Source organism: Lysinibacillus sp. FSL M8-0337 (assembly GCF_038593855.1).
In the GTDB taxonomy this organism is placed as follows: domain Bacteria; phylum Bacillota; class Bacilli; order Bacillales_A; family Planococcaceae; genus Lysinibacillus; species Lysinibacillus sphaericus_D.
On the sequence record NZ_CP151996.1, the window covers coordinates 1,268,768 to 1,326,438 of the forward strand.

The 57,671-nt window shown below is 37.7% G+C and carries 65 protein-coding genes and 1 riboswitch (2 of these 66 running past the window's edge); of the genes, 46 read left to right on the plus strand and 19 right to left on the minus strand.

Features of this window, described 5'->3' with window-relative positions; genetic code table 11:
* The 4 genes from MKY08_RS05705 to MKY08_RS05720 all read right to left on the minus strand — a co-directional run.
* Positions 1–347, minus strand: partial view of a sensor histidine kinase gene (locus tag MKY08_RS05705; protein WP_069510954.1) — the start only. It extends 691 nt beyond the left edge of the window; the window shows 347 of its 1,038 coding nt (coding positions 1–347); its start codon is at positions 345–347; the stop codon falls past the left edge of the window.
* The gene (gene liaF / locus MKY08_RS05710; RefSeq protein ID WP_069510952.1) at positions 344–1,024 is read right to left on the minus strand and encodes a cell wall-active antibiotics response protein LiaF; all 681 of its coding nucleotides are present in this window, start codon (positions 1,022–1,024) and stop codon (positions 344–346) included. Before liaF ends, MKY08_RS05705 begins: the two co-directional genes overlap by 4 nt.
* Before the next feature lie 89 nt (positions 1,025–1,113).
* On the minus strand, positions 1,114–1,752 hold the full coding sequence (locus MKY08_RS05715; RefSeq protein WP_069510950.1) for a PspA/IM30 family protein: 639 nt from the start codon (positions 1,750–1,752) through the stop codon (positions 1,114–1,116).
* 16 nt (positions 1,753–1,768) lie between these two features.
* On the minus strand, positions 1,769–2,122 hold the full coding sequence (locus tag MKY08_RS05720) for an ABC transporter permease (protein ID WP_069510948.1): 354 nt from the start codon (positions 2,120–2,122) through the stop codon (positions 1,769–1,771).
* Positions 2,123–2,352: 230 nt separating this feature from the next.
* On the opposite strand from MKY08_RS05720, the gene sirA reads away from it, so the two are divergent.
* On the plus strand, positions 2,353–2,778 hold the full coding sequence (gene sirA, locus MKY08_RS05725; RefSeq protein ID WP_024361519.1) for a sporulation inhibitor of replication protein SirA: 426 nt from the start codon (positions 2,353–2,355) through the stop codon (positions 2,776–2,778).
* A 100-nt stretch (positions 2,779–2,878) separates the two neighbouring features.
* Positions 2,879–3,097 (plus strand): YneF family protein, encoded by a 219-nt coding sequence (locus MKY08_RS05730; protein WP_024361518.1) that lies wholly within the window; start codon positions 2,879–2,881, stop codon positions 3,095–3,097.
* Positions 3,098–3,244: 147 nt separating this feature from the next.
* Here the strand turns inward: MKY08_RS05730 and MKY08_RS05735 are convergent, their stop codons facing one another.
* Genes MKY08_RS05735 through MKY08_RS05745 form a run of 3 tightly spaced genes read right to left on the minus strand, consistent with a single transcriptional unit; the run spans position 3,245 to position 5,471 of the window.
* Entirely contained in the window at positions 3,245–4,249 is a 1,005-nt protein-coding gene (locus MKY08_RS05735; RefSeq protein ID WP_069510946.1) for a GTP-binding protein, read from the minus strand.
* Complete coding sequence (locus MKY08_RS05740) at positions 4,246–4,581, minus strand: hypothetical protein (protein ID WP_069510945.1); 336 nt, start codon at positions 4,579–4,581, stop codon at positions 4,246–4,248. The genes MKY08_RS05735 and MKY08_RS05740 overlap by 4 nt, the downstream gene beginning before the upstream one ends.
* Before the next feature lie 11 nt (positions 4,582–4,592).
* Positions 4,593–5,471, minus strand: coding sequence for a polysaccharide deacetylase (locus tag MKY08_RS05745; protein ID WP_069510944.1), 879 nt, complete (start codon positions 5,469–5,471; stop codon positions 4,593–4,595).
* Between the two features lie 147 nt (positions 5,472–5,618).
* On the opposite strand from MKY08_RS05745, the gene MKY08_RS05750 reads away from it, so the two are divergent.
* From MKY08_RS05750 to MKY08_RS05780, 7 genes are all read left to right on the plus strand, one after another.
* The gene (locus MKY08_RS05750) at positions 5,619–7,301 is read left to right on the plus strand and encodes a sigma 54-interacting transcriptional regulator (protein WP_069510943.1); all 1,683 of its coding nucleotides are present in this window, start codon (positions 5,619–5,621) and stop codon (positions 7,299–7,301) included.
* Between the two features lie 85 nt (positions 7,302–7,386).
* Positions 7,387–7,899, plus strand: coding sequence for a cysteine hydrolase family protein (locus MKY08_RS05755; protein WP_069510942.1), 513 nt, complete (start codon positions 7,387–7,389; stop codon positions 7,897–7,899).
* 400 nt (positions 7,900–8,299) lie between these two features.
* Positions 8,300–9,097, plus strand: coding sequence for a carbon-nitrogen hydrolase family protein (locus tag MKY08_RS05760; protein ID WP_069510956.1), 798 nt, complete (start codon positions 8,300–8,302; stop codon positions 9,095–9,097).
* Between the two features lie 26 nt (positions 9,098–9,123).
* Positions 9,124–10,533 (plus strand): NCS1 family transporter, encoded by a 1,410-nt coding sequence (locus MKY08_RS05765; protein ID WP_069510941.1) that lies wholly within the window; start codon positions 9,124–9,126, stop codon positions 10,531–10,533.
* 211 nt (positions 10,534–10,744) lie between these two features.
* Entirely contained in the window at positions 10,745–11,404 is a 660-nt protein-coding gene (locus tag MKY08_RS05770) for a hypothetical protein (RefSeq protein ID WP_069510940.1), read from the plus strand.
* 478 nt (positions 11,405–11,882) lie between these two features.
* Positions 11,883–13,337, plus strand: coding sequence for a carbon starvation CstA family protein (locus tag MKY08_RS05775; protein ID WP_069510938.1), 1,455 nt, complete (start codon positions 11,883–11,885; stop codon positions 13,335–13,337).
* Between the two features lie 531 nt (positions 13,338–13,868).
* On the plus strand, positions 13,869–14,339 hold the full coding sequence (locus MKY08_RS05780) for an S-ribosylhomocysteine lyase (protein ID WP_024361515.1): 471 nt from the start codon (positions 13,869–13,871) through the stop codon (positions 14,337–14,339).
* 43 nt (positions 14,340–14,382) lie between these two features.
* Here MKY08_RS05780 and MKY08_RS05785 read toward each other — a convergent pair whose 3' ends face one another.
* Positions 14,383–15,357 (minus strand): alpha/beta hydrolase, encoded by a 975-nt coding sequence (locus tag MKY08_RS05785; protein WP_069510936.1) that lies wholly within the window; start codon positions 15,355–15,357, stop codon positions 14,383–14,385.
* Positions 15,358–15,613: 256 nt separating this feature from the next.
* On the opposite strand from MKY08_RS05785, the gene MKY08_RS05790 reads away from it, so the two are divergent.
* Together MKY08_RS05790 and MKY08_RS05795 are read left to right on the plus strand one after the other, a co-directional pair.
* Complete coding sequence (locus MKY08_RS05790) at positions 15,614–16,798, plus strand: acetyl-CoA C-acetyltransferase (protein ID WP_069510935.1); 1,185 nt, start codon at positions 15,614–15,616, stop codon at positions 16,796–16,798.
* Between the two features lie 21 nt (positions 16,799–16,819).
* The gene (locus MKY08_RS05795; protein WP_069510934.1) at positions 16,820–17,086 is read left to right on the plus strand and encodes a YqkE family protein; all 267 of its coding nucleotides are present in this window, start codon (positions 16,820–16,822) and stop codon (positions 17,084–17,086) included.
* A 199-nt stretch (positions 17,087–17,285) separates the two neighbouring features.
* On the opposite strand, the gene MKY08_RS05800 is transcribed toward MKY08_RS05795, so the two are convergent.
* Positions 17,286–17,750, minus strand: coding sequence for a VanZ family protein (locus MKY08_RS05800; protein ID WP_069510932.1), 465 nt, complete (start codon positions 17,748–17,750; stop codon positions 17,286–17,288).
* Entirely contained in the window at positions 17,747–18,646 is a 900-nt protein-coding gene (locus MKY08_RS05805; RefSeq protein WP_069510930.1) for an aldo/keto reductase, read from the minus strand. The genes MKY08_RS05800 and MKY08_RS05805 overlap by 4 nt, the downstream gene beginning before the upstream one ends.
* A gap of 76 nt (positions 18,647–18,722) precedes the next feature.
* Between MKY08_RS05805 and MKY08_RS05810 the strand changes: the two genes are divergently transcribed.
* The 12 genes from MKY08_RS05810 to MKY08_RS05865 all read left to right on the plus strand — a co-directional run bounded on the left by MKY08_RS05810 (position 18,723) and on the right by MKY08_RS05865 (position 29,702).
* Positions 18,723–19,268, plus strand: coding sequence for an NUDIX hydrolase (locus MKY08_RS05810; protein WP_069510928.1), 546 nt, complete (start codon positions 18,723–18,725; stop codon positions 19,266–19,268).
* A gap of 65 nt (positions 19,269–19,333) precedes the next feature.
* On the plus strand, positions 19,334–19,846 hold the full coding sequence (locus MKY08_RS05815) for a hypothetical protein (RefSeq protein WP_069510926.1): 513 nt from the start codon (positions 19,334–19,336) through the stop codon (positions 19,844–19,846).
* A 124-nt stretch (positions 19,847–19,970) separates the two neighbouring features.
* Positions 19,971–20,435 carry a Fur family transcriptional regulator gene (locus tag MKY08_RS05820; protein ID WP_069510924.1) on the plus strand — a complete coding sequence of 155 codons (465 nt, stop codon included), beginning with the start codon at positions 19,971–19,973 and terminating at the stop codon, positions 20,433–20,435.
* Positions 20,436–20,638: 203 nt separating this feature from the next.
* Entirely contained in the window at positions 20,639–21,541 is a 903-nt protein-coding gene (gene xerD, locus MKY08_RS05825) for a site-specific tyrosine recombinase XerD (RefSeq protein WP_069510922.1), read from the plus strand.
* A gap of 128 nt (positions 21,542–21,669) precedes the next feature.
* A complete protein-coding gene (gene deoB, locus MKY08_RS05830) occupies positions 21,670–22,851 on the plus strand; it encodes a phosphopentomutase (protein WP_069510920.1) in 1,182 nt (393 codons plus the stop codon).
* Between the two features lie 13 nt (positions 22,852–22,864).
* Positions 22,865–24,115, plus strand: coding sequence for a thymidine phosphorylase (locus MKY08_RS05835; protein WP_069510918.1), 1,251 nt, complete (start codon positions 22,865–22,867; stop codon positions 24,113–24,115).
* Between the two features lie 426 nt (positions 24,116–24,541).
* Positions 24,542–24,895, plus strand: coding sequence for an anti-sigma F factor antagonist (gene spoIIAA, locus MKY08_RS05840; protein WP_024361503.1), 354 nt, complete (start codon positions 24,542–24,544; stop codon positions 24,893–24,895).
* Entirely contained in the window at positions 24,888–25,328 is a 441-nt protein-coding gene (gene spoIIAB / locus MKY08_RS05845) for an anti-sigma F factor (RefSeq protein ID WP_024361502.1), read from the plus strand. The genes spoIIAA and spoIIAB overlap by 8 nt, the downstream gene beginning before the upstream one ends.
* 10 nt (positions 25,329–25,338) lie before the next feature.
* Positions 25,339–26,127: an RNA polymerase sporulation sigma factor SigF gene (sigF, locus tag MKY08_RS05850; RefSeq protein ID WP_024361501.1), complete on the plus strand. Its 789-nt coding sequence runs from the start codon at positions 25,339–25,341 to the stop codon at positions 26,125–26,127.
* Between the two features lie 15 nt (positions 26,128–26,142).
* The gene (locus MKY08_RS05855; RefSeq protein WP_069510916.1) at positions 26,143–27,585 is read left to right on the plus strand and encodes a spore germination protein; all 1,443 of its coding nucleotides are present in this window, start codon (positions 26,143–26,145) and stop codon (positions 27,583–27,585) included.
* A 225-nt stretch (positions 27,586–27,810) separates the two neighbouring features.
* Positions 27,811–29,130, plus strand: coding sequence for a diaminopimelate decarboxylase (lysA, locus tag MKY08_RS05860; protein ID WP_069510914.1), 1,320 nt, complete (start codon positions 27,811–27,813; stop codon positions 29,128–29,130).
* 200 nt (positions 29,131–29,330) lie between these two features.
* Positions 29,331–29,702: a GNAT family N-acetyltransferase gene (locus MKY08_RS05865; protein WP_069510912.1), complete on the plus strand. Its 372-nt coding sequence runs from the start codon at positions 29,331–29,333 to the stop codon at positions 29,700–29,702.
* Here MKY08_RS05865 and MKY08_RS05870 read toward each other — a convergent pair.
* The gene (locus MKY08_RS05870) at positions 29,699–30,202 is read right to left on the minus strand and encodes a DUF309 domain-containing protein (protein WP_069510910.1); all 504 of its coding nucleotides are present in this window, start codon (positions 30,200–30,202) and stop codon (positions 29,699–29,701) included. The genes MKY08_RS05865 and MKY08_RS05870 overlap by 4 nt on opposite strands.
* A gap of 55 nt (positions 30,203–30,257) precedes the next feature.
* Between MKY08_RS05870 and MKY08_RS05875 the strand changes: the two genes are divergently transcribed.
* The 14 genes from MKY08_RS05875 to MKY08_RS05940 all read left to right on the plus strand — a co-directional run bounded on the left by MKY08_RS05875 (position 30,258) and on the right by MKY08_RS05940 (position 45,637).
* On the plus strand, positions 30,258–31,037 hold the full coding sequence (locus tag MKY08_RS05875) for a segregation/condensation protein A (RefSeq protein ID WP_024361496.1): 780 nt from the start codon (positions 30,258–30,260) through the stop codon (positions 31,035–31,037).
* Positions 31,009–31,602 (plus strand): SMC-Scp complex subunit ScpB, encoded by a 594-nt coding sequence (gene scpB, locus MKY08_RS05880; RefSeq protein WP_069510908.1) that lies wholly within the window; start codon positions 31,009–31,011, stop codon positions 31,600–31,602. Before MKY08_RS05875 ends, scpB begins: the two co-directional genes overlap by 29 nt.
* An 80-nt stretch (positions 31,603–31,682) precedes the next feature.
* Positions 31,683–32,753 carry a serine hydrolase gene (locus MKY08_RS05885; protein WP_069510906.1) on the plus strand — a complete coding sequence of 357 codons (1,071 nt, stop codon included), beginning with the start codon at positions 31,683–31,685 and terminating at the stop codon, positions 32,751–32,753.
* A gap of 128 nt (positions 32,754–32,881) precedes the next feature.
* The gene (locus MKY08_RS05890; RefSeq protein WP_069510904.1) at positions 32,882–33,463 is read left to right on the plus strand and encodes a hypothetical protein; all 582 of its coding nucleotides are present in this window, start codon (positions 32,882–32,884) and stop codon (positions 33,461–33,463) included.
* A gap of 329 nt (positions 33,464–33,792) precedes the next feature.
* Positions 33,793–34,524 (plus strand): pseudouridine synthase, encoded by a 732-nt coding sequence (locus MKY08_RS05895; protein WP_069510902.1) that lies wholly within the window; start codon positions 33,793–33,795, stop codon positions 34,522–34,524.
* 275 nt (positions 34,525–34,799) lie between these two features.
* Positions 34,800–35,333: a thiol-disulfide oxidoreductase ResA gene (gene resA, locus MKY08_RS05900; RefSeq protein ID WP_024361491.1), complete on the plus strand. Its 534-nt coding sequence runs from the start codon at positions 34,800–34,802 to the stop codon at positions 35,331–35,333.
* 13 nt (positions 35,334–35,346) lie between these two features.
* On the plus strand, positions 35,347–37,020 hold the full coding sequence (locus MKY08_RS05905) for a cytochrome c biogenesis protein ResB (RefSeq protein WP_069510900.1): 1,674 nt from the start codon (positions 35,347–35,349) through the stop codon (positions 37,018–37,020).
* Positions 37,017–38,198, plus strand: a complete 1,182-nt coding sequence (gene ccsB, locus MKY08_RS05910; RefSeq protein WP_069510898.1) for a c-type cytochrome biogenesis protein CcsB — start codon at positions 37,017–37,019, stop codon at positions 38,196–38,198. The genes MKY08_RS05905 and ccsB overlap by 4 nt, the downstream gene beginning before the upstream one ends.
* Before the next feature lie 116 nt (positions 38,199–38,314).
* Positions 38,315–39,031: a response regulator transcription factor gene (locus MKY08_RS05915; RefSeq protein ID WP_024361488.1), complete on the plus strand. Its 717-nt coding sequence runs from the start codon at positions 38,315–38,317 to the stop codon at positions 39,029–39,031.
* A complete protein-coding gene (locus tag MKY08_RS05920) occupies positions 39,024–40,799 on the plus strand; it encodes an ATP-binding protein (protein WP_069510896.1) in 1,776 nt (591 codons plus the stop codon). Before MKY08_RS05915 ends, MKY08_RS05920 begins: the two co-directional genes overlap by 8 nt.
* A 237-nt stretch (positions 40,800–41,036) precedes the next feature.
* On the plus strand, positions 41,037–41,570 hold the full coding sequence (gene sigX, locus MKY08_RS05925; RefSeq protein ID WP_069510894.1) for an RNA polymerase sigma factor SigX: 534 nt from the start codon (positions 41,037–41,039) through the stop codon (positions 41,568–41,570).
* Positions 41,567–42,850, plus strand: a complete 1,284-nt coding sequence (locus tag MKY08_RS05930) for an RNA polymerase subunit sigma (RefSeq protein WP_069510892.1) — start codon at positions 41,567–41,569, stop codon at positions 42,848–42,850. The genes sigX and MKY08_RS05930 overlap by 4 nt, the downstream gene beginning before the upstream one ends.
* Before the next feature lie 250 nt (positions 42,851–43,100).
* Positions 43,101–43,297, plus strand: a riboswitch (FMN riboswitch).
* Between the two features lie 224 nt (positions 43,298–43,521).
* The gene (locus MKY08_RS05935) at positions 43,522–44,109 is read left to right on the plus strand and encodes an ECF transporter S component (RefSeq protein WP_069510890.1); all 588 of its coding nucleotides are present in this window, start codon (positions 43,522–43,524) and stop codon (positions 44,107–44,109) included.
* A 181-nt stretch (positions 44,110–44,290) separates the two neighbouring features.
* Entirely contained in the window at positions 44,291–45,637 is a 1,347-nt protein-coding gene (locus tag MKY08_RS05940; protein ID WP_069510888.1) for a sodium-dependent transporter, read from the plus strand.
* A gap of 278 nt (positions 45,638–45,915) precedes the next feature.
* Here the strand turns inward: MKY08_RS05940 and MKY08_RS05945 are convergent, their stop codons facing one another.
* The 4 genes from MKY08_RS05945 to MKY08_RS05960 all read right to left on the minus strand — a co-directional run bounded on the left by MKY08_RS05945 (position 45,916) and on the right by MKY08_RS05960 (position 49,076).
* The gene (locus MKY08_RS05945; protein ID WP_069510886.1) at positions 45,916–46,155 is read right to left on the minus strand and encodes a hypothetical protein; all 240 of its coding nucleotides are present in this window, start codon (positions 46,153–46,155) and stop codon (positions 45,916–45,918) included.
* Between the two features lie 358 nt (positions 46,156–46,513).
* Entirely contained in the window at positions 46,514–46,900 is a 387-nt protein-coding gene (locus MKY08_RS05950; protein ID WP_069510884.1) for an STAS domain-containing protein, read from the minus strand.
* A gap of 27 nt (positions 46,901–46,927) precedes the next feature.
* Entirely contained in the window at positions 46,928–48,625 is a 1,698-nt protein-coding gene (locus tag MKY08_RS05955; RefSeq protein WP_069510882.1) for a methyl-accepting chemotaxis protein, read from the minus strand.
* 28 nt (positions 48,626–48,653) lie between these two features.
* Complete coding sequence (locus tag MKY08_RS05960) at positions 48,654–49,076, minus strand: ATP-binding protein (protein ID WP_069510880.1); 423 nt, start codon at positions 49,074–49,076, stop codon at positions 48,654–48,656.
* Between the two features lie 985 nt (positions 49,077–50,061).
* Between MKY08_RS05960 and glnA the strand changes: the two genes are divergently transcribed.
* Positions 50,062–51,396 carry a type I glutamate--ammonia ligase gene (gene glnA / locus MKY08_RS05965; RefSeq protein ID WP_069510877.1) on the plus strand — a complete coding sequence of 445 codons (1,335 nt, stop codon included), beginning with the start codon at positions 50,062–50,064 and terminating at the stop codon, positions 51,394–51,396.
* Positions 51,397–51,762: 366 nt separating this feature from the next.
* On the opposite strand, the gene MKY08_RS05970 is transcribed toward glnA, so the two are convergent.
* The 4 genes from MKY08_RS05970 to MKY08_RS05985 form a co-directional block, all read right to left on the minus strand.
* Entirely contained in the window at positions 51,763–52,623 is an 861-nt protein-coding gene (locus MKY08_RS05970) for a site-specific integrase (RefSeq protein WP_069510875.1), read from the minus strand.
* Between the two features lie 35 nt (positions 52,624–52,658).
* Positions 52,659–53,162 carry an ImmA/IrrE family metallo-endopeptidase gene (locus MKY08_RS05975; protein ID WP_069510873.1) on the minus strand — a complete coding sequence of 168 codons (504 nt, stop codon included), beginning with the start codon at positions 53,160–53,162 and terminating at the stop codon, positions 52,659–52,661.
* A 77-nt stretch (positions 53,163–53,239) separates the two neighbouring features.
* On the minus strand, positions 53,240–54,025 hold the full coding sequence (locus tag MKY08_RS05980; RefSeq protein ID WP_342534821.1) for a hypothetical protein: 786 nt from the start codon (positions 54,023–54,025) through the stop codon (positions 53,240–53,242).
* Between the two features lie 102 nt (positions 54,026–54,127).
* The gene (locus tag MKY08_RS05985; protein ID WP_069511166.1) at positions 54,128–54,487 is read right to left on the minus strand and encodes a helix-turn-helix transcriptional regulator; all 360 of its coding nucleotides are present in this window, start codon (positions 54,485–54,487) and stop codon (positions 54,128–54,130) included.
* A 166-nt stretch (positions 54,488–54,653) separates the two neighbouring features.
* Here MKY08_RS05985 and MKY08_RS05990 point away from each other — a divergent pair, with 166 nt between their 5' ends.
* From MKY08_RS05990 to MKY08_RS06025, 8 genes are all read left to right on the plus strand, one after another.
* The gene (locus MKY08_RS05990; RefSeq protein WP_069511168.1) at positions 54,654–54,878 is read left to right on the plus strand and encodes a helix-turn-helix transcriptional regulator; all 225 of its coding nucleotides are present in this window, start codon (positions 54,654–54,656) and stop codon (positions 54,876–54,878) included.
* A 13-nt stretch (positions 54,879–54,891) separates the two neighbouring features.
* Positions 54,892–55,161, plus strand: a complete 270-nt coding sequence (locus tag MKY08_RS05995; RefSeq protein ID WP_069511170.1) for a group-specific protein — start codon at positions 54,892–54,894, stop codon at positions 55,159–55,161.
* 166 nt (positions 55,162–55,327) lie between these two features.
* Positions 55,328–55,609, plus strand: coding sequence for a helix-turn-helix transcriptional regulator (locus tag MKY08_RS06000; RefSeq protein ID WP_069511172.1), 282 nt, complete (start codon positions 55,328–55,330; stop codon positions 55,607–55,609).
* Positions 55,610–55,801: 192 nt separating this feature from the next.
* Positions 55,802–56,029, plus strand: a complete 228-nt coding sequence (locus MKY08_RS06005) for a hypothetical protein (protein ID WP_069511174.1) — start codon at positions 55,802–55,804, stop codon at positions 56,027–56,029.
* A 25-nt stretch (positions 56,030–56,054) separates the two neighbouring features.
* Positions 56,055–56,240 (plus strand): hypothetical protein, encoded by a 186-nt coding sequence (locus tag MKY08_RS06010; protein WP_069511176.1) that lies wholly within the window; start codon positions 56,055–56,057, stop codon positions 56,238–56,240.
* Positions 56,241–56,307: 67 nt separating this feature from the next.
* Entirely contained in the window at positions 56,308–56,964 is a 657-nt protein-coding gene (locus tag MKY08_RS06015) for an ORF6N domain-containing protein (protein WP_069511178.1), read from the plus strand.
* Entirely contained in the window at positions 56,961–57,116 is a 156-nt protein-coding gene (locus tag MKY08_RS06020; RefSeq protein ID WP_176723174.1) for a hypothetical protein, read from the plus strand. The genes MKY08_RS06015 and MKY08_RS06020 overlap by 4 nt, the downstream gene beginning before the upstream one ends.
* An 11-nt stretch (positions 57,117–57,127) precedes the next feature.
* Positions 57,128–57,671, plus strand: the 5' portion of a protein-coding gene (locus MKY08_RS06025) for a hypothetical protein (protein ID WP_069511179.1). 425 nt of this gene lie beyond the right edge of the window; 544 of the gene's 969 nt are visible here — the first part of the coding sequence; it begins with the start codon at positions 57,128–57,130; its stop codon lies beyond the right edge, outside the window.

Genomic DNA, 57,671 nt, shown 5'->3' on the forward strand with positions numbered 1-57,671 from the left:
TGTGTATCAATTAACTCGCTCGTTTGGACAAGTGCTTTTTTCAGTGGTTTCGGTAGTGCATGTTTTTTAGGCAACACGAAATCAGGCTCGATTAATTCTTTTACAAAGCGAGTTGCTTGCGCCTCACGCGCACGTGCGGTCATACTAATCCAGCTTGCAATAAAGAAACTAAGCGCAAAGAGACTGATTAAAAAGACGCCACCTAGTGGAATATTATCATAATCTTGTTGCCACAAAGGTTCCCAAACTTTCTCATTTGGTTCACCCCAAATCGCAAAAAGGAGGCCGAATGCCGCGCCAATCAATATGAAGAATATAGTGAAAGCTCTAGAAAGAAAGGCAATCATTTACGTAGCACCTCCAAATCTCCTAGCCATGTAGCGACATGAATGACGAGGGTACGTTTTGCATCCTCAGGGTTGCCATCTGAGAACACGATACTTTCATTCAAAAGCCGCTGTGGATGTCTTTGCAAACATGTAAAGTCTCCAAATAGCGTTGTGTAGTGTAAGCGAAAAGGAACTTCATAAGGAACATAAATCTGTACTTTACCAATGCCTTGTCTAATCGTTACGAGACTTGGACCAGCAGGTAAAATTGTTTGGGTTGTATCAATTGTAATGTCACCAGCGAGTCGTTGAATTTGTACATCTTGCCATTTGTAAGCATCTTCAGGCGCAGGTATTGTACCGAATAGTTCATTTTCAGTTGCCGGCAACTTATCAAATTCCAATGTGACGATTTTCGGTTCGTTTTCTCGTTGTAAGTATTGATAGAGCATGTATAAGAGCAGTATGACGATAAATAATCGCAAACTCCACATCGTAAAGAGAGCAATCGCAATAAAGAAAATTCCTGTCCATTTTAAAAATCGCTTGTTTTTTGAAAAGCTTAAATAGAGCAGGACAGCACCGATTAACAAACAAAAAGCACCGCCATTATTGAAAATGGTTAGCTCTACAAATACGAGTAAAAAGAAGCATAGTACCCAAAATGTGAGTTTATTTGTTGTGAAGTTTTGCAATAGGGTCACCCTTCTTTCTACTATGTAATATTTTACAACAAGAAATAATGCGCCGCTTTTAGTGGCGCATTTCTTTCTATTATAACATGTTATTTCTTTTCAATGAGTAGTGGTGAAACAGCTTCAGTTGAATTTTTTTCAAGCGCTGCTAGGCGTGCTTCGAAAGTTGTTACCTCATGATCTTTGTCGATACGATGGGCAAGTTTATCGATATAGGATTCTAAATCTTCGAAATTCGTTTTATTGTTGTTTGCAATCATGCCATCCATTTGATGGTGCGCACGTGTAACATTTTCTTTGCCCATTAGCTGTAATTGACGAACTTTCATATCTTTAATTTTGTGTTTCATTGTTTCAAATTTGCGTTCAAGTTCAAAGTATTCACGCGTGTTCACCTCGATACTTGTCTGTAATGCATGGTTACGAGCAGTATAGGCTGCTACTTCGTCAGAAGCAAAATCAATTAAATCTTGCTCGCCACTCGCAAGTGCTAATTGAAGTTGTGCTTCACGTTTTGCTAGTAAATCGGCATTTTGTTTAAGCTCCAGTTCCATTTTTTCTTTTAGTTTGCCCTGACGCTCTAATAATGTACCTGTTTGCTCTGTTTGTTTTTCAGCCTCACGAATGTATTGATTTAACAAAGCAATAGGATTTTTTTCTTCCTTTTTATCAAATAATTGATGTAAGTCTGCTTCAATTGTGTATCTAAAACGTTGTAATAAGTTCATTTTTAGTTCGCTCCTTTTATTTTGTTAAGTTTGACCATTCTTTTTCAAAGTTTGTAAACGGATCTTCTTCTTTCGCTTCAATTGTTGGGATGTTCACTTCTTCGCCATTCCATTTTTTATAAATCACATAAATAATGGCGATTGCTGCAAGACCAATCATTGCTGGGATATTAGAGATAGCCGATAGTACACCGATTAAACCAACTGTAAACCAAATAATTTTTGCAAATGTCGATTTACTACCAATGTAGAAGTGCATGCCTAGTGCAACGAATGCAACTGAAAATACTAGACCAGTAATTGGTCCAATTAAGGCAAGTGCGACACATGCTGCAATAATACCTCCAGTTAGTAAAAGAAATTTTTTCATATGTTTTAGCTCCTTTCGTTTGTACCTTTATGTTACCTGCTTACAAGAACATCTAAAACGGACTGGAAATGGATTTTCCTCTAGGTCTTGAGGCGGAGCAGTTATTTTTTAAGCTGAAAGTAGAAGGTTTTCGACAAAAATAGAAGATGGTTGCCTCCTTCGTTTGACAAATTAACTAGAGACAATCCGCTATACTTACGTTAAAGAAACTGAGCGAAGGGGGATTTCTGGTGAGAACCTATTCCATATATAAAATAAAAGAAGAGCATTTAACGTTTATTTTCGGCAGAGAGCGTAAGTTGTTAGAGATGATGCAAGGCTGTGAAGATGCCAATGAGAAATCCTTAAAAGAACTCGCGTATATATGTGAAACTGTTCGCTTCGATGACATTGCCATCATGTTAGAAGCACAGCTAGATTCCAAATATGCACATTTAGAAAGAGCGCGTAATGCTTTATTTTTAGAACATCCGATAAAAGGAAAAATGGCGATTTATCTAGTAGATCGTAAAATTTGTGTCTATTGCGAAGGCTCACGTATGCTTGATTTGGACTTATTTCAAATGCTAGCAAAGATGAGTGAGCGTTTTATTGCCTTTAATAAACAAGATAATGAGTGTGGTTGGCTAAAGCCGATGAAGTATACAATGCACTAGGATTTTTCACTATAATATATAGTAACACGCTAGTATTTGGTGTATAATGGAGCGTGGAGAGTTTTTTTCTCGGTATATTGTAGTGGAGGAGGTTGGTTGTATGCCTACATGGGGCTGGATTATTATTGTAATTATCGCATTAGCAGCTGGTGCAGCACTTGGTTTCTACTTTGCACGTCAAGCTATGATGAAATATTTAAAAGAGAACCCACCAATTAACGAACAAATGATTCGAATGATGATGGCACAAATGGGTCGTACGCCGTCTGAAAAGCAAGTACGCCAAATGATGACGCAAATGAACAAATTCCAAAAATAATTGGAGTTTTTAAGGAGCAACTGGTTTAGGTAACCGGTTGCTTTTTTCGTTGACGTTTCTCGAAGAAGTGCATAAAAAAGGTGCTCAGATGAAGGAAGAGAATGGATTCATCTAAGCACGATTCTTCGGTGGTCTTGACAATATTTCCTATATGGAATGTACATCCATTAAATCGATTTCCGTGCCGAGAAATGTTTGAAAGGATAGTAATGATTGTTTCAATAACGTAGTGGGGATATCTTTCATAATAAAAACAATATGTGAAATCTGCATATTTTCTGGCCATTCACTTAAATGAATAGGTGGATGAATGATATGTTGAACACCATTTAAGATGATGGGTCCTGTTTCACCGACATCTAGCATTCCTTTCACTCGAAGAATGTTTTCTCCTCTTGCATAAAGCAATAAGCTAAGCCATACCCCGAAACTATTCCAATTTAAAGGTTGCAAAAAAGCAAAAGAAATCGATTGAATTTGCGATGTATGATTGCAAGGTGGTAGCTGATAGTTGCTAGGTAGCCGACTGTTACAAAATTTACTGTCCACATATAAAATGGATGGCTCCACGTTGCCATTTTCCACTTGAATGATTGTACAGGTTGGGTTAATCCTTTTTATTTCAGCACGAATAAAATCAAGTTCTTCCTTTGTTACTAAATCGATTTTCGTTAGTGCGACGGTATCAGCTACTGAGATTTGCTTAACGGTTGCTTCATGATGGCGCATTTGCATGGCACCGTTTTTCGCATCGACGGTCGTGATGATACCATCTACTGAAAAGTGATGTTGTAAAATGGGATTCGTTATGATGGTAAATAATATAGGAGCGGGGTCAGCTAAACCTGTTGTTTCAATAATAATCCGATCAAACTCAATTTCACCTTGTTCATAACGAAATAAGTAGTTTTCTAATTCTTCCACTAAATCTTCACGTGCTTGACAACAAATACAGCCACCTTGTAGTAAGCCCGTTTGTTCTTCTGCCTGGCTTAGCAAATAATGATCTAAGCCGATTTTGCCAAACTCATTAACGATAACAGCGATATTTTCCTTAAGCTGATGATGCGTTAATAAGTTTTGTAACAATGTCGTTTTACCGCTACCTAAGCTCCCAGTAATGATTGTCACTGCTTTTTTTGTTGTGCTCATGTATCTTCACTCAATTCGATTTTGTCCATAAGGTTAGCGCTCAGTGGATCAATGGCAAAGCCAAGTAATTTTTCGACTTCCACCCATAAAGTACCTAAATCATGCACGATGGACGAATTGCCTTTTAAATCGTTAAGAATAAATTTACTGCCATTCCAATCCGTTAGCTTTAACTGATAGAAAACTAAAATTTTATTGATGAAATGAACGCGCTCTATTCTTGATTGCTGTCGAACACGCTGTAAGTCACCAACGATAATTTCCGATGAAGCATCATTTTTAAAGTCCGTCCAATGTACGTTCGAAATAAAATCACCACAAAAAATACACATAAACGGACCCCTTATATGCGCGGATGACGTTTTGCGAAATCGTCCGCAATGTCATTAAATGTAACCCACCGTATATGTTCATGGGTATTAATATAGGTGATTATGCGATCATGCATTTGTAATACTTGCGGACGTCCACTGACATCTGGATGGATTGTCATCGTAAAGACAGCATAATCCATATTTTCGTAAACCCAATCGAATTGATCTTTCCACATTTGTTCAATATCACGCGGATTAACAAAGCCATGACTGTTTGGCGATTTTTTAATAAACATCATTGGCGGTAAATCATCCAAATACCAATTGCCAGGGATTTCAATTAAATCGGTTTCTTCGCCTCTTTCTAACGGTTTCATCCACTCTTCCGCTTGTTTACTATAATCAATTTTTGTCCATTTATCCCCGACCCGTACATAATACGGTGTAAAGTCATTATGCATTAAACTGTGATCGTATTTAATGCCGTGCTTAAGTAATAATTCATTTGTTACATCTGAAAACTCCCACCAAGGTGCCACATAGCCAGTCGGTTTTTTCCCTGTTAATTCTTCAATAAGTTGTATGGACTTGACTAATACTTCTTCCTCTTGTTTCAGTGTCATGGCAATAGGATTTTCATGGGAGTAGCCATGTGCGCCAATTTCATGACCTCGTTCAAAAACATCTTTCATTTCCTTTGGGAACGTTTCAATTGAATGCCCAGGAATAAACCAAGATGTTTTAATGTTATGTTTATCGAATAAATCTAACAGTCTTGGCGTACCGACTTCCCCTGCAAATAAACCACGTGAAATATCATCAGGGGAATCTTCGCCTCCATAAGACCCTAACCAACCTGCTACAGCATCAACGTCAACACCATATGCAACTAAAATCTCTTTTTGCATCTCGCATCCATCCCTTTATGATTTTTACCATTAGTCTAACGAAAAATAGAAAGCTTGTAATATATTTTTAAAAATATTTAGAAAATATGCATAATTGCATATCACTTATGTTATAATGCTGAAAAAATAAAAGAATGGAGAGGTACTATGCTTGGAAATATAAAAATTTCTGCCGAAATAATCGAAAAATTGCCATTGGCATCCATTATTTACGATGAAAATTTTTCTATTAAAATGCTAAATACCAAAGCACAAAAAGCCATTCAACGTAATCGTGAAATTATCAATCACAGGAAATTACTCCCGATATTAAAAGAAACATTAAGGACCGAGATTCCTTTAATGAAACAGCTTATTTGCGCTGACCAAACATATCAATTTTTCTTTTCTAGAATGATGGAGAAAGGAAATTATTACATATTAGTTTCCATCAATTCAACATGGCCGTATCAGCAAGAGTATGAGCGTTATAAAGAGGAAAGCGAGGATTTAAAAGCGATTTTTGAGTCTACTTACGATGTGCTTTATGTATCTGACCACAAAGGGAAGACATTAAGAGTGAGTGCTCCTTGTAAACAAATATGGGGTGTAAGTGAAGAACAACTGATAGGTAAAAATGTTTTAGAGCTGGAAAGAGAGGGGGTATATCAACCTTCGATTACAAGATTAGTATTAGAAAGCAACAAGAAAATATCGACAATTCAACGAACGAAAAATAACAGACGGCTTTTAGTTGTCGGAACGCCTATTAAAAATAAACAAGGCGAAATTATGCGGGTAGTCAATGCTTCTAGAGACATTACAAATATTAAAAATTTACAACAAGAAATCCAACGTTTGACAAGTATACTTCATGACTATCAACATGAACTGTGCCAAGAGGATAGCCAATCAACAAGTCCGCTTATCTATCAAAGTAAGCAGCTAGAAATGGCAGTAGCACTTGCCAAACGGGTGGCAGCAGTAGAGTCGACCGTCTTAATTTTAGGAGAGACTGGTGTTGGCAAAGAGGTTTTTGCCAATTTTATTCATGAAATGAGCGAGCGTAAAAACAAGCCATTTATTAAAATCAATTGCAGTGCTATTCCTGATAACTTACTTGAATCCGAATTATTTGGTTATGAAAAGGGTGCATTTACTGGTGCAAATAGAGAAGGGAAAATCGGTTTATTCGAACTTGCTCATAATGGAACATTGTTGTTAGATGAAATCGGCGATATGCCTCTATCTTTGCAAATAAAATTACTTCGCGTCATTCAAGAAAAAGCGTTACAGCGTATTGGTAGCGCTAAAATAATCCGTATCAATGTTCGATTTATAGCAGCAACCCATCGAAATCTTGCTGAAGAAGTTAAAAAAGGAACATTTAGAGAGGATTTATATTATCGATTAAATGTCGTGCCAATCCATTTACCTCCTTTACGTGAAAGAAAAGAAGATATACTGCCGTTAGCGACTTATTTTTTAACGAATCTAAATAATAAATATCATACATCCAAAACATTGCATTCAACTTTTAACGAAAAATTAACAAAGTATGAGTGGCCAGGCAATATAAGAGAATTACAAAATGTAATCGAACGTTGTTATGTTATGAGTGACTCAAATAATATGACAAGTGAAACGCTAGCATTAGCACTAAACGAAAATAATAGTAAATCTGTGCAAGTCAAAGACATTATGCCATTAAAAAAGTGTGTAGAATTTGCGGAAAAGGAATTATTGCAACTGGCATTTGACACATGTAAATCGACTGTGGAAATGGCAAAATTATTAGAAGTGAATCAGTCAACAATTAGTAGAAAAATGGCTAAATTCAATATTCGATAAAGCCATGGATAAATAATGTATATAATGAATGAAGTGAGTGGTTTAAAACAGTATAGAGAAAATACAAATGAAAGAGGAACACATGATGAAGGCGAATGCAGATGTTTTAATCGTAATAGATTTACAAAATGGTGTATGTTTCAGCGGAGAGCATTTATTTGATTTACAAAATTTACTCACTAAAGTAAATAATCGAATTGCACTATATCGGGAACACCAAAAACCAATTATTTTTGTTCAACATTGTGATGAAGAACTGGTACCAGAAGAGGAAGTTTGGGCAATTCATGCTCATCTAAATGTACAAGAACAAGATTATTTGGTCAGAAAAGAACATGCAAATTCTTTTTACAAAACGAACTTACAAACGATTTTAGAGCAATTAGCAGTGCAACGCATAGAATTTTGCGGCGCTCAAACAGAATATTGTATGGATGCAACGATTAAATTTGCCCATGGTTTAGGATATGAAAACTTGATGGTTCGTCATGCTACTTCTACGTTAAATAATCCATTTATGACAGCAAGAGAGACAATTGATTTTTATGAGAATATTTGGAACAACAGATTTTTGAGATTTATAGAAGATGAGTTTTGATTTAAACATATATAAGGCTATGGCGAAAGTGTTAGATTGACTGAATCAATCTAACACTTTTTTTGCGTGCAATTGCAGGCTCTATGACATCATTTTCAACTCAAGAAATGGTCTTCCAGCGATTCAAAAGTTTCTAGCAGCGCTAGTTCCATGTGTAATCCCTCTATATCCAAACGTTTAAAATTGCATCGGTGCTATGCTCAAACGCATAACTTTATAACAAAATCTTCATTGTTTTCTTATAAAATTTGCGATATTCGCGCGTTATCACAATATTTTTGAAAATGAATAAAAGGTTGGCACGATTTTTGCTTAGTAAACATGTATGAAGGAAAAGGAGGGGGATTGTATGTAGTAGATGTTAGCAGTGATTGATTTTATAAAAAAATGGGGAGTGATTATGTTGAAACATGTAGTGGCAGCTATACAAATGAATTGTGAACTAGGCAATAAAGAAGGCAATTTACTAAAAGCACAAACATTAATTAAACAAGCACTTGAACAACAAGCAACACTTATTGTATTACCTGAATTATTTAATACAGGTTATCGCGTAGAAGACCAAGATTGGCAATATGCTGAGACTATACCAGGAGAAACAACCAGTTATTTACAACGTATAGCGACTCAACACGATATCACAATTATCGGCTGTATTTTAGAACGAGGTGAAATTGAAGGTATGATTTTTGATACCGCTTTTGTCATAGCGAAAAATGGCATATTGGGGAAATACCGAAAAACACATCTTTGGGATCAAGAAAATCTTAGATTTACTAGAGGAGATACATTGTCAGTTATCCAAAAAGGTGATTTGAAAATGGGATTACAAATTTGCTATGAAATCGGATTTCCAGAAGGCGCAAGATTATTAACATTACAGGGTGCCAATCTGCTTATCTACCCTTCGGCATTTAGCGAAAAGCGTTATTATGTGTGGGACACTGCGAGTAAAGCAAGAGCTATTGAAAATGGCTGTTTTGTAATTGCCGCCAATCGTTCAGGAATTGAAAAACAGTCAACGAATTTTGGTGGGAAAAGTAGAATTATTGATCCACAAGGCAATGTCCTTATCGAAGCTACAAAAGAAGATGAATGCATTGTAGCAACTATAGATATACAACAAGTCATTCAACAACGAAGAGAAGTCCCTTACTTACGAGATTTAAATAAAGTACTATTTTATCCAAGTTTATAATTACTTTCATTACTCAGGGGGGTTTTATGAAACGCAACACACTCATTACAAAGGATATCGTTCCAACTTTGAGAAGGGAACGCATTATAACCGGATTAGGGTTTTTTAATATTTGGGTTGGGATGGCGGTCATTATTGCAACATTCCAAATTGGTGCCAATGGTATTGAATCCATGACACTATGGCAATTAGCGGGCGCTATTTTTGTTGCGAATGTATTAATCGCGATTGTTGCTAGTTTAACCGGTGATATTGGGATAGAACATGGTTTATCGTTTGCGGCTTATTTAAGAGCACCTTTTGGCACAGTAGGTGTACATATACCGGCGTTAATAAGGGGGATAGTTGCTTGTATTTGGTTTGGTATTCAAACGTATCTTGGGGCCACAGCCATCAACTATATCGTAGCAGATTTAACGGGTTTTGAATCATGGTTTGTCTGGTATGTTGTATTTGCAGCTGTGCAAATCGTGAATACGGCCATTGGTATTAAAGCAATCGATCGATTTGCCGTTATTGCCGCGCCTTCCATTATTTTAATTTCAATTTGGATTTTTGTGAAAATTACTAGCATTGCTACTGAAGAAGGGTTAAATATTTTTACGTATGAAGGCAGTTCAGCGGAAACGACATGGTTGCTCATTATGGCGGCAAATATGGGCTTTTGGTCTTTACTTGCCGTAGATATTCCGAATATTACTCGTTACGTAAAAACACCAGTCAATGAGCGCAATTGGTTCCGGCGCAATAAAAATAATTATATCCCTCACCTGTTAGCGTTACCAACAGTCCAAACGTTTATCGGTATTATTGGTGCCGTTAGTTTTTTAGCTACTGGCAACTGGAATCCGATTGAAGTTGTGCAACAAATAGCAACTGGTTGGGTGATGGTGATGATTTTATTGCTCGTTATATTGGCGCAATGGTCGACTAATACAGCGTCTAATTTAATCCCTGCCTCGTTAACGTTTGTTAATGCCGGGGCTAGCATTAACTTGTCTTATACGTGGGGTGTTATTTTGGCAGGTGTAGTAGGCACATTGTTTCAACCGTGGATTATTTTAGAGCAGTTATTCCGTTTTTTAGGATACTCTGGCGCCATTATGTCGGCTGTAGCAGGTGTTATTATTTGTGATTACTACATCCTTCGCAAGCGCCGTTTACATGTCAAAGATTTGTATCGACAGGATGGGCAATTCACATTCAATGGGGGTGTAAACTTGGCAGGTATGATTGCCTGGCTCATTAGTAGTGTACTCGCGATTGTGTTTATTGATTATATGTATTTCGTCGGATTCCCTCTATCGGCAATTATTTACTATGTCCTAATGAAACAGTGGTATTTAAAGAAATTCCCGCAAAAAGAAATAGAGTCTAATTACGCAGATGAGTACCTAGGCACATCTGTGAATCGTGAGTGGAAAATTTCTGTATAGAACTGTCTAAAAGAGAGCGAGTAATAGATTTAAAAGATTGAGAGACAGTAAAAATGCCCTCTATTTTTATGTTGGAGTGCGTTATTTTAGCCATCAAAAAACACTAATTGATAAAAAATTCAGTAAATTAAATTAATTGTATTTACAAAAAACGCAACTTTTTTTTATTATAAATAAAAAATGCAAAAGCTAAGAAGAGGTGAGGTAATTGATGAAAAAGATTTCAATTTTATTTATCGTTATGTTGTTAACTTTATTATCAAATGCAAGCTTTACTTTAGCCAAAGCGGAAATTTCAAAGGAAGTAGAAGATTTGGGAATAGAAGAGTTTCCCACTGTTCAAGAAATTGATAAAGCGAATGAAGCTCTTGATGAATTAGTAGTTCAAGCAAATGAAAAATTGGCAAATGGTATAGAAAGTTTTTATCTTAGAAAAAGTGTTGAGAATGGTTTTATAGAACTGACTTTTACTAGTTATGAAGTTACTCCTTTTTTGACCAATCCTTATAATGCTGCAAATACTAAATTTTTAGCATCTACAACTGCTGCTGCTAGTGCTGTCAAAAAGAAAGTTTATAGCGCATATGTAAAGAATACTATAGGTTGGAATTTTCAGCATGTTTTAGCAGGGGAGTTTACATATAGTAATGGAAAAATAATGGGTGCTACAAAAGATGCAAGGCTAACAGGGCTGGTGTATTCAGAATCTCATAATACTTGGATTGATGTACTAGATCCAAGTGTCTGGTATGTTCATAGTCATGGCAATTTTAAAGCGTTTAAATATTTAGTAGAATATAATACTTATCTTTCTGTTCAACTATTAGGGAGCGGGAATTATAGAATAACAAGAGCTGAAATATCAGCCTAAACAATAACACTTATGCATTGCAAATTTACTTGTAAAGGATGGTGCCAACGATGAATTATTTATTTCAATTTATTGTTGTGTTGCTATTTGTTTTGTTCTTTCATTATATCAATCAATTGCTTTTGATGAAAAAGTACGAGTTTAAAATACAGTGGAAGTCTATGTTGATACTAGTCTCACTTAGCGTTGTTATCACCATCCTTTTAAATATAGGTGATAATGGTGATATTCAGGAAATCGATTTCCCCATTTAGAAACGAAAGAACTATGGGGATGTTCTATTAGCATTTGATTTAGAAATATTTTTGTATTTCAAGTCATATTAAATAGTAATAAAAAAGGAGGGATTTTGTTTTAGTTAAATTATATATTACTATAATAATTAAGCGATTGTTGTAGCTCATCGGTATATTTGATGATTTTATAGAAAAATAGTTTTTATTAAAATACTAAAAATGTTATATAAGGAGGAATTTTTATGATAACTTTTATAACTTGTATAGTGATTTTAATTGTAGGTTATTTTACTTATGGGAAATTTGTTGAAAGGGTATTTATTCCTAAAGATGAGCGCCCTACACCAGCTTATGTAAATGCAGACGGTGTAGACTATGTACCAATGTCTACACCTAAAAATTCATTAATTCAGCTCCTAAATATTGCGGGTACTGGGCCTGTGTTTGGTCCTATTGTAGGTGCTTTATATGGCCCTGTTGCATTTGTATGGATTGTAGTTGGCTGTATATTTGCCGGGGCTGTTCATGATTATTTGACAGGCATGATCTCTATTCGTAATAAAGGAGCCCATTTACCTGAGCTTGCAGCGAAGTTTTTAGGAAAAGCAATGAAACATGTAGTAAATATTTTTGCACTTTTATTGCTCCTGCTAGTTGGTACTGTGTTTGTTACATCACCTGCAATGCTAATAAATAATTTAATGGATGGCAAAGTTGCGATAAGTATGATTGTAGCGTTAATTTTTATCTATTATATTTTAGCAACTTTACTTCCAGTTGATAAAATTATCGGTCGATTCTATCCTTATCTAGGAGCGCTACTTGTGATTTCAGCAATTGGAATTGGTATTAGTATGATCGTAAAAGGTTCACCAATTCCAGAGCTAACATTTGAGAATATGCATCCTGCTAAATTACCGATATTTCCATTAATATTCTTTACAATTACATGTGGGGCATTATCAGGTTTCCATGCAACACAAACGCCAATCATTTCTCGTACAACTAAAAGAGAAAAAGAAGGACGTAAAATTTTCTATGGGATGATGATTACTGAAGGCATTATTGCGATGATTTGGGCGGCTGCTGCAATGAGCCTATTTGGAGGATATGGTGGTTTAAATGAGATGATGGCAGCAGGTGGGCCGGCTGCTGTAGTAAGCGAGGCATCTATTCTGATGCTCGGTTCAATTGGTGGAACTTTAGCAGTTTTAGGAGTAATCGTGCTACCTATTACATCAGGTGATACAGCGTTTCGTGCAGCTCGTATGATTATCGCTGATTATTTCAAATTTGCTCAAGCAAAATTAGTTAGTCGTTTATGGGTTGCAATCCCATTATTCGTCATGTCATATGTGTTAACGAAAATAGACTTTAATATTTTATGGCGTTATTTCTCATGGGCAAACGGTGTAACAGCAGTAATTGCCTTATGGGTAGCGGCAATGTATTTATTTTTGGACCGTAAAAACCATTGGATTGCAACAATCCCAGCTTCATTTATGACAAGTATGGTATTCAGCTATATTATTTATGAACCAACTATGGGATTCGGACAGGATGTTGCATTTTCGAATGCAGCTGGGATTATAGCCGGATTTATCATGACAGCCATATTCTTTGGGACAGCTTTGAAAAAACGTGGCACAAACTTCTTGTTAGATGAAGATGTGACAAGCTATCAACATGTTAAGTAGTATTAATTACGATATGATTTTAGTAAAGTGAAGTTAGAAAAAAGGGCATTTCAAATATCTTCATAAGTGCTGTACAAACCAAAGTAACTGATAATAAAAATATTACTTAAACATTAGCGAGAACCGTGAACCGTGAACATGTAAAGGATGATGACAACAATGAATTTTTTCTTACAGTTTGTTGTTGTGTTGCTGTTTGTTTCGTTCTTTCACTTTATTAATCAAATGTTATTACTCAAAAAGAATGATTTTAAATTACAATGGAAGCCAGTGTTAATACTAATCTCAATGAGTGTTGTGATTACATTGCTTTTAAACATACCGAGCCGTGTTCAAGAATTTGAATTTCCATTGTAGAAGCCGCAACACACCAGCAAAAATATTTTTCAGAGGGAAGACAAAACGAAATGGGCGTTTTGTCTTCTTTTTTAGTATATTAGCACCCAAATTATCATTCTATTTCAAAAATTTACACATTTCATAGAAAACTAGGTATAATAGTTAGTATTGTCAGAAAAGGAGCTGTTAGCAATGGAACGCGAAAAAACAAATGTCGAGAGTTTTGATTTAGATCATACGAAAGTGAAAGCCCCTTATGTTCGTTTAGCGGGTGTAAAAGTAGGGAAAAATGGCGATGAAGTTTATAAGTACGACATTCGCTTAAAACAGCCTAACAAAGAGCATATGGAAATGCCAGCACTCCATTCTTTGGAGCATTTATCGGCAGATATTATCCGCAATTATTCAGATCACATCGTTGACTTTAGTCCAATGGGTTGTCAAACAGGGTTTTATGTATCGTTGATTAATCATAATGATTATGATGAATTGCTGACGATTTTAGAAAAAACTTTTACAGATGTAACGAAAGCAACGGCTGTTCCAGCATGCAACGAAGTGCAATGTGGCTGGGCGGCAAGTCATAGTCTTGAAGGTGCACAGGCGCTGGCAAAAGAATTTTTAGCGAAGCGAGACGAATGGCATATTGTTTTTGCAGAATAATAAAAAACCTTGCAAGTTGTCAAAGCTTGCAAGGTTTTTTCACTTATCGAAAGTGAAAAGGAATCACATTGGATGATGAAGCATCATGATTGATTTTTTCATAAATAAAACTTTCTAAAAAGTCATGTATGAGATCTTCATATTCAGCCATATTTTCATTAAAGGATTGAGCATGCGCCCCTTTTTCAAAAAGCTTCAATTTCTTAGGTCCATTTTTTTTATTGTATAAATCGAGTGACATTGAAGCAGGTATAAATGTATCAGGAATACTGTGAATAAAGAGAATCGGTTTTTCAATATGGGTCACAGCTTCAGAGGGCGTTACACTCTTAAATGAATAACCGTCGCGTAACCGGATAAAGAAATCTGCGAAACGAATCGGGATAATGGAGCCATATTTAAATTCGGTCTTCGCGATTTGCTTAAGCAGCATTGAGAAATCCGAAAAGGCACAATCTGCAATATAAAAATCAGCGCCATCTTCAACCGTTCCTGCGTACAACAGCATGGTTGCAGCACCCATTGACTCCCCATGGATGCCGAGCAAGGCATTTTCACCAATCATCGCTTTCACCGTTTTTACAACAGCATCTAAATCATTTTTTTCATAATAGCCATAGCTAGTCGTTTTGCCACCGGAATCGCCATGTCTTCGATGGTCAAAAATAACAGAATTATATCCTAACCGTTCAAAAAGACGAGCATATTTGACCGAGTTAATTTTATTTTCTGTAACACCGTGACAAATAATCATTGTATTGTTTGTTTGTAATGGTTGAAACATAATGCCGTGAATGGAATAACCATTGGGAGAGTCAATATTTAATTCACATTTAAAATTTTTATTGTACCAAGCTTCGTCAAACCGTTTGGCAGTTGTCTCACGTTCACGAATAAATTCAGGATCTTTTTTTTGAATGTACATTAATTTATTGGAAAGCGCAAAGCCGAACAGCCCCGTTGCTGCTGCAGCAAGCGTCGTTGTAATACCTGAAAATAAAAGCATTTTCTTTTTCATCTTCTACACCTCCACACCCTATTTCTTTTCATGTCTAGGCATTGTACTTAATGATTGTAAGCCAATGCACATTTCTTATTTGTAATGTTCCCAACTACGTTTGTTTAAAACACGACAACATTTTACAACAACTTTTGAAAAACTGCGATTATTTCTGTTATCGAAAATCGTCTAAACATTTGTTAAAATATACATATCTGCTAGTAGCATATGCATGCAGTGTTGATTTTTGAACGGGGAAAAGGGGAGAATGGTTATGACAAATGAGGTAGTGATTGTTAGTGCCGTGCGTACGGCACTCGGTTCATTCCAAGGAACATTAAAAGATGTACCAGCAACAACTCTTGGAAGTATCGTTATTAAAGAAGCATTAGCACGTGCTGGTGTAGCAGGTGAGCAAGTCGATGAAGTCATTATGGGGAATGTTTTATCGGCAGGTCTTGGACAAAATCCTGCTCGACAAGCATCGATTGCTGCGGGATTACCGAACACAGTGCCCGCTTTAACAATTAATAAAGTATGTGGCTCAGGTTTAAAAGCAGTGCATTTAGCAACACAAGCAATTGTTGCTGGCGATGCAGATATCATCGTGGCAGGCGGATTCGAAAATATGAGCCAAGCGCCTTATGTATTAAAAAATGCACGTGAAGGCTTCCGCATGGGCGATCAAAAAGTTGTAGATACGATGATTCATGATGGTTTATGGTGTGCATTTAATGACTATCATATGGGGATTACTGCCGAAAATTTATGTGATGCGTATGAAATTTCTCGTGAGGAGCAAGATGCTTTTGCCGCGCGTTCACAGCAGCGTGCAGAAGCGGCGATTGCAGCGGGGAAATTTAATAATGAAATTGTGGCTGTGGAAATACCACAACGTAAAGGCGATTCGATTATTTTTAATCAAGATGAATTTCCACGTGCAGGGGTTACGGCGGAATCATTAGCAAAGCTGCGTCCAGCATTTAAAAAGGACGGCTCTGTAACTGCAGCGAACGCTTCAGGCATTAACGATGGAGCAGCAGCGGTGGTTGTTATGTCAAAAGCGAAGGCTGTCGAGTTAGGTATTCAGCCAATGGCACTTATTTCAGCTAATGCGAGCGCAGGTGTAGATCCATCCATTATGGGAACTGGGCCAGTCACAGCGGTGAAGAAAGCATTAGCGAAGGCGGATGTTTCGTTAGAAGATATAGATTTAATTGAAGCAAATGAAGCATTTGCAGCACAATCGATTGCTGTCGATCGCGAACTAGGCTTTAATCATGATAAACTAAATGTAAATGGGGGAGCAATTGCCCTTGGTCATCCAATTGGAGCAAGTGGGGCACGAATTTTAGTGACACTGTTACATGAGATGGAAAAACGTGATGCAAAAACGGGCCTTGCTACATTATGCATCGGTGGGGGACAAGGCGTAGCAACAGTTGTTCAACGCCCTTAAAGTTAGTAAGAAGGTGAAAGTATGGGAAAAAAACGAAAACAACAGCAACGTGTTGACGATGGTATTTCTGCTAGTTTACCAAAGCAGGAGGCTGTTACATTAGCAGATCAGCTTGCTGGCGATGTGTTAGCAAAGTTAAAAGCTGCGAAACAAGATTTGTCAGCGAAAGAGCAAGCAGTAGAGGAAGAGCGTCAAGCACAGTTAGCTTTTGAGCGCAAGCAACGTGAGAAAAACAAAACGTTCGAAGAATTATTGAACGAATACGGTGACAAAGGCTCGAAATTTTAAGTTTGATAGAAATAGTGAATCTCTAGGAATGAGATTCACTGTTTTTTCGTTGATGTTGATATAGAATAATTTGAATCGCCACTATCTACGTGAGAATCGCCACAAAAAAACTGTAAATCGCCACAAATCCCGTGAGAATCACCACAATAATGCTCTAAATCGCCACTATCCCTTAGGAAATCGTTGATAGAAACAAATTTTATTTTCTAAGCGACCGTAGTTTCTTTACGACTACGGCGATACTAATCAATACAATAGCGCCTGCTGTATCTACTAGGACATCTTGCCCGCTCATGGTACGTCCAGGTGTAAAGCTTTGACGAAATTCATCTAGCATGGCAATGACAGCCGTAATGGCAATGGCTACGCTTGCGGCGAATCGCCGTTTCCCCCATGCAAAATATATCCCCAGTGCAATGCAGCCAAATCCTACAAAATGCGTGAATTTTCGAATTAAAAATTCTACAAATTTAAAGTAGCCTCTCTCTTCTATAGAAACGACTGTATCCCAATAGGGAATTTTTAAAAGGGACAGTTGATTTTCAAAAGGCTTATGCGCTAATAGTTCCTCTAGTTCAGGAATAATCGACTGTTGTTCATAAGTCATGCTAGAGGAAATTGCGAGAATAATTAAAAATAAAAGTAAAACGAACCATCTTTTCATCGGTGATCAACGTATTGGTCTGCTTTAGTCAGAGCGTTCGCTTTATCAAAATTAGAGATTGCATTTATTTTTTCATAGGCAGTTAGTGTTTGGGCGAGTTGCTCCTTCGAACTAGCACCAATCACTGTAGAAGCTATAGTTGGTTCCTTCAAATTAAAGGCTAGCCCTAATGCATGTAAATCTTCATAGTGTTTGGCTAAGTCTGTTAATGTTGTTGTTAATTCATCTATAGTGTATGTTTGATAACCATTGACCCGTTGCAAACGTTCTTTCCAGTTATTTGTTAATAATCCTTTTGCGACGGTGCCGCGTGTTACGACCGAAGCATCTTCACTAGCTATAAAATCTAGCCATTCTTCTGGGCGACGATCTAACGCACTATATTGCATCATGACACTTTTTGCCGAGCTTGCAGGTAAAAAACGTTTCAGTACATTTGGTCGAATCGAGGATATACCATATTCTCGAATGACACCGTCTTTTTTTAAGTCGTCAAACGTGTCGATAATGCCGTCCCAGTCATCGTCTATTGTGCCACCATGTAGTTGATAGACATCAATGTAATCTGTACCGAGTCTTTTTAGGCTTTTATACACAGCCTCTTTAATATAGGTAGGGGAGGCATCCCACTGCCAGCCGTCCACACCTTCTGTCCAACGATTCCCTACTTTCGTTGCGATAATCAGGTCTTGTCGACGTTTACCCAAAACTGTACTGATAATTTCTTCATTGGCACCTAAATCATATAAATCAGCTGTATCAATGTAGTTAATGCCCGCATCTAGCGCCATATCAAGTATGGCTGTTGCCTTTTGTTTATCTGTCGAAAGAGACATACCTCCTAAACCAATCTCTGAAATAAATAAATGACTTGTGCCGAGTTGTCTTTTTTTCATGCGAATGCCCTCCTTCGATTTCTCTACTTGTAATGGTACAATGAACATATCTGAAGAACAAGCGAGGTTATGGGCAATGAAAAAGTTTGAAGAAATAACGACGCAGACGACACCTATCTATAAAGGTAAAATCGTACACTTACAGGTTGATGATGTCACATTACCAAATGGGAAGTCTGCTAAGCGTGAAATTATTAAACACCCAGGAGCGGTAGCAATCATTGCCATTACCAACGAAGGCAAGCTCGTAATGGTGGAGCAATATCGTAAAGCGCTGGAACGTTCCATTGTAGAAATTCCGGCAGGTAAACTTGAAAGCGGTGAGGAGCCGATTCATACAGCACGTCGTGAATTGGAAGAAGAGACAGGCTATGGAGCACATCAATTCAAGTATTTACAAGCTTTTGCCACTTCACCAGGTTTTGCGGATGAAATCATACATCTATTTGTGGCGACAGATTTATATCACATTGAACATAGTGCAGAACTAGACGAAGATGAATTTGTCGAATTACTAGAAGTTTCGTTGGAAGAGGCACAAGCAATGGTTGCTGACGGGCGCATATATGATGCGAAAACAGCGTTTGCTGTGCTGTGGTTGGCATTGCAACAAGAAAAATAAAGTTTAGCATAATAGAAGCGGACGAGCATAAGCTGTACAAACCTTGATAGAAAAGGAGCATGCTTATGTCTCGTACGGTTTCTATATTTTATCACGCATCAATTGTTGCAGTGAGCTTCGTTTGTGGCGTCATCTGCTTTCATATTATTGGAGGGGCGAATGCAGAGCCTTTTATTTTGTTTATAGAACCTCGTTTAGCAGATGTGGACAGGCAATCTATTGTTCGTTTAGTGTTACCTGTAGTCGCTTCAGTCGGTATTGTACTGTTACTTGCAACGCATAGTGTTTTAAAAGTTTTAGTACGTGTTACAGTGGCAATACGCGCAACGTTTTTTGGCTTTAGCTCTGTATTTTTACTACAAAAACTTGAAGCATTTTGGCTATATACGATTTGGTGGTTTCCATTTCAGCTTATCTATTGTATATTGTTGCTAGTCCTATGTAATTTACTAGTACCTGCTTGGTCGAAGCGAAAAATCGGGAAAAAGACGAATGGACGGACAATTTTGTTGAATTTTATCGCTTTTTTCATCATAATAGTTGCTGAGTTTATCGTTATATCGTATGTACTCAAATAATGCATAAAATACGTTCAAATGAAGCAACAGCTAAAAACATTAAAAGCTTATTTGAAATCTATTCACTATCTTGTAATAGGATTTACTCCTTTGGTATAATGAAATAAGTTTAGGGGGGCGTCACATGGAAAGCCGAATTGATCGTATAAAAAAACAGTTGCATAGTGCTAGTTATAAGCTGACGCCGCAGCGAGAAGCAACAGTTGCTGTTTTGCTAGAGCATGAAGAGGACCACTTAAGTGCAGAGGATGTCTATCTTTTAGTAAAAGATAAGGCACCAGAAATAGGTCTGGCTACTGTTTATAGAACGTTAGAATTACTAACAGAGCTTAAAATCGTCGACAAAATCAACTTTGGAGATGGCGTATCACGCTACGATTTACGCCAAGAAGGAGCTGCGCATTTCCATCACCATCTCGTTTGTATCGAGTGCGGTGCGGTAGATGAAATTCAAGAAGATTTACTTGAAGATGTGGAAGCCGTTGTTGAGAAACGTTGGAACTTTATTATAAAAGATCACCGACTAACTTTCCACGGTATTTGCTGGCGTTGTCATGATAAAAACGACGAAACGAATGAAGAACAATAACGAGAAACTGTCTGATGAAATCTTGCGTATAGATTGCATCAGGCAGTTTTTTGTTTTTTTATGCTTAATGGGATGCTCTATTATTCTAGTAAAGGGAGGATAAGCCTGTAAGCAAATTACCTTTAAGCTAAAGTGTAGCCTTTTCGCACTTTTTTTATAGGCGTGCTAAAATAGAGAATAATTGACAGTGAGGGGGCGTTGTGATGAATGAATTTCAATATGCAATAGAGGATTATATCCATTTTATCCAGGTAGAGCGGCAATTATCCGTTAATACATTAGCATCCTATCGCCGAGACTTAGAAAACTATGTCCATTTTTTGCAAGAAGCTGAGGGAATGGCTGATTTTCGCAATATTGAACGTACAACGATTTTGCGCCATTTAGAGCAACTGCGCATGCAAGGAAAGACGAGCCGTACTGTTGCACGCCATATCTCATCCATACGTAGTTTCCACCAATTTTTACTTCGAGAAAAGCGCACAGAAACTGATCCTACGGTGCATTTAGAAATGCCAACGATTGAACAAAAACTACCAAATATTCTATCGATTGAAGAAATCGAAGCATTGCTAGCAGTACCGAATCGCAGCAAGCCACAAGGTGTTCGAGATGTAGCAATGCTAGAGCTTTTATATGGCTCTGGCATGCGTATAAGTGAGCTGATTGCACTCGATTTGGCTGATATCCATTTAACGATGGGCTTTGTACGTGTATTTGGAAAGGGAGGCAAGGAGCGTATTATTCCGCTTGGTAAAAGTGCCCTTTCTGCATTGGGTGTTTATTTAGATGGTGCACGAGGTACATTACAAGGGAAATACCCAAAAACCGATGCCTTTTTTATTAATCAACGAGGGAAACGTTTAACAAGGCAAGGTTGTTGGAAATTAATGAAGGAGCACGCATTAAAGGCGGGCATCCAACATGAACTGACACCACATACGTTACGTCATTCCTTCGCTACTCATTTAGTGGAAAATGGAGCTGATTTACGTGCAGTGCAGGAGATGCTAGGGCATGCAGATATTTCCACAACTCAAATTTATACGCATATTAGTAAAACGAGACTTTCAGAAGTTTACAAGCAGTACCATCCGCGTGCCTAATAAAAAACAAGTGACAGATAGTGCTTTTTTCTTGTTTAAGGAAAATATATTACTTAGTCGGATGTCTGACCTTTATCCTTTCGCTTGTTTTTGGTAAAATGGAATCGTGAGATTAGGAGGCAATAATTATGAATAAAGCATTTAAAAAAATCCATGTCGTTGTAATGGATTCAGTTGGGATTGGTGAAGCACCAGACGCAGCTAAATTCGGAGATGCAGGCGCACATACTTTAGGTCACATCGCTGAAAAAATGAATGGGCTTACAATGCCCGTTATGGAGTCTTTTGGCTTAGCGAATATCGAACCACTTCAAGGACTACAAGCAACAAATACACCGCAAGCATACTACGGTAAAATGCAAGAGGCATCTGTCGGTAAAGATACAATGACAGGGCATTGGGAAATAATGGGTCTTAATATTGATAAGCCATTTAAAGTGTATCCTGAAGGTTTCCCTGCTGAACTGATTGCCGAGCTTGAACAACGTACAGGACGCAAAGTACTGTGTAATAAGCCTGCAAGTGGTACACAGGTGATTGAAGACTTTGGACAGGAACATATGGAGACAGGGGCTATTATTGTCTATACATCGGCTGACCCTGTGTTACAAATTGCTGCGCATGAAGACATCATTCCGCTGGACGAACTTTATAAAATTTGTGAGATTGCACGTGAGCTGACATTACAGCCTGAATACTTAGTAGGACGCGTGATTGCACGTCCATTTATCGGTACACCAGGTAACTTTACACGCACGCCAAATCGTCATGACTATGCGTTAAAGCCTTTTGGACGTACAACGATGAATGCTTTAAAAGATGCTGGTTTTGATGTAATTGCTATTGGTAAAATTTCTGATATTTTCAATGGTGAAGGGGTTACTGAAGCAGTTCGTACAAAAAATAATATGGACGGTATGGATCAATTCGCTAAAGTTGCAAAACAAGATTTCCATGGGATTAGCTTCTTAAATTTAGTAGACTTTGATGCCAATTTTGGGCATCGTCGTGATCCGCTTGGTTACGGTAACGCATTACAAGAATTCGATGCGCGTCTTCCTGAAATTTTACAGGCAATGACAGAAGATGATTTACTGATGATTACAGCAGACCACGGTAATGATCCGACATTCCCTGGCACAGACCATACACGTGAATACGTACCGCTAATTGTCTATTCACCACGTTTTAAAGGTGGAAGCGAGCTTGCTCTTCGTGAGACTTTTGCAGATATTGCAGCAACTGTCGCTGAAAACTTCAAAGTAGAAGCACCACCATTCGGTAAGAGTTTCTTAAATGATTTAAAATAAGGAGGAATTGTCTATGAATATGGTGCAGCTTTTTGAAAAGAAAAAACAAGGCAAAGAACTGACACAAGCTGAAATCCAATACTTTGTTGAAGGCTATACAACAGGTGCTATTCCGGATTATCAGGCGAGTTCATTGCTAATGGCTATTCGCTTACTTGGAATGACAGATGAAGAAACGTTTTATTTAACGAAGGCAATGATTGAATCAGGTGATGTAATTGATTTAACTTCAATTGAAGGTTTTAAAATTGATAAACATTCTACAGGCGGTGTCGGTGATAAAGTCACGTTAATCGTTACACCAATCATTGCTTCTCTAGGCATTCCAGTGGCGAAGTTTAGTGGTAAAGGCTTAGGTATTACAGGTGGCACAATCGATAAATTAGAATCAATCCGTGGCTTTAAAACAGAATTATCGTCACAAGAATTCATTGATAATGTCAATAAACATAAAATTGCGGTTGCTGGTCAGACAGGCAATCTTGTACCTGCCGACAAAAAACTTTATGCATTGCGAGATGTGACAGGTACTGTCGACTCTATTCCGTTAATTGCTGCTTCAATTATGAGTAAAAAAATTGCAAGTGGTGCAGATGGCATTGTGCTCGATGTGAAATGTGGCTCGGGTGCCTTTATGAAAACGGAAGAAGAAGCGAAGAAATTAGCTGAAGCGATGACAGCAATTGGTGAAAAATTAGGCCGTAAAGTTGTCGCTCATATTAGCGATATGGATAATCCTTTAGGAAAAATGATCGGTAATAAACTTGAGGTAGTAGAGGCGTATGCCTTGCTAAAAGGTCGCTTAGAAGAGACGCACGCAGACTTATTAGAAGAGTGCATTATTATTTCTTCTCTAATGTATCAGATTGCGGCTGGAGTAGATGAAACAACAGCGGTAGCAGCTGTCAAAAAAGTGTTGGAAAATGGCTCAGCAGCAGCGAAGTTTGAGGAATTTATCGTAGCCCAAGGCGGCGATTTAGCGGATATTGTGCAAAATGACACAACACATAAGGTGGCTGTAAAAGCAGCGTCAGAGGGTGTTGTCGCGTCGATTAATGCATTGATGATTGGTGAAGCAAGCGTTAGTCTTGGCGCTGGTCGCTTAACGAAGGAATCTTCGCTTGATTATGATGCAGGCATCCAGCTAGTCGCGAAAAAAGGTGACCGCGTCAGTGCGGATGAAACCATTGCCTATCTGTATTCAAACAGTGAAATTAACGAAGAAACAATCACTAAAGTACAGCAAGCCTTTTCAATGGCATAAGTATAAATTAACAGAAAACGCTAGTTTATGGTAGCACAGGCGGTGATGCTGCTATAACGCACACACCGTAAGACGCGGCAAACCTGCGCGTTAGCGAGGGTTGCGGCTTACTGTGCTGAGCGGAAAGCACCGCCGAAGCGGACAACAACGGCGCAGCGAAAAAGTGTTAGATTGATGGCAGTCAATCTAACACTTTTTTTCGTTCTACTCGTATTGAATACCTACATAAATTAGCTTTCTACAATGACACACTGACAAAAAATGTAGACGACGTTTAAAACCTTTTGATTTATCCCATACTGCACTTAACCTAAAAGCAATAAGAATGTCGATTTGACACTATTTCAAGAGACTTTGCACTAGTTCTGTCAACAGCAAGGATTTGTTATATGGAATGTGGAATTGCACGAGGAGGAGGCGATGTTCATGCATTTTCAATTAGAAATGGTAACAAGGGAGACAGTAGTTATACGTTTATTTGGGGAGCTCGATCATCATGCAGTAGAGCAAATTCGGGCTAAAATTTCTACAGCAATTTTTCAGGGGGCTGTAACGACCATCATTTGGAATTTTGAGCGACTATCGTTTATGGATAGTTCAGGTGTAGGCCTAGTGCTTGGTCGAATGCGTGAGTTAGAAGCAGTTGCTGGACGAACAATTTTATTAAATCCATCGCCGACGATGCGAAAAGTATTTCAATTTTCAGGCTTAGGTCCGTGGATGATGGATGCAACAGAGGAAGAAGCGATTGATCGAGTTAGGGGGATTGTAAATGGATAACGAAATGACATTAACTTTTTTAGCAATTAGCGAAAACGAAGCCTTAGCACGTGTGGCGATAACGGGCTTTATTGCACAATTAGATCCAACAATTGATGAGCTATCAGAATTTAAAACAGTTGTCTCAGAGGCTGTTTCCAATGCCATTATTCACGGTTATGAAGAAGATGGAAAAGGTGTCGTTACAGTTCACGCAAAGCGTGAGGATGATATTGTAACGGTGTCTGTGATGGATAAAGGGGTTGGTATTGCGGATGTAAGTCAAGCAATGGAGCCTTTGTTTACGACGAAAAGTGCAATGGAACGTTCTGGTATGGGCTTTACCATTATGGACAGCTTTTCAGATCAGTTGACTGTCATGTCCAAGTGGCAGGAAGGTACAACTGTAACGTTTACGAAAAAATTTTATTCGGTTCGCACGGCGGTAATGTGAGGTTGCTATCGTGAAGCCGATAGAACAGTCGTCCGATAAGCTTTTGTCACAGGAGGAAATGCGTGATTTAATTGCGCGTTCACAACAGGGCGATCATGAAGCTCGTAAACGAATGATTGAGGGGAATACGAGGCTTGTGTGGTCTATCGTCCAACGCTTTACAACAAGGGGCGTGGAGCTCGAAGATTTATTTCAAATAGGCTGTATTGGCCTTATGAAATCAGTAGATAAGTTTGATTTAGCGTACGATGTGAAATTTTCCACATATGCTGTCCCGATGATTATCGGTGAAATACAGCGCTTTTTAAGGGATGACGGCATGGTAAAAGTGAGCCGTTCAATTCGCGAGCTCAACTTTAAAATCCGCCATGCGACGGATGAATTTATTAAAAATAACGAGCATCCCCCGACCATTCAAGAATTAGCACAGGTTCTTGGCGTCACGACTGAGGAAATTGTGACAGCGTCTGATGCGTTAAGGGATCCAGCTTCCTTACATGAGCAATTGTATGAGAGTGAAGGGGATTCCATTACATTAATGGACCAAATGAAGGATGAAAAATCAGAGCAACCTTTTGAATATATTCCGTTAAAAGAAGTGCTGACAAGACTTGATCCGAGGGAACAATCCATTATCTATTTACGCTATTTTTCAGATTGTACACAAACTGAAATTGCCACTCGTCTTGGTATTTCGCAAGTACAAGTATCTCGTTTAGAGAAAAAGATTTTAGCGCAGTTGAAAAGTTGGATGGCGACCAGTGCCACGGTAGAACACGGAGTAGAAAAAGACATCTAAGAAAATGGTGACAGCATGACAAATAAACTATTTAACAGCTTAGAAGAAGCCGAAGATTTTCTTAAAGAGCAATTTGGAGACGGCGAATCATTTGACGTAGGTATTAAGCATTTATTTGTCAAAGATTTGCCGGTTCTTTGTGCATATATTAGCGGACTTGTAGATGGGGAAGCCCTGACGCAATTACTATCCAACATGTTACCTGAAGAAGACATTGATATTGATGATGAGCGAGAATATTTTGAAGCGCATTTCAACTTTCATGGTCGTTCTGAAGAAACTGAACGTAAAGCCTATTTGCTCGCTATTTTAAGTGGGCAAGTAACCTTTATTACGAAAAGTGGTTACTGCTATATTGCGGAGCTTCGGAGTTATCCAGGGCGCTCACCAGAAGAGCCGGATAATGAAAAGGTAATACGCGGTTCTAGGGATGGTTTTACAGAGGGGATTTCACAAAATACAGCTTTAGTTCGTCGACGCATTCGCAACAGTAATTTACGCTTCGAGCTACATAAAATATCCAAAATCGGTCAAACCGATGTCGCAATTGCGTATATGAAGGATATTGCAAATGAGGAAATGCTCGATAAATTGCGACAGCGTCTTAGTCAAATTAATCATGATGGTTTGACAATGGCCGATAAATCACTAGAGGAATGGCTGTTTAAGCAAAAGTTTCACCCAGTTCCTTTTGTACGCTATACAGAACGTCCTGATATTGTCGCTGCTCATTTACTAGAGGGGCATGTAGCGATTATGGTGGATACTTCACCTTCTGTTATTTTAGTGCCAGTTACGATGTTCCATTTATTGCAGCATGCTGAAGAATACAGACAAGCGCCTACTGTCGGGACCTTTGTGCGTTTTATGCGCTATTTCGGAACAATTATGGGGTTACTATTATTACCTTTATGGTATTTATTTGTAACGAATGAATCGTTACTACCTGATTCGCTATCTTTTTTAGGTAGTCAGGATAAATCACATATTCCGATATTACTGCAAATTCTAATCGCCGATATTGGGATTGAATTTCTAAGGATGGCCGCCATCCATACCCCGACACCATTGTCTACTGCGATGGGTTTAGTAGCCGGGGTAATTATTGGGCAGATTGCCATTGATGTTGGTGTATTCTCATCCGAAGTTGTGTTATATACAGCAGTAGGAGCAATCTTTACGTTTATTATTCCATCTTACGAGCTAGGTATTTCCATTAAGCTCTTCCGATTTGTTTTGCTTATTATGACAGGTATTTGGGGAGAAGATGGATTATTTATTGGATTGTTTTTATTATTTACCTATTTATGTTCATTACGTCCGTTACAAGCACCCTATTTATGGCCGCTCGTTCCATTTTTCCCAACTGCGATGCTTCGCGTCATTATCCGCTTCCCTATGACGTCAGATGCGCTAAGACCATATGTAGTCGCTTCCAAACAGAGAAAAAGATCATAGGAGCCGTTGCACTCACTTTTTTCATGTGATAAAGTTCACATATAGTATTTTGTGATTTTTGCAAAAATTATCTTTGCTAGTAAATGGCTATGTGTTTTTATCTTGTGACATGCAAAAACCTGCTAAGATAACACAATGTCTCGATGGGAATGTTTGAGTAAGAGCTGACATACCACGAGGTACGCAAATGTCACAAAATGGAGACGTGAAAAGGGAGAGATGCAAATGCATTTATATGGAACACAAGCGATTTCAGAAGACGGGCATTTAACAATAGGACAAGTAGATACATTAGAACTTGCAAAAGAATATGGTACGCCATTATTTGTTTACGATACAGCGCTGATTCGTAAGCGAGCACGCGGCTTTATCGATACATTTAAAAAACTAGGGGTAAAGGCTGAAGTAGCGTATGCTTCCAAAGCATTTGCATGTGTAGCGGTGTATCAATTAGCAGCAGAAGAAAACCTATCCTTGGATGTTGTCTCTGGAGGGGAGCTATTTACAGCATTAAAAGCTGGATTCCCAGCAGAGCGTATTCACTTCCATGGTAATAATAAAAGCATTGCGGAATTGGAGCTAGCCTTTGACTCGAAAATTGGTTGTATTGTTGTAGATAACTTCTATGAAATTCAGCTTTTAAAAGAAATTGCTGAGCGCCGTCAACAAAAAATGCGTATTTTGTTACGTGTCACACCAGGTGTTGAGGCACATACGCATGATTTTATTACGACAGGGCAAGCGGATTCTAAGTTTGGCTTTGACTTAAACAACGGTCAAGCCGATCAGGCATTTGAGCAAACTTTTAAACACGAATACTTACAGCTGTTAGGGTTACACTGCCATATTGGCTCTCAAATTTTCGATACAGCTGGCTTTGGCTTAGCGGGTGAAAAACTAATCGACAAGATTTCTGATTGGAACAAGACTCACGGTTTTACGTGTACTGTGTTAAACTTAGGTGGGGGCTTCGGTATTCGCTATACAGAAGAAGATGCACCGCTTGAGCCACAAGTGTATGTAGAGGACATGATTACTGTTGTGAAAAATAAAGCAACTGTACTTGGACTAACAATGCCAGAAATCTGGATTGAACCAGGCCGTTCACTTGTCGGTGATGCAGGAACATCACTTTATACGATAGGTTCTCAAAAAACAGTACCAGATGTACGTAAATACATTGCAGTTGATGGCGGAATGAGTGATAATATTCGTCCTGCATTATATGATGCAAAATACGAGGCAGTCATCGCTAGTAAAGCTAATGCACCAAAAGAAGCAACGTACACTGTAGCTGGGAAACTTTGTGAATCTGGCGATAAATTGATTATCGATGCAAAATTACAAGAGGCAGCTTCTGGTGATGTACTAGCAATCTTCTGTACAGGGGCATATGGCTATTCGATGGCAAGCAACTACAACCGTGTACCACGTCCAGCAGTGGTATTTGTAGAAAATGGACAGCATCAATTAGCGATTAAACGTGAAAGTTACGAAGATATTGTACAAAATGATCTCCCGCTAACGCTAAAAAAGGGTGAATAAATTTGAGAAAAAACAAATGGGTATTATTGGCATCTATGACGACATTTATTTTGTTGTGGGGCGTTGTCTATTGGGTGTTAGCGTCGCAAGGTATTCTCGGCCCTGGTTCGTAAGACAGAAAATTGGCTTGCGGTAATAGTACAAATCGTGTAGGATAGTCAAAGATTATGTACAGCTAGAAAAAGAGGGAATAGACAAATATGTTAATTCGATATAAAAAAGCTTTCGAGAAAATAGCAATGGGGCTACTCTCGTTTATGCCTAACGAAAAAGACATAAAAAAGCTCACAGAGACAATCCAATCCTATGAAAATGATGATAATTGGGTATTATATTTATGGAAAAAGAACGATGAATACGTTGGTATCGTCGGGCTTGTAACAGACAATCACACAGCAACAATTCAGCACGTTTCTGTAGTTCCTTCTTACAGAGGAGAAGGCGTGGCAAAAGAAATGCTACAAGAAGTAGCAGAACTTGGCCAATACGAACAATTGCGTGCAACAGATGAAACGCGTGAATTTGTTCGCAAATGTATACAATGTAATGAAGAAAAAGCAGACGAAAGTTAACGTCTGCTTTTTCTTTGTTTGCTTTCTTGTCGTTCAGCAAGAATATGTGAGCGATCACGTAGCATATGTTTATGAAGAAGATAGTTAGGGTTGCTTTCCGGTAAAAGCTGTATGCGAGCTGTTACTAAATTTTGTAAAGTAGGTGTCAGCGGTAATTGAAAAGCTTGAAAGGACTTGCCCGTTTGAATATGGCTAAGTGTTTCGGTTAATTGTAATAGAAGTTTTGTGTAGTCGATTTCGTTAAAAAACACATTGCCTTTATTGACTTGAAAATTAGTGAGTGCTTTATGTAAGATTTTGAAAGCACCAGTTGCGTTGCCACGACGCCAATGATATAATCCTGTCGCTAGTTGAACATAGCCAACAAGAGGATGATTTTTATTGCCAGGCGCAATGTTTTTCCAATATTCCTCAAGCACTTCATGGCATTCAAAAAAATCCCCATTGCCATTGAAATAGGCACAGTAATCAATAAATAAAGTATGGTGCTGTGGATGCATTTTGAACTCCTTTCCACTATACTAAAAGAACATTGAATATCAGGGTGGTAAAATAATGTCTTATGAAGTAAAGTTAGAAGCCTTTTCAGGTCCTCTGGATCTATTATTGCATTTAATTCACAGATTGGAAATTGATATCTATGATATTCCAATGGCTGAAATTACGCAACAATATATTGATCATATCCATGCGATGCAGGTGCTTGAATTAAATGAGGCGAGTGAGTATTTAGTGATGGCGGCAACACTTTTGGCTATTAAGAGCCGAATGCTATTACCGATACATGAAGGAGAGCTAGAAGATGCGGAAATCGAAATCGATGGCCCTGACCCTCGTGAAGAACTGGTACAACGATTAATAGAGTATAAAAAATATAAAGAAGCGGCAAGTAACCTACAAGAGCTTGAAACAGATAGAGCACAGGTATTTACAAGACCACCTTCAGATTTATCGGAATTAGCACCTGATGAACAGATGGCGTTATTCGATATGAACGTCAATATTTATGATATGCTTGGCGCCTTCCAGAAGCTGATGCGCCGAAAAAAATTAAAGAAGCCATTGAAGACAACTGTCACGAGGCAGGAGCGCTCAGTAAAGGAGCAAATGCGTTCTGTTGTGAATTCTTTACGTTTAACAGGTGGACGTGCATCATTTTTCGAGCTTTTTCCTTATGAAGATAAACCAACACTTATTTTAACGTTTCTGTCACTGCTTGAACTGATGAAACGTCAAATTGTCATTGTAGAGCAAGACGGTAATTTTGAAGAACTAACGGTCACATTACAGAAGGAGGAATGGGATGATGACGAAGACAATAATCCTACAGAGTAGAATTGAAGCTTTATTATTTGTTGTAGGAGATGATGGCTTAACAATTAAGCAATTAGCACAGCTACTTGGTGAAGCAGAAGAAGTAGTTGCGCCCGCAATGGAGGCACTGCGTGTAGCATTTGACGAAGATGAAACTAGAGGAATTACAATAAAGGAAATCGCTGGTGTTTACCAGTTAATTACAAAGCCGCAATTAGCAGATACGATTCAAAAATTAGTAGAGAATCCAACTGCGCAATCATTGTCTCAGGCTTCTTTAGAAGTGTTGGCCATTGTGGCATATAAACAGCCCATTACACGGGTAGCCATCGAAGATTTACGTGGTGTCAAATGTGAACGACCACTGCAAACGCTCGCTTCAAGAGGGCTAGTAAAAGAAGTAGGACGTTCAGAGGGGACAGGTCGTGCGATTTTATATGGCACAACGAAGGAGTTCTTAAACTACTTCGGATTAAATAGTATTGAAGAAATGCCACCATTACCTGAAGAGGACAATGGTGAAGCAGAACAAGAAACTGATTTATTTATGACTAAATTCCAAGAAACGTTTAATGGCGTTAAGTAAACAAAAGAAAAGTGCTAACGCGCTTTCCTTTTAATTTTCATAGTTCTACTTATCTATCACTTAAAATAAGGAGTGGCTTGTTGCTACGGTTACGACGATTAATGGTGTTTATGATAGCTGTGGGATTCTTAACTATCCCACAAAATGGTTTGGCAAGAGGCGGAAGTGGGTATGTCGTGCTTGACGGTGAGACAGGTCGAGTATTATCAGGTTCTAATAGCGATGAGAGGCTCCCCATTGCGAGCTTAACAAAAATTTGGACAGCTCTCGTCGCGATTGAAAATAGTGATCTTCAAGATGAAGTAATTATTTCACCTAAAGCTGCAATGGCTGAAGGCTCCTCCATTTATTTGCAAGCGGGCGAGACGGTGACGGTTGAAACGTTATTATATGGTTTAATGTTACGGTCAGGTAATGATGCTGCGACAGCTTTAGCAGAGCATGCAGGCGGCTCGGTAGAAGGCTTTGTTAAATTAATGAATGAAAGAGCTGTGATTGCGGGACTTACCAATACCGTTTTTATGAACCCTTCAGGTTTGCATCACGACGAGCATTTGTCTTCTGCAAGAGATACAGCTGAAATGCTAAGAATCGCACTTCAAAACAAAACCTTTGAGAAAATTGCATCTACCGTTCTTTATCGTGCCAATACAGTAAATGGTATACTATGGGAAAATAAGCATCGTCTATTGCGGGAAGGTTCGGGTGTCGCAGTTGAAGTAGATGATGAAACGGAGCAACCTGTAAGCTCATTAAAATCGGCAACGGGAACAGCTTTTGCAGGAAAGACTGGTTTTACAAAGGTAGCAGGACGAACGTTGGCAACCGCTTTTCAAAAAGACGGGCAAACATGTATAGTTGTGACGTTAAATGAATCGGATGATTGGAATGTTCACAGAGGCTTAGCGAATGAAGTATGGCAAAACTATAATATGGAGACGGTTGTGAAAAAGGGAAAATATAATGTCAATGATAAATTGGCTATCCGATTAGAGCAACCAATTCAATTGCAATTAAATAAAGAAGAAAAAAAGGTTGTAAGGCAAGTACTGCAAATTTCTAGAAAAAGAAAGGAAGCGGTATTGTCGATTTTTCTAGGGGAAGAGCGAATTTATGCTACACCCGTTAAAGTAGAGTCAGCGGATCGTTAAAAGCGATACGCTGATTTTTATTTATACTGTATATTGTTTATCTAAAAAGGAATTTTATATTTATAGTAATTGGTGTAAAATTATGTTAGTTAAATTGTATAAGCATGATGGCAAGGAGGGGGACAATTATGACTACAGCTAAAGTGAATCGAAAGCATAATCAAATAGCAGTCATTATTGTTTTATTTATATCAAGTTTTATCGCTCCATTTATTTTACTATTCCCTATTCAAGAGCTACTATATCGACCGAATGACTATTACCTTTTTGAGACTATTTTTAAAGCGTATATTATATTAATGATTGCTTTAATTGGCATGGCGATGGTTCTTTTGGTAAATATAATCATTGTCCCAAAAACAAAAAAAGGAAGAAATATACAACGGGCGATTGTCGGCACATCTTGGTTGATCGTCCTGTTATTTTTATTTTTATGTATTAATCATTATCAAATAATGGATGAAAAAGGGCTCCATACGAATGCATTTTTTAGTGTGCAGGAAGATTTGACAAGCTGGGAAGAAATCATTAAAGCAGAACAAACAAACGTGCAAAAAGATGGTGTGACGAAACCAGATAAGTTGATTTTTACGTTAAAGGACGGTTCGACCATTGAACAATCTTTAACAGCCAAGTTAGCGAAAGCCAAACCATTTATCAATCTTGAATTGAGTAAAAATGGCGTTACCATAGAAAACGTATATCAATAAAAAAAGCTACCTAAAAGGGTAGCTTTTTTTAGGGTGCCAGACACCGAAACAAATATGAATTTTCAGAATATTTTGGGTGTCAGGCACCTTTTTTTAAAATTTTGTGGTTTGGTCTATATTAGAAATAGATCGAAAAATAGCTAGGCCATTTTATGTAGTGCAAAGACAAATAAATGAGAAACTAGCAAATAATACACTATTTAGAATAATCGTATTACTAGTGCGGAATGAGTTTCTCTTTTATATTGCACAAAAGTATGACATAATTTTCACAGATTGACGGGAAAAATAACCTTCAAAAGGTTACATTTTTAACTAGAGGTGAAACAATGGAAAGATTACAAAAAGTGATTGCATATGCAGGTGTCGCTTCAAGGCGTAAAGCTGAGCAATTGATTGTAGAAGGTAAAGTAAAGGTAAACGGCGTTGTTGTACGTGAACTTGGAACGAAGGTATCCAACTCGGATACAATTGAAGTAGAAGGTGTAAAACTTGAGAAAGAAGATAAAGTTTACTACTTACTATATAAACCACGTGGAACAATTTCTGCAGTAACGGATGATAAAGGACGCAAAACTGTCACAGATTTATTTAAACATATTCCGCAACGTATTTTCCCTGTTGGTCGTCTAGATTATGATACATCTGGATTATTATTACTGACAAATGATGGAGAGTTTTCCTATATGTTAACGCATCCAAAATTTAAAATTGACAAAACATACATTGCACGTGTTAAAGGTGTGCCAACAATTGAGGGCTTAAAAAAGCTACAACGTGGTATTCAATTAGAAGATGGCAAAACAGCACCAGCAAAAGTAAGTATGACTTCTTTTGATGAGCAGGCGGGCAAGGCGATTTGTGAAATTACGATTCACGAAGGGCGAAATCGTCAAGTACGTCGTATGTTTGAGGCAATCGGTACACCGGTAGTCAAACTAAAGCGTGAACGTTTTGCATTTTTAGATTTATACGGTCTAACACCAGGAGAATATCGTGAATTGTCGAAACATGAAGTCAAGCAACTACGTGTGTTAGCTGAAACTGGGCAAATCGGCTAAACGAACAACAGCATGGAAAAAATATATACCGCTATACGTATGGCGGGTTTTTCACTTTCCTCGTGTGAAAACGTTCATAAATCATTCATAATTAATAACTAAGCGATTTTGTATCATTTTGCTATAATAGGTGAGAATAGTACACCTGTTTTAATTTTATCCAGCAGGCGCGTAAACAAAGTAAGTCTCGGGGGAGCTATAACAGATATTTCTTAAGTGTAAGTGAAATATCGACAAATACCCTCGAGGCGTATTTGAGTAGGGGGTTTATTAACTTGGAGAAAAAGAAGAAACGTCTCGTAACCCGCACTATTATTTTAGCCATCTTAGCGATCGCAATTGGGTATACCGTATACGGGACAGCGACAAAGGAAAAGGTAGAGTTAGTAGCTGTTGGCTCTGAAGCACCGAACTTCACGTTAGTAGATTTAAATGGTGAGAAACACAAACTGTCTGATTATAGAGGGCAGGGAGTATTTTTAAATTTCTGGGGAACTTGGTGTAAACCATGTGAAAAGGAAATGCCCGCAATGAATAGCCAATACCAAGTTTTTAAGGATCTAGGTGTACAGACATTGGCCGTCAACATTGCACAAACTGATTTAGAAGTACAAAATTTTGTTGATAAGTACGGCCTTACATTTCCTGTTGTAATTGATAAAACGAAAAGTGTAATGACTGCTTACAATGTTGGCAATTTACCTGCTACAGTTTTAATTGATCCGGACGGTAAGGTAGTGAAGATTACTACTGGAGAAATGACGGAGGCGACAATCGCTTCTTACATGGAATTAATAAAGCCAAAATGAGGGGTAATAGACGATGGAGAATATTATTTGTGCTTGTGGACATAGTAATCCGTTTGGCACGAAGCTCTGTGAGAAATGTGGTCGTCCTTTAACCGAAGAAGAAAAGCAAAATAAAGTTGTCGACATGCGTTATGATGGTACGGCTATTCGCTCAAAGACGTACAACAAATCAATTGTCGACAAAATTTGGAATTTTTTCTCAAGTGTTAAAGTAGGGATAGCATTAATTATTATTACATTAATAGCAGCTTCAATCGGAACGTTACTACCGCAAGAGTTTTACGTAAAAGCTTCTGACATGGAAAAGGGAGCCTATTACGAGGATGTTTACGGTTTAGTGGGGAAAATCTATTATACATTAGGACTTTCTGATTTATACAGCTCTTGGTGGTTCCAGATTTTAGTTGGAATGCTTGCGGTATCCATTATTGTTGCCAGTCTTGACCGTGGTATACCGCTTTACAAATCATTGAAAAATCAACGTGTTAAGCGCCATGAAAGTTTTTTAAAGCGCCAACGTATTGTGGCAGAAGGACAGGTAACAGCAAGTCCTGAAGAGACGCTTAGTAAAGTTGAAAAGAAAATGACTGAAATGAAATACATTGTTCGTCGAGACGGCAGTGCTTTGTTAGCAGAAAAAGGCCGCTTCTCTCGTTACGGTCCGTACATAAATCATGTAGGCCTCATTATCTTTTTAACTGGGGTAATGTTGCGTTTAGTTCCTGGTTTCTATGTCGATGAATCGATATGGGTACGTGAAGGTGAAACACGTGCAATTACTGGCATGGACGGTTATTTTATTGAAAATCGAGACTTTATTTTAGAAACACATGATAATACACCACAAGGTGAACAGCTAAAGCAAGGTGTTAACGTCGTTGCGAAAAACTTCCAAACAGATATTACGTTATATAAGCAACCTGAAGACGCTATTGCTGGTGATACGGAAAATCTAGAAAAGGTGAAAGATTATTCAATTCGAGTGAATCACCCTTTAAAAGAAGCTGGCTATGCACTGTATCAAATGGATTATCGCTTAAATGAATTGAAGCAAATGAATTTCCAACTAGTAAATAAAACAACCGAGCAATCACTTGGTAAAGTAGGAATCGATTTAACAAATCCTAAAAAAGAATACGATTTAGGAAATGGTGTATCTGTTAAATTACTTGTTTACACGCCAGACTTCTCTGGGTTTGAAAATGGTGTTCCGCAAACAGCGACGTCAGTTCCTAATAATCCAGCATTTCTATTTAAAATGACGACACCAGAAACACCAAAGGGTGAAACAAGCTTCGTTGCGATTAAACAAACACTCGAACCACTAGGTGAAAACCAATACAAAATGAAGTTTGATAGTGTGGAAACACGCGATATGTCTGGTTTTACAATACGTAAAGACCGCACAATCCCAATTTTATTTGTTGGTGGTATTATTTTCATGATCGGCGTTGCAATCGGTTCATATTGGAACCACCGTCGACTTTGGTTACAAGTAGAGCCTGATGGTCATGTACTGATGGCTGCCCATGTAAACAAAAATATGTTCAGCATGAAAAAAGATTTAGATGCCGTGACTGCATTTGCTGGCCTACCGCAATATAAGGATCAGTTAGAGCCGTCTGAAGAAGGCGAAGAGTCCACAAATCGTGGCAATACTAAAAAGGAAGGTGACAACACCTTATGAGTTTGATTGACTTAAGTGGAAATCTATTATTTGTTGCATTCTTAGCCTATCTAGTAGCTACTTTACTATTTGGCGGCGCTATTAAACAATCCAATGCTTCGGGCAAAAACACAGACAAATGGGGTAAGCTGGCGATTGTCGTAACAATTATAGGTTTCCTTTCGCAAATTGGTTACTTTATTACACGTTGGATTCACACAGGTCACGCACCTGTTAGTAATATGTTTGAATTTACGACTGCTTTCGGGATGTTTATTGTTGGTGCATTTATTTTAATTTACTTTATTTATCGCCTAACAGCGCTTGGTTTAGTGGCGTTACCTGTAGCGTTATTAATCATTGCCTATGCATCGATGTTCCCGACAGAAGTAAGTCCATTAGTACCGTCATTGCAAAGTCATTGGTTAACAATTCACGTTATTACGGCTGCTATGGGTCAATCGATTTTAGCGATTAGTGCAGTTGCAGGTTTAATTTATTTATTAAAAGTTGTAGATTTAAACAAACCTTCAAAGCAGCGTTTCTGGCTTGAAGCGGTTATGTACTGTTTAGTCGTTGTGCTTGGCTTTGTTATTGTGTCGTCTACATTTAGTGCGATGGATTATGAATCGAAATACACGTATATTGATAAAGAAGGTGTATCTCGACAGATCACTTATAATTTGCCACCGATTTTTGGGATGAATGAGTATGAGGCAGTAGAGGAACATGGCATGTCTCCATTAGTAGAAATGCCTGCATTGATTAATGCGAAAAAATTAACAACAGTCGTTTGGTCATTATTAGTAGGCTCGTTACTATACTTATTAATTCGCCTTATTGCACGTCGTCGCATAAGCGCGATATTCCAACCGCTTGTTAAACGTGTAAATCTACAATTACTGGATGAAGTCGGTTATCGTTCTGTTATTATTGGTTTCCCAGTATTTACATTAGGTGCACTCATATTTGCGATGATATGGGCACAACTTGCGTGGAGTCGTTTCTGGGGTTGGGACCCGAAAGAAGTATGGGCCCTCATTACATGGTTATTCTACGCAGCATTCCTACATCTACGTTTATCTAAAGGCTGGGAAGGTGAAAAATCTGCTTGGTTAGCATTAATTGGCTTTGGTATTATATTATTTAATCTTATTGCCGTTAACTTAATTCTTGCAGGTTTACACTCCTACGCGTAACAATGGGAACAAAAAGCCTTTTCGCTGCTGCGAAAGGGCTTTCTTTTCTTTTCAAGTCGTAGCGTACCATGTACAATAGAAGGGTAGAGAAAGATCGGAAGAGAGGGATCGTGAAAGTGTCAGAAAATATTTCAGTATTAGTAGTAGACGACGAGGATCGTATTCGACGCTTATTAAAAATGTATTTGGAGCGCGAAGGGTATCAAGTTGACGAAGCAGAGAATGGTGAAGAAGCGATCGAGAAATCTTTAGAAAAAGAGTACCACTGTATTTTACTAGATATTATGATGCCTGAAAAAGATGGGCTTGAGGTATGTGCAGAAATTCGCGAAAGAGCTGCAACTCCAATTATTTTATTAACTGCAAAAGGCGAGGAAGCGAACCGTGTACAAGGCTTCGAGCTTGGAGCAGATGATTATATTGTAAAGCCATTTAGTCCTCGTGAGGTGGTTCTACGCGTAAAAGCGATTTTACGTCGTTCACAAGCATTTTCACCTACGACAAATGCATCGTCATCAAAAGATTTAGTTGTATTCCAACATTTGATGATTGACCATGATGCTCACCGTGTAACAGCGGAAGGTATCGAAGTAAATTTAACACCAAAAGAGTATGAATTATTGTATTTCCTTGCAAAATCTCCTGATAAAGTATTTGACCGTGAACAATTACTAAAAGAGGTTTGGCATTATGATTTCTTTGGAGACCTACGAACAGTCGATACACATGTGAAGCGTCTACGTGAGAAGCTGAATCGTGTATCCGAGAACGCAGCGAAAATGATTGTCACTGTTTGGGGCGTTGGTTACAAATTTGAGGTTGTCAATGAATAGAATATGGAACAGTGTTGTCGGGAAGCTATGGGTAACCATATTGCTTCTCGTTTCATTTGTATTATTTGTTTTCACGGTTTTAATGCTCGAATTTCTTCAAAACTATCATATGCAGCAAGCAGAGATTTCACTGCGTCAAACGGCTGCAACAATAGCGAGTATAGTGGATGACAATGAGACGGCAGAATCGACTTCGCAACTCCTGACAGATATTTTACCTGAGGGTACAAATGCACTTATCGCCATAAATCATTTGGAAGTCTCATTTGCGATGCAAGAAGGCGTCAACAAGAAAGAAATTCAAGATGGAATTTTAGCGAATAAATCCTTCCATGAAATTTTCCAATCAGATGAACCTATTATAAAGGAAATGATGATGCCATCTTCAACTGATAAAGGAAAGATGGAATCGTATGTTGTGCTAGGGTTTCCACTAAATGTGGAAAATGAAGTGCATGGTGCTGTATTTATTTATCAAAGTCCAGATGCGTTACATAAAACATCGAAAGAGACGACCAAAATTGTCTTTTTAGCGGCATTTATTGCGTTTGTGTTAACGACATTTTTTGCATTTTTCTTATCATCCCGTATTACATCACCATTACGTAAAATGCGTGAACTAGCTTTTGAAATTGCAAAAGGGAATTTCGAGGCAAAAATGCCGACAACGCAAAATGATGAAATCGGCCAGCTAGCTGTTGCGTTCAATCAAATGGGGCGTCAGCTAAAGCATAACTTAGAAGTAATCAATCAAGAAAATGAGCAATTGTCCAATATTTTAACATCCATGACAGATGCCGTGATAACGTTTAACCGTGATCGAACAATTTTACTGAGCAATCCGCCGGCGGAACGTTTAATGCAAAAATGGTTTGTAAATAAAGGCTCGCAAAGCGCAAAGCCGATTCCACCAGAACTCTATCATATGCTCGATCATGTACTAATGTTTGAAGATAAGTTAGAAGAAGAAATTGAAATGGATGGAAATTATTATACATTTACGATTAGCCCGCTCTATAGTGGGGAATTAATTCGTGGAGCAGTTGCTGTAATCCGCGATATGACAGAGCAGCATCGTCTAGAAAAGCTACGTTCAGATTTTATTGCCAATGTATCACATGAACTACGTACACCGATTTCCATGTTACAAGGCTATTCAGAGGCATTAATGGATGATGATTTTATTCAAGATCAAGAAGAACGCAATGAGATTACGAAAATTATTTATGATGAATCGAAGCGTATGGGACGTTTAGTAACTGATTTATTGGATTTAGCGCGAATGGAATCAGGACATATGACACTATACAAAGATGAAGTACCGATTAATTCGACATTTGAACGTATTACGCAGAAATTTGCTCAAGTGGCAAAAGAAAAGCACGTGCAGCTTTTATTTAATAGTGAGTTTGATAATAATGCCCGCATAAGTATGGATGAAGATCGTATTGAACAAGTGTTAACGAATTTAGTAGATAATGCACTGCGTCATACAGACGAAGGTTCTGTCATTGTCAAGATAGAGCAAGAGCCAACCTTTGCCAAAATATCTGTTCAGGATACAGGGCATGGGATTCCACAGGAAGATTTACCGTATGTCTTTGAACGTTTTTATAAAGCGGATAAAGCACGGACACGTTCTAAAGGCGGAACGGGTTTAGGGCTTGCAATTGCTCGAAATATTGTGAAGGCGCACTCTGGCAATATTATGGTCGATAGTGTGTTAAAAGAGGGCACAACCTTTACTTTCTATTTACCTTTCGAATAAATTCATTAAGAAGCCCTTAGCTGATTCCATCTGACAATGCTCTTTCATGCTGATACAGGTCATGTGTGTAGTTAGAACTAGCCGCACTATTTGGCAATAATACCAATACCTGTGAGGGGCTAGCTGTCGGCTTTTGCTCGGGTTTGGCACATGGCAAAACTGAGATAAAATTATTATTTAAATGTAACTTTTGCGAGTGTTAGACGACAAATACTATGAGAACGGGGGTGGAGTGCTTTGAATGACTCCGTGTTCCATCGACTATACGATGCATACCATCAAGACGTGTTCCAGTTTCTTATTTATCTAGTAAAAAATCGTACACTGGCTGAGGATCTTGCACATGAGGTTTATGTCCGTGTGCTGCGATCTTATGAACAATTCGCAGGAAATAGCAGTGAAAAAACTTGGCTTTTTGCCATTGCTAAAAATGTCGCAATTGATCATTTTCGAAAGCAGGCTGTGCGCCAAAAACATTCGCTCGATTTTTTTGACTGGGAAACGGAACAGTTACATTCAACCACACCATCACCGGAAGATGTGCTACAGGCCAGTGATGAATTAAAGCAGATAGAGTCTGCACTTGAAAATTGTACAGGGGATCAAAAAATGGTTATTATTATGCGCTATTTCCAAGATTTATCAATTACTGAAACTGCGCAAATACTTGATTGGACAGAGGCGAAGGTTAAAACGACGCAACATCGAGCCATTAAGTTTTTAAGACAACATCTACAACAGGCTAGGGAACAGGAGGCGAAAAGGCAATGACGCATAAACAACAATTTGACGATGAACAACTTGAACAAATGTTGAGCAATGCCCCGAAGCTTACTGACCACCGCTCGAAAGACAAAGTGTTAAAAAGATTGCTTGCTGATGCACGTTTACAAGACAATATACATCTTCAAGAGGCCATAGTAGATGAAGTAAAAGAACAACAAGCACAATCATTGCCTGCTCAAGAAAATATTGATCCTATAAAACGACGCAAGAGTAGGTTGCCTATTTTAAGTAGTGTTGCTGCAATTTTTGTACTATCAATAGCAGGGTACATCTATGTATCGAACAATTCTTCCGTAAAGGATGAAGCAAACGCCCCAATCGAAAATTATTCTTCCATGCAGGAGGATCGGTCGGTCACAGAAAGTGAAAATGCAGATGCAGATAGTGTGATGAAAGCGAATATTGGTGCTGAGCATGCTCGTATCCTATCGTTGCGGACATCTGTTTACGAAGATGATTTAGTCGATGCAGTCGTTTTCAGAATTGGTTTACCTGGTGGCAAGGCTGATAGTATACCAATGACCTATATTATTAAGAACGAAAAAATAACTGCTGATTTTGGGAAGAAGAAACCAACAACTTTACAAATGTATAAAAAATACGCACCTCAAATTGATGAAGAAGCAATGGGTTTAACGGACTATCATCCGTACAAAGGTGAGTTAAAAGAAGAAGGTAAGACGCTTGTGCACGTATTACCAGAAGAAAATGATTATGATGTAGCTTCGGCATCTGTCACAAAATATTTAAGCTCGTTAAAAGATACTTTTTCCGAATCCGAATATAAAGCCATTGCCATTAAACAGGCAGATGGTTCTGCTTACGAGTTTTCGCAAGCAGAAGAGCCGAGTGAGCCTATAGCGCTAACAAAAGATAATCATTATAACTATTATTTATATACAGAGGGAAACGGGACTGAATATTTATCGCCTGATTTCCATCAAACGTATCCTACTGTGACAGAGGCTCTACTGGCGATGCGAGACAAAAAGGATGATGTTTATGTGCCAGTTGTTCCGGAAAATGTCACATACACTGTAAAAGAAGAAGAAGATGGGGTTGTGGTCACATTTGACGCACCACTTGATTTAACGACAATGGATGCTGTACGGGCAACACAATTAATCGAAGCAATGATGTTGACTGCGTCAAGCTTTGATAAAAAGATACGTTTAGATAACATTGTACAGGAAAGTTGGGAAGGCTTTGATTTAACAAATTTTTTACCCATGCCTGTAGGAGCCAATAAACAAATGATGCCATAATATAGAAAACAGCTATCAGATAGAGATAGCTGTTTTTTTATAATTGAAATACCGCGGGTAAAGCACCTTGATTCGCGGGTAAATGATAAAATATCGCGGGTAAGTGACTTTGCTCCGCGGGTAAGTTACTCCATGATTTCTCGCAAAATGCTTCATTTATTAAAACATACAAATTTAATCGGATTATTTTAAGCAGAAGTATTTACTTTTATGTGATAAAACATTATAGTTAGTTTATAAAATAATATTGATTCATCTTCGGGGCAGGGTGAAAATCCCGACCGGCGGTAATAGAGTTGTAAATCGCTAGTGTAGTAGTAAGCTACAGTAGCTCGCATGATTTACTAGATGGCTCTTCAGCCCGCGACCTGTGCAAAGATTTTTTTGCATGGCTGACTTGGTGTAATTCCAAGGCCGACAGTATAGTCTGGATGGGAGAAGATGAAGGTACGATCGTCATTCGTTGTTACGAATTAAGCTATGTGCGAACGTTTTTTTAGTGTGTCTTTAAGTGCACGCTATGCACAAAAAATAGCTAGTAATGGCGTTATTTTATCATGCCTTTTCTCCCTTATGCTGATTTGCATAAGGGTTTTTTCGTGAAAAACAATCGATTACGTCGTAACCTTTCTTCTTGCAAGATTGAATCAGCAAAGAGGAGAGAGTTTTCAATGAAGAAAAATGTCAAACTGCAATCGTTTATTACGATTGGTATGCTGAGTAGTATTTCGTTTTTATTAATGTTATTTAATTTCCCGATTCCACCGTTCCCAGCCTTTTTGGAAGTGGATTTCAGTGATATGCCTGCCTTACTTGCAGCCATCACGATGGGCCCAGTAGCAGGTATTTTAGTAGAGCTATTTAAAAATGTCTTAGATTGGATTTTCTCTGGTACGCCAACAGGAGTGCCAGTTGGTCATATTGCAAACTTTGTAACAGGCATATTATTTATTTTACCAGTATCATTTATTTTTAACCGTTTTAAAACGATTGGAGGTCTTGTTGGAGGATTAGCAACAGGAACGATTGTGATGGCGGTTGGAATGAGCTTGTTAAATATCGCAGTATTTTTACCGATGTACACTTACTTCTTAGGAATGGAGCCAGTCGTTGGCGATTCATTATACACAATGATTGTTGCAGGCATTTTACCATTTAATATCGTGAAAGGTGTGTTATTAACGGCGGTTATGGCGTTATTATTCACAACGATGCGCAAATGGATCAACCAACAACGCACAATGTATTTATCAAAATAATTCATTTCACCTCGAGCATATTTTGAACTGCACCCCAATTGTTAGACACATCTAACAATTGGAGGTGCAGTTTTTTTATGGATCCAATAGCATACTGGGAAATTCAGGAACTGTCTAGTCTAATTTACTATTTTAATGTACAATTAATAAGAGATTAGTTAGTTTTGAGGAGATTGAAGAGATGAGTGAGAATAAAGGACAATGGTCTAGTAAATTAGGATTTATTTTAGCATCAGCGGGTGCGGCAATTGGGCTAGGGGCTATTTGGAAGTTACCCTATGTCACAGGGCAAAGTGGTGGAGGCGCATTTTTCCTAATTTTTGTGCTTTTTACATTATTAATCGGCCTACCGATGTTATTATCCGAGTATATTTTAGGGCGGGGTACGCAATCGGAAGCTGTCACTGCCTATAAAAAAGTTGTGCCAACGAAACCGGCATGGGCTTGGGTTGGACGTATGGGTGTATTGGGTTGTTTTCTATTATTAACCTTTTACAGTGTTGTAGGAGGATGGATTTTTATTTATAGCGGCCTTGGAGTATCGGGTGCAGTTATTGATTCTTCAGTTAATCCAGGCGATTTATTTGGAAAGATTATTAGCACACCGTGGATTACATTACTAGGTTTAGCGTTATTTACATTAACCAATGTACTTGTTATTTCGCTAGGTGTACAAAATGGTATTGAGAAAGCAAATAAATGGATGATGCCATTGTTATTTGTGATGTTTATCATTCTTGTTATTCGTGCATTAACTTTAGATGGGGCAATGGAAGGTGTGAAATTCTTCTTATGGCCTGATTTTTCTAATATAACAGGTAAAGCGTTACTAGAGGCGCTAGGGCAGTCATTCTTTGGTTTGGCAGTAGGTTTCTCTTGTTTGGTTACATATAGTTCGTATTTGAAAAAAGATGTTAGTTTACCAAATTCAGCAGGTTCCGTTGTTATTTTGACAGTACTTGTGTCGTTTTTAGCAGGACTAGCTATTTTCCCAGTTGTATTTGCTTTTGATTTGGAACCGCAAGCTGGGCCTGGCTTATTATTTATGGTGCTGCCGACAGCATTTAGTCAAATGCCTTTTGGGGAAGTGTTTTTAGCCCTGTTTTTATTACTATTTTTATTTGCGACATTAACTTCGTCGTTTAGTTTATATGAAATCATCGTGGCAGCATTTATTGAAAAATGGCATATGTCGCGTTCAGTCTTAACGTTATTACTTGGAGTCATTGTTTTTGTTGCAGCAATTCCATCGGCATTATCGTCAAGTTTATTAGCGGATGTTTCAATATTTGGCAAGTCCATTTTTGATGCTACTGATTACTTAGTGTCCAATTTAATGCTACCATTGGGCAATTTATTGATCGCCATTTTTATTGCCTATGTAGTAGATAAAGACTTTGTGAAAAAAGAATTGCTTATGGGAAGTCAGGTGGGACAAGGGTTTTATAACACATATCGCCTATTAATGTTAGTGGTCGTCCCAATTGTAATTATTGTTGTTTTATTAAATATGCTCATACAAAAATAAATATATTGCAGCTTAGAGATGGTTCTTGTATTGCGCAGGAGCCATCTTTTTTTCGATTAAGCACCAAGTGGTAGTGAAAAAATACCTGCCATTAAAGCACTCTTTTCAAGTATCTTAACTACAGGTACTATTTTTACTGGTACTTCAAGACCTTATGGTGTGCTAACTTTTATTAAATTTATTGAAGCAGCGAGTACAATTCCGCCATCGCAAGTACGGAAGTCTGGACCGATATTTCTTAATTGAACTATTCCATTATCTGGGATAAATACAATTGTTCATCCAGTAATTGGTACGCATTCATATCTGTCGACTTCTGTATTTAATGCTCCGTATCTCGTTTGAATTGGATTCACTTCGGCATTATTAACAAAGAGAGCTGTAACGATTGTAACGTTACCTGTCCCAAATGGAGAGAAATTTCCATTCACATGATAATCGATATAGTACGCCCCTCCTTGGGTAACCCTGATAGTCACTGTATCGGGGTCTAACGTGATGCCAGCAGTTTCCCCCATGCCGTTCCAAGGCATAGCTTGATTGGTAGCGAGAGTGAAAAATTCGTTTGAAAAAAGTTCCCGTATGTGGAAGATGAGACGGGTGGAGTTTGTGAGTTTGGAGTGATATTACAAATATCGATTGCTTTAATAACAGGCAAACTAGATTGGCAACGTTCGCATGAACAATTTTTATGACAACGATTCAAAGACTGTCCCTCCTAATCTATTTTTCTAATAGTTAATTTAAATTGAATTTTTTTGCCTGTGTGTGCGTTTAACTCATTTCTCTTTAACCTTAGACAAAAAAAGAGCAGACAAATATGCCTGCTGCTGTAGTAGATTGGGAGATACTAAATTGTGTGCGTGCCTGTCACCATTAATATTCGCTTAGTGCGAGTTCGCCTAACCAGTTTTCTTCTTTAATCATTTGCTTCGCTTGGAGTTCATTTTTGGCAATAGGGAAGACTTTATCACATTGTGAGATAGCAAACAGTTTACGAATAAAATCATCTGTCACAATAATCGCTATTTTCTTATCGAGCATTGTCACTTTCTTTGCAAAATTGATAATCATACCAAAACCAGTACTATCAATATTCGTGACCTTTTGCATATCGATAATATAGCCGTGTTTTGTGTCGAAACTAATCGCGTGGAGCTCCTCTTTTAAATCCCCAATCAATCCATATTCTAATTTACCAGTAAAGGCGATTAAAATATAATCAGCCTTAGTATCAATATCAATCATATTTTTCTGATTCATATATTACGCCTCCTTATATGTTTAAAGTTAGAATGTAAATTTTTTCACTTCGTTCTGAAGTTTAGTCGAAATTTCGGCTAATTCCTCTGAGTTTTGTGAGATTTCCGCAACGGTTGCGTGCTGTTCTTCAGAAGTTGCTGCAATTTCTTCAGTCGCTGCTGCGGAATCTTCAATAATCCGTGAGATATCATGTATGGCTTGTTGAACATCTAACGAATTGTCATTGACATTGGTGAATGCTGATTTCATTTCCTTCACACCCTGCTCTGTCTCCGCAACTTGTTCGACAATTTCTTGTAAGGCATTGCCTCCCTTACTGATGATGTGTACCTGCTCTTCGACAGCGAGTAAATTACTTTCCATTGTCCGAACGGTTACAGCGGTTTCGGCTTGTATATCTTTAATTAAACTCGTAATTTGCCCAGAAGCTAAACTTGATTGTTCAGCTAGTTGGCGTACTTCGGAAGCTACTACGGCGAAGCCTTTTCCTTGCTCACCAGCTCGAGCTGCTTCAATAGCAGCGTTTAATGCCAATAAATTTGTTTGTTCCGCAATGCCTGTAATAACAGTTATAATACCGCCGATTTCTTCGGATCGTTTACCTAGTTTTTGAATAGAATCGGTAGCGTAGGAAACTGTTTGCGTGACAGAGTTTAAATGTTTAATGGCTTCATTAATCGCATCCTCTCCTTTTCGCGCGATGTGGGTTGATTGAATTGCTCTCGCTAAAGTGGTTTCTGCCTTTTGTAAGCTATTGGCTACTTCATCATTTGTTTTTTGCATCATTTCTACAATATGTTCCGCCTGATCGGATTGCGTGCTAGTGCCACTTGCAATATCATTCATTGTTAATGCAACTTGGTTTGAGGCTTCGCTAGTTTGGCGAGAAGATTCCGCTAAAACTAGTGAAGAACTTGCGATTTGATTAGCGCTATTTGCGACAACGTTGATTGTTTCGGTTATACGGGTCTTCATCGCATTAAAAGCTTTTGCTAAATTAGCAATTTCATCTTGTCCTTTAGGATTTAATATTTTCACATTTAAATTTAAATCTGCTAGTTCTTTGGCATTTGCGCTTAATTGATTGATGGGCACAATAATTTGGCGTTGTAGAAACCAACTGATGATGACGAACAGTAAAGCTGAAATAATTAATAATACGATAACATTTTTCATGACACTTTCTGTAGCGGCAGTCGTATAGGTCGCTAATGGTAAGGCGATTGACAGCATGCCTATAATTTCGTCCAAATTATTTGTAATAGGCCCTGTTACGACTTCGTATGGCTCCCCTAGTATATTTGCTGAACCGATATAGCGCTGCTCTTTTTGCTCTAAAACGGTAGTGACTAGTTCACTAGGAGCCTTTGTATTAATAGCTCTCTCACCATTTTCGATAATATTTGTGCTAACCCGAGTATCATATTGAAAGATTGTGATGGCATCACCATGTGTTAGATTACTGAGTTTGTCAACAATATCAAAATTACCAACAATTTTCACATCTCCTTTATGCAATTCATTATTTTTGATGTGCCAGTCACCGGGAATTTTGGCATCTAAATACTCGTAACTTGAATCTATATCCGATAGTAGTTTTGCATTGACGGTTGTTATAAGATTATTTTTTGCATCGGTATAATCAACAATCGTTATTACCGTAATCATGAGTAAAATGCAAGTAATGATAAGTAGGTTAATTTTTTTACGGATTGTCCATTTCATAAAAAGTCCCTCCTAATCTTAGATGTACCTATCCATGAATTTTCTTAGAAACACCGACTAAAAACTTTGTTTTCGAAATATGTTTGAACCAAATACAATCCACCATTTGTTTGACAAAAAATAACCCGCGACCTCGATCTGTATAATTATGTTCGTTAAGATCAAATTGCAAATTCTTTTCCAAATCATCTTCAGTAATTCCTTGTGCCTCATCGATAACAGTTAACCTAATCTCCTCATCGTTATGGATGACTTGTATTTGAATGGTATTGTGAGGAGGGGCTATATCAATTTTTTCCATTGCTTCTATCGCGTTAATGACTAATTCATGTAACACAAATCTCATTTCTCTACTAAAGGGAATCGTATAAATATTTGTGTAGTTTTCCATGACCGTATCTATAAAATGAACTGCTTCCAAATTAGCTTGAACACGCAGTGAAAATTCCATTACCAATCACCTAACTTGTATTTGAAATTACTTTTATGTTTTCGCTTATTTGCAATATCCAGTCAATGATTGAAGAAAATGTAAGTCATCGCCTCCTACTTAAGAGACCTTAAGGCTATTAACGACTATCCCTATTGAAACATATGACCATTCATAGAAAGATGTAAAATGTATAGAAAAAGTAAGATTATTTGATTAGTCGGAAATGTAAGTGGGTGAGAAATTGTACCCATTTTTTATTTATTTAGTAGACATGTAGATGGTCCTGTAATCAAAAAGGTTGATAACATTGCCTATATAATTAATGATGAGAATTTATCTAATTATAAAATCAAAAATTTCGTAGTTATACATGTCTTTAGGAAAAACAAGTACTAGTAAATCTATGTATTGCACTAAGTTGGGTTCATTGAAAGGAGACGATGATTGTCTCGAAGTAATGGCGATGACTAACATCTTTTATCTGGAACTTGCGAAGTTTGGCTTAACTTGGTAGTTTAAGACCGTTTGAATAGAAGTTTAAATAGATGGAATCAAAAGGTCTATATCCACCGACGATATTATTATAAAAGTTGCTTTCAAATCAATCAATAGAAATTGGTGATTTTCCATTTAATAAATAGGCCAAATATCCTGCTAAATAATAGGGAGAACATATTTCGCTTATAATTTACCACTAAAAAATAAAAAACACAAGACTTAAGTTCTATTTAATTTTAAAATTTATAATCAATTAGTTGTATTTCTTGACAGATGGCGTTACTTATAGACTGTTTTTGAATATTCTTACTAGTCATTTTGTTCTGTCGCTTTCTCTAAATCGTTATTTATCTTCTATGCATCGAAAAAAAAGATAAAATCATTCGAAAAAAACAATGTAATAAAACATTACATGCCCATTGCGTTTGTTAGTTGTTATAGTGTAATTTAAAAGCAGTTCTAAAAAACGGATGTTAAGAAAAATGACAAATTGGAGTGGTGAAGAATGAAACATCATACTAGAGATGATATTATCCGCATGGTGAAAGAGGAAAATGTGAAATTTATTCGCCTACAATTTACTGATATATTGGGCTCAATCAAGAATGTAGAAATACCAGTTAGTCAGTTAGCTAAGGCATTAGACAATAAAGTTATGTTTGATGGTTCCTCGATTGAAGGATTTGTTCGTATTGAGGAATCTGATATGTATTTACGCCCTGATCTTGATACATTCGTAATCTTCCCGTGGACGGCTGAAAGAGGCAAGGTAGCACGCTTTATATGTGATATTGCACGACCAGACGGTACAGCATTTGAGGGCGATCCACGCTCTAACTTGAAGCGCGTCTTAAAAGAAATGGAAGAATTGGGCTTTACTTCTTTTAACCTTGGACCAGAACCGGAATTTTTCTTATTTAAACTAGATGAAAAAGGTCATCCAACACTGGAATTAAATGATAGCGGAGGGTATTTCGATTTAGCACCGACGGATTTAGGTGAAAACTGTCGACGGGATATTGTGCTGGAGCTAGAGGGCATGGGTTTTGAAATTGAAGCGTCCCATCATGAAGTGGCACCGGGTCAGCATGAAATTGACTTTAAATATGCCAGTGCCATTGAAGCATGTGATAACATTCAAACGTTTAAACTAGTTGTTAAAACGGTAGCAGCTCAACACGGCTTGCATGCAACTTTTATGCCGAAACCTTTATTTGGAGTGAATGGTTCAGGAATGCACTTTAATTTGTCATTATTTGAAGGAGAAAATAATGTCTTCTATGATGAACATGCAGAATTGCAATTAAGTCAAACGGCACGTAGTTTTATGGCAGGGATTATGAAGCATGTGCACGGCTTTACAGCAGTAACGAATCCATTAGTCAATTCCTACAAACGTTTAGTGCCTGGCTATGAGGCGCCATGTTACGTAGCTTGGTCAGCACAAAATCGTTCACCGCTTATTCGTATCCCTGCGGCACGAGGACTTTCTACACGTATTGAGTTGCGTTCTGTTGATCCAGCAGCCAACCCATACTTAGCAATGGCAGTTATTTTAGCCTCTGGGCTCGATGGGATTCGCAAAGGCTTAACACCACCAGACGCTGTGGACCGAAATATTTATAAAATGAATCGTGTAGAGCGTGAAATGAATGGCATCGATAGTTTACCATCTTCATTAGAATATGCACTGATAGAACTAGAAATGGACCATATAGTTCGTGACGCACTAGGCATTCATATTTTTGAAAAGTTCACAGCAGCGAAAGAAATTGAATGGAACAAATACCGCATACGCGTCCACGACTGGGAACGCGATGAATATATAACAATGTACTAACAAAGAAGTGTTGGGGCTGTAAGGCTCCGACACTTCTTTTATTTTTTTGCCCACATGGGTTTGTTTTGCTGTCCACAAATTGCCCACAAGAATTATTTTTATTTTTGTTGCTCCATATATTTATCGAAACTCTCGATAGACTTTTGTTTAATATTTTCTGATAAATGTGCATAAATATTCATAGTTGTCATTATGGACTCGTGCCCTAATCTTTCGGAAATCGACTTCATATCCCATCCAGCTTCCATCAACATAACAGTGTGAGTATGACGGGTAGAGTGAATCGGAAGTTTTTCTATACCAACATGTTCAAGTGCTGATTTAAATATATTGTACAGCGTAGAACGGGGCAGTGGCGAGCCGTCATCACGAGCAAAAATAAAGATTCAATTCATGGTTGTATAAAGCACCAACTAACATTTTTTGTTCTGTACGATACTTTATAAATGTTTTCAATTTTTGCATGTATTTAGTTCGCATATGGATATCCCGAGTAGATGCAGCTGTTTTGGGCGAACCTAATATCTCATCTTCATCTTCTGGATGAAAGTTAAGCGTCTGATCTACTTTTAATGAATTATTTCGCCAATCTATATCATCCAATCGAAGTGCAGCACATTCACCTTTTCGCATCCCACTTTCAAAAAGCGTTTCAAAAAATAAGCCATACGTATAGTCTCGTTTGTAAATGTAAGCTAGTATTTCTTGTACATACTTTGGCTCAACAAATTTTAGTTTTTTGGTCGGCAATTTCTTCATAACTACATGTTCACATGGATTTTTGAGGATGTAACCATTAATTACAGCTCTTTTCATACATTGATTAATAGCACTGTGAATACGTTTAGCACTATTTAAAGCAAGCCCTTTCTCCATTAGAGAATCGATAAATTTCTGATACATCATCGGTTTTATATCGCCCAATTTATAGTTGCCGAAATTTAGAATTCCATGTTTTGTAATAGCATGTTTATAAGTGCGGTACGTGCTGGTTTTTACTTTTCCTTTTATATAGTGTTCAAGCCAAGATAAAGAAAATTCTTCAAATGTAGCCATACCAGCATACGACTCATGAGAACTAAACTCCAGTTCCTTTTGTCGTGCAGCAAGCTGCGCTTCCTTCTTTGTTACAAAATCACTTTCACCATACTCACGCCACTCGTCTTGATTATCCTTCACACGAATCCGGTATGACCAATACTTACCTCTCCTACGAAATGAAGCCATACTAATCCCTCCTTAATTAGCACACTAGCGAGTAATCACAGTTCCTGTAAACTTTTTCGATATGCCAATTCGGCATAAACTCTTTTATTGCTTATGTATTGTGTCAGTCGTTTTACAGCAAAATCGTATTCGACATTAAATAGCTCTTGTATTTGGATTGCTGTGATTGAATTGTTGTAGTATAAATTTAGCTCATCCAACATGAAAGAGGGGATACAGGCATGGTACATGAAGTTATTTGCCTTGTTCTCTTGGTACTCTATCCAAGTATGGGCCATACGACCTTGATGACCCGTGTGAAAAAGGACATGTGCTAGCTCATGACAAAAATCTTGCCATTGTTGCTGGAAAGACAAATGCTCATTTAAAAAAATAAAATTCGAGTTTTTTAAAAAAGCAGCTTGGCTACTTTCGTCCCAGTAATGTATCTTGATATCTAAACAATCTGCTATTTTAAAAAAATTTATTTGTTTTGGCTTAAGAATATCCATTTTGATATAAAACTGTTTGATGAAATCATCTAAGTGACTAGAATACATGAAATCGACTCCTTAAAATAGAACAAGTGTTCTTTTTAAGTGTACTATAAATCCCCACTATTTGGTAGGGGGGAAGTCTAGTTTTTTAATTTGTATATTTCAATTATATATTTTTCTCCATTATTTCGTTTAACAGCTTTAATTTTTTTTTCTTTATTAAATAAAACTGATGTATTTTCACTGATTGAATAATCTAATTCTAATTTAAATTCTATAGGTAATCTATTTTCTAGAATAGAAATCAAAATATATTCTTTTTTCTCAATTGGTTTATAGACTACGAGTAGTACAACTTGCATTAATGAGAAAAAAAGAAAAATTAAAATAGATTCTAAATTATTTTGCTGGGATATTTCACTGATTGAAGTAATATAGAACGGGAGTAAGAGTGAAACAGCGAAAATTACACTTGAAATAAAAGTAAAGATTAAAATAATTATATAAAATATTGAATGGAGAAGGTGTTTTTTATTCACATAAATTTGTATTTTCTTCAGACGAGCAAAAACATAGAATAATAAAAAGAGAACGGATAAAACAACAAACACTATAGATAAAAATAAAAAAATAACAAATATGAGTGGGGCTTTTACCATAATATATGCATTTAAAAAAGTAAATCCTGTGAACATTATGTACAAAACTAAAAAAATGAAAATTGTTTTTGTAATTTGAATAGGGCTGTGGCTCCGTTTATGCATTAACTTAATATCAAATGAATCATACGATAAAGAAGTAAAAAGTTTAGGAATTAAAATCATAAATACGATAACAGGTATAGTACAAATTAAATAATAAGGTGAAATGTTAATTTTCTCATATTGTATACTTTTTAAAAATAGCTTAATAAATTCTATAGTCATGACAATTGATTCTCCTTCATAACATATGTAATAAAAATTATAGTTATATATTTTTATAAACAACAGATAGTAAAAAGGACATGTAATTATTACACGTCCTTTTTAATTTAAATCATTTTTGATAATATCCCACATTTTTCGTAGTTTACGTAGTTCTTCTTCACTCGAATTCGGAAGTTCTTTGTACCATAATTGTAAGTCTGGATTGTTAACGAAAGCTTGAAATTCTTCTTCGTCATTTTCACGTGGTGTAAGTGCTGGGGTGTCTATTCGACCAAGAAGGTAGTCTGTGCTCACTTCGAGTACGTTTGCTAAATTAAGGAGCTCACTATCTTTAACGGGTCTCTCGTTAGATTCAATTCGATTCATAACGCTAACATTTAAATTAACTCGATTGGCTAATTCACGTTGCGTCCATCCTCTTTTTTCTCGTAATGAGATTATCTTTTTTCCTATATCCATGTTTTCACCGCTTTCAGTGAGATCATATGTTAAATATATCATGTTTCCGTTTTAGAAATAAATAAATTGCTAAAATAGAAATTTAATACTTGAATTTCTATTTTAGCAATGGTATATTGTTACCAACGGGTTGCTAAAACAGAAATTAGTAAGAGGTGAAATTCAAGTGAAAATATTTAATTTGGCATTTGTTAAGCAACGTAGACAGGAGTTGAAAATGACACTTCAAGAGGCAGCTGATTCAATGAATATGAAGAATGCTTCTACTTATTTGAAGTATGAAAATGGCACATATTCATTCAAAGCCGAGCAACTGCCTTTGCTAGCAAAAATGTTGAAATGCAGTACTGAAAATTTTTTTATCAAAATAATTGCTAAAACAGCAATTTAAAGAGGTGAGCTAAATGTTACAAGTGCAAATTGATCCATCATTTGCTGAAACAATACTACGTGAAGAAATTCAAAAGAACATTGAACAAGTAAGCATCAAGACGTTGTTTTGGGATATGAAAGAACTTTGCAGACAGGTGCAAATGAGTGAGACGTTTGTGAAGGAACAATTTTTTTATAATCCCGACTTTCCAAAATTCAGAGTAGGCAAGAAATGGCTTATGCCTGCTAAGCAAACGGAAGAGTTTTTGTTGGCATGGATTGCACAACAACCAAGGAATTGAGGGGGTAACGTCTTCTTGTCGCTACCCTTAAACATTCAAATTTTTAAGAAAGTTGTTTGAGGAATAGGACGAGGGTTTTCATTTACATTGTTTTCTTCTTATAAATAATTTTAATCGAAAACAACTATATAGAGTATGCTGATTCGGCATAAAAGGTGGTGTGACAATGAAGTTAGGCGTGATATTAAAGACTTGTCGAGAATTTGCAGGCCTCTCTCAAGAAGAATTGGCAGCTCGGATGAACCGGAGTCAAACATGTATCTCACGGTATGAAAATGAACGTAAAGTTCCTGATGTTTTTACTTTTATGGATTGGTTTAAACAAACAAACACGCAGGAAGTTGGTATAACTCTCTCACAAGGATTGATGAGTGGATTAGACATTGCAACAGTTATACAAACGTTACTGCCGATAGTAGGTGGGTTTGCATGGCTAAGTATTTTTTAAAGGAGTTGGTTGTATGAGAGGAAATATAAGTAATTGCATTTGTAATAAAAAGAAAAAATGCAAGCGCATATGCACCTGCATCTGATTGAACTGAAACTTTGGTCGGTGAACAGTTCAAATAATATATTACAAACCTTGTCCTTTAATTATGGACAAATTTACTAAATAAGTCAACATCAGGGGGGGTTTATTATGAATCAAATTTTAGAGCAACTTTATATGTTTCTAAATCAAGAGAAGGAAACCTTATCAGATCGTGCAATGGCAGTAGCTGATTATAGTACAGGACAAAACCATGAGGAGCACATTGAAAAGTTAATTGCCTACAATCTTCAAAAAGGTCGCACCAATGGTGTTGAAGATGTTATTCGCCATATCGAAAAAGTAATGTCAGCAACAAAAACATTAAAAGTAATTTGATTTGTTCTCGTCACAGGATTCACAAATGGTTTGTGAGTCCGATGATGCGAATGCATCTGAAAGGCAGGTGAAACTGATGAAAGTCGTTACTGGTGAATGGCTTGCTTTGAAGTCGGCTGAACGAATGGCCCGTATTGAAGAAGCTAAGAGTCTTTGGGACGCTCGCTTTAGAAGGCATAAAAAAAGCTTACAAGCACTGGCATGCGAGTAAGCAACTATCAAAATACATTAATTAGATTATAGCAAATATCCAAGCTAACAGCAAGGGAGGGCATTATATGTCAGAACTTATCGTGCATGGTGGCAAGCGAGTTTTAACAAGTGTGCAACTTGCAGAACCATTTGGCACAAATGCAAAAGTTATTAATCGGAATTTTAGTCGTAATCAGAATCAATTTGTTGAGGGCGAGCATTATTTCCAGTTAACAGGAGATGCACTAAAGGCTTTCAAGGCTGAACGTCCAAATGACGCTAGCCTTAAATTCACAGCATCCTTGAATCTTTGGACTGAAAAGGGAGCATGGCTTCACGCCAGTTACTTAAAAGGCAGTCGAGCAAAAGAAGCACTCCATACACTAATAGACGGCTACTATAACATTTTAGAACAACCTCAACACATTGTGCCGAATCAAGCGCAACCATTAGCGATTACTTATGAGCACATTCAGCAAATCGAAAGCAGGTTGGAAGTTGTGGAAAAACAATTACGAGAGTCAACATTACATTCAGGTGAACAAACGCGACTACGGATTGAAGTAACTAAACGAGTCAATCAGCTAGTTCGTAATAAAAAAGATGCTAGGGGTGCGCTATTCCGCGCAATATATTCCGCCATCAAAGAACGCTACCAAGTCGGCTCCTATCGTGACGTCAAACAACATGAGCTACAGGATGCATTACGATTTGTAGCGCAATGGGGAGGTGATGCTTCATGAAACGAGGACGTAAATTGACTGTCAAAGAAAGCAATCATGTTAAAGCATTTCGTTTGAATCCTGCCAATTGGTTCATCAGCGAAAAGCTAATAGACAAGTGGATAATTGTTCATCGTTTGACGGGTAAGCCACGCATAATACCAGCACCATAGGAGGAACAACTATGAATCTATTAATCAACGAACCACCGTTGCAAGTGTTACCTACGCTTGCAGTTGCGATTGGGCTAAACAATTCCATTGTAGTGCAGCAGGTGCATTATTGGCTACGTGTATCAAAGAATGAACGTGATGGTCACAAATGGGTGTACAAAACTATTGATGAGTGGCATGAGGAGTTTCCATTTTGGTCAAAGCGAACTTTAGAACGCGTTATTCAAAATCTTGAGGATATGAAAATTCTAGCTGCAGGCAACTATAACAAGCTCAGAATGGATCGTACAAAATGGTACCGCATTGATTATGAAATGCTTCATAAATGTTGCAAAGACGCAAACCGACAAAATGGCGGAATGCAAACCGACAAAATGGCGGATTCCATACCGCCAAATAGTCATATTGGAAACCGACAAAATGGCGTGAACGTTTCCGACAAAATGGCGGTACCAATAACCAGAGAATACACAGAGACTACTACAGAGAATACACAGAGACAAAATAGTCGCAAACGAGTTTACGACGAATCTTCTGTGCATTATCAATTAGCTA

Coding starts and splice junctions, on each gene's coding strand:
- MKY08_RS05715 (WP_069510950.1), bottom strand. CDS start 1,752: ATGAACTTATTACAACGTTTTAGATACACAATTGAAGCAGACTTACAT.
- MKY08_RS05720 (WP_069510948.1), bottom strand. CDS start 2,122: ATGAAAAAATTTCTTTTACTAACTGGAGGTATTATTGCAGCATGTGTC.
- MKY08_RS05730 (WP_024361518.1), top strand. CDS start 2,879: ATGCCTACATGGGGCTGGATTATTATTGTAATTATCGCATTAGCAGCT.
- MKY08_RS05735 (WP_069510946.1), bottom strand. CDS start 4,249: ATGAGCACAACAAAAAAAGCAGTGACAATCATTACTGGGAGCTTAGGT.
- MKY08_RS05740 (WP_069510945.1), bottom strand. CDS start 4,581: ATGTGTATTTTTTGTGGTGATTTTATTTCGAACGTACATTGGACGGAC.
- MKY08_RS05745 (WP_069510944.1), bottom strand. CDS start 5,471: ATGCAAAAAGAGATTTTAGTTGCATATGGTGTTGACGTTGATGCTGTA.
- MKY08_RS05750 (WP_069510943.1), top strand. CDS start 5,619: ATGCTTGGAAATATAAAAATTTCTGCCGAAATAATCGAAAAATTGCCA.
- MKY08_RS05755 (WP_069510942.1), top strand. CDS start 7,387: ATGAAGGCGAATGCAGATGTTTTAATCGTAATAGATTTACAAAATGGT.
- MKY08_RS05760 (WP_069510956.1), top strand. CDS start 8,300: ATGTTGAAACATGTAGTGGCAGCTATACAAATGAATTGTGAACTAGGC.
- MKY08_RS05765 (WP_069510941.1), top strand. CDS start 9,124: ATGAAACGCAACACACTCATTACAAAGGATATCGTTCCAACTTTGAGA.
- MKY08_RS05770 (WP_069510940.1), top strand. CDS start 10,745: ATGAAAAAGATTTCAATTTTATTTATCGTTATGTTGTTAACTTTATTA.
- MKY08_RS05775 (WP_069510938.1), top strand. CDS start 11,883: ATGATAACTTTTATAACTTGTATAGTGATTTTAATTGTAGGTTATTTT.
- MKY08_RS05780 (WP_024361515.1), top strand. CDS start 13,869: ATGGAACGCGAAAAAACAAATGTCGAGAGTTTTGATTTAGATCATACG.
- MKY08_RS05785 (WP_069510936.1), bottom strand. CDS start 15,357: ATGAAAAAGAAAATGCTTTTATTTTCAGGTATTACAACGACGCTTGCT.
- MKY08_RS05790 (WP_069510935.1), top strand. CDS start 15,614: ATGACAAATGAGGTAGTGATTGTTAGTGCCGTGCGTACGGCACTCGGT.
- MKY08_RS05795 (WP_069510934.1), top strand. CDS start 16,820: ATGGGAAAAAAACGAAAACAACAGCAACGTGTTGACGATGGTATTTCT.
- MKY08_RS05800 (WP_069510932.1), bottom strand. CDS start 17,750: ATGAAAAGATGGTTCGTTTTACTTTTATTTTTAATTATTCTCGCAATT.
- MKY08_RS05805 (WP_069510930.1), bottom strand. CDS start 18,646: ATGAAAAAAAGACAACTCGGCACAAGTCATTTATTTATTTCAGAGATT.
- MKY08_RS05810 (WP_069510928.1), top strand. CDS start 18,723: ATGAAAAAGTTTGAAGAAATAACGACGCAGACGACACCTATCTATAAA.
- MKY08_RS05815 (WP_069510926.1), top strand. CDS start 19,334: ATGTCTCGTACGGTTTCTATATTTTATCACGCATCAATTGTTGCAGTG.
- MKY08_RS05820 (WP_069510924.1), top strand. CDS start 19,971: ATGGAAAGCCGAATTGATCGTATAAAAAAACAGTTGCATAGTGCTAGT.
- xerD (WP_069510922.1), top strand. CDS start 20,639: ATGAATGAATTTCAATATGCAATAGAGGATTATATCCATTTTATCCAG.
- deoB (WP_069510920.1), top strand. CDS start 21,670: ATGAATAAAGCATTTAAAAAAATCCATGTCGTTGTAATGGATTCAGTT.
- MKY08_RS05835 (WP_069510918.1), top strand. CDS start 22,865: ATGAATATGGTGCAGCTTTTTGAAAAGAAAAAACAAGGCAAAGAACTG.
- spoIIAA (WP_024361503.1), top strand. CDS start 24,542: ATGCATTTTCAATTAGAAATGGTAACAAGGGAGACAGTAGTTATACGT.
- spoIIAB (WP_024361502.1), top strand. CDS start 24,888: ATGGATAACGAAATGACATTAACTTTTTTAGCAATTAGCGAAAACGAA.
- MKY08_RS05855 (WP_069510916.1), top strand. CDS start 26,143: ATGACAAATAAACTATTTAACAGCTTAGAAGAAGCCGAAGATTTTCTT.
- lysA (WP_069510914.1), top strand. CDS start 27,811: ATGCATTTATATGGAACACAAGCGATTTCAGAAGACGGGCATTTAACA.
- MKY08_RS05865 (WP_069510912.1), top strand. CDS start 29,331: ATGTTAATTCGATATAAAAAAGCTTTCGAGAAAATAGCAATGGGGCTA.
- MKY08_RS05870 (WP_069510910.1), bottom strand. CDS start 30,202: ATGCATCCACAGCACCATACTTTATTTATTGATTACTGTGCCTATTTC.
- MKY08_RS05875 (WP_024361496.1), top strand. CDS start 30,258: ATGTCTTATGAAGTAAAGTTAGAAGCCTTTTCAGGTCCTCTGGATCTA.
- scpB (WP_069510908.1), top strand. CDS start 31,009: ATGACGAAGACAATAATCCTACAGAGTAGAATTGAAGCTTTATTATTT.
- MKY08_RS05890 (WP_069510904.1), top strand. CDS start 32,882: ATGACTACAGCTAAAGTGAATCGAAAGCATAATCAAATAGCAGTCATT.
- MKY08_RS05895 (WP_069510902.1), top strand. CDS start 33,793: ATGGAAAGATTACAAAAAGTGATTGCATATGCAGGTGTCGCTTCAAGG.
- MKY08_RS05905 (WP_069510900.1), top strand. CDS start 35,347: ATGGAGAATATTATTTGTGCTTGTGGACATAGTAATCCGTTTGGCACG.
- ccsB (WP_069510898.1), top strand. CDS start 37,017: ATGAGTTTGATTGACTTAAGTGGAAATCTATTATTTGTTGCATTCTTA.
- MKY08_RS05920 (WP_069510896.1), top strand. CDS start 39,024: ATGAATAGAATATGGAACAGTGTTGTCGGGAAGCTATGGGTAACCATA.
- MKY08_RS05930 (WP_069510892.1), top strand. CDS start 41,567: ATGACGCATAAACAACAATTTGACGATGAACAACTTGAACAAATGTTG.
- MKY08_RS05935 (WP_069510890.1), top strand. CDS start 43,522: ATGAAGAAAAATGTCAAACTGCAATCGTTTATTACGATTGGTATGCTG.
- MKY08_RS05940 (WP_069510888.1), top strand. CDS start 44,291: ATGAGTGAGAATAAAGGACAATGGTCTAGTAAATTAGGATTTATTTTA.
- MKY08_RS05945 (WP_069510886.1), bottom strand. CDS start 46,155: ATGGGGGAAACTGCTGGCATCACGTTAGACCCCGATACAGTGACTATC.
- MKY08_RS05950 (WP_069510884.1), bottom strand. CDS start 46,900: ATGAATCAGAAAAATATGATTGATATTGATACTAAGGCTGATTATATT.
- MKY08_RS05955 (WP_069510882.1), bottom strand. CDS start 48,625: ATGAAATGGACAATCCGTAAAAAAATTAACCTACTTATCATTACTTGC.
- MKY08_RS05960 (WP_069510880.1), bottom strand. CDS start 49,076: ATGGAATTTTCACTGCGTGTTCAAGCTAATTTGGAAGCAGTTCATTTT.
- glnA (WP_069510877.1), top strand. CDS start 50,062: ATGAAACATCATACTAGAGATGATATTATCCGCATGGTGAAAGAGGAA.
- MKY08_RS05970 (WP_069510875.1), bottom strand. CDS start 52,623: ATGGCTTCATTTCGTAGGAGAGGTAAGTATTGGTCATACCGGATTCGT.
- MKY08_RS05975 (WP_069510873.1), bottom strand. CDS start 53,162: ATGTATTCTAGTCACTTAGATGATTTCATCAAACAGTTTTATATCAAA.
- MKY08_RS05980 (WP_342534821.1), bottom strand. CDS start 54,025: ATGACTATAGAATTTATTAAGCTATTTTTAAAAAGTATACAATATGAG.
- MKY08_RS05985 (WP_069511166.1), bottom strand. CDS start 54,487: ATGGATATAGGAAAAAAGATAATCTCATTACGAGAAAAAAGAGGATGG.
- MKY08_RS05995 (WP_069511170.1), top strand. CDS start 54,892: ATGTTACAAGTGCAAATTGATCCATCATTTGCTGAAACAATACTACGT.
- MKY08_RS06000 (WP_069511172.1), top strand. CDS start 55,328: ATGAAGTTAGGCGTGATATTAAAGACTTGTCGAGAATTTGCAGGCCTC.
- MKY08_RS06005 (WP_069511174.1), top strand. CDS start 55,802: ATGAATCAAATTTTAGAGCAACTTTATATGTTTCTAAATCAAGAGAAG.
- MKY08_RS06010 (WP_069511176.1), top strand. CDS start 56,055: ATGGTTTGTGAGTCCGATGATGCGAATGCATCTGAAAGGCAGGTGAAA.
- MKY08_RS06015 (WP_069511178.1), top strand. CDS start 56,308: ATGTCAGAACTTATCGTGCATGGTGGCAAGCGAGTTTTAACAAGTGTG.
- MKY08_RS06020 (WP_176723174.1), top strand. CDS start 56,961: ATGAAACGAGGACGTAAATTGACTGTCAAAGAAAGCAATCATGTTAAA.